At 65.3% G+C, this 57,671-nt stretch carries 51 protein-coding genes and 2 tRNA genes (1 of these 53 running past the window's edge); 45 read left to right on the top strand and 8 right to left on the bottom strand.

The features are described 5' to 3' along the window. The 10 genes from GY937_22705 to GY937_22660 form a co-directional block, all read left to right on the top strand. Nucleotides 1-852: the 3' portion of an aspartate kinase gene (locus GY937_22705; GenBank protein MCP5059524.1), read on the top strand. It extends 390 nt beyond the left edge of the window; only the last 852 of its 1,242 coding nucleotides appear in the window; the start codon falls outside the window, past its left edge; its stop codon occupies nucleotides 850-852. A gap of 1 nt (nucleotide 853) precedes the next feature. Continuing rightward, the gene (locus tag GY937_22700; GenBank protein ID MCP5059523.1) at nucleotides 854-1,228 is read left to right on the top strand and encodes a helix-hairpin-helix domain-containing protein; all 375 of its coding nucleotides are present in this window, start codon (nucleotides 854-856) and stop codon (nucleotides 1,226-1,228) included. Between the two features lie 12 nt (nucleotides 1,229-1,240). Next, nucleotides 1,241-2,587 (top strand): YihY family inner membrane protein, encoded by a 1,347-nt coding sequence (locus GY937_22695; protein MCP5059522.1) that lies wholly within the window; start codon nucleotides 1,241-1,243, stop codon nucleotides 2,585-2,587. Further along, nucleotides 2,584-3,723, top strand: coding sequence for a cysteine desulfurase (locus tag GY937_22690; GenBank protein MCP5059521.1), 1,140 nt, complete (start codon nucleotides 2,584-2,586; stop codon nucleotides 3,721-3,723). The genes GY937_22695 and GY937_22690 overlap by 4 nt, the downstream gene beginning before the upstream one ends. Nucleotides 3,724-3,746: 23 nt before the next feature. Further along, nucleotides 3,747-4,790: a tRNA 2-thiouridine(34) synthase MnmA gene (mnmA, locus tag GY937_22685; GenBank protein ID MCP5059520.1), complete on the top strand. Its 1,044-nt coding sequence runs from the start codon at nucleotides 3,747-3,749 to the stop codon at nucleotides 4,788-4,790. Next, the gene (gene rnc / locus GY937_22680) at nucleotides 4,766-5,500 is read left to right on the top strand and encodes a ribonuclease III (GenBank protein MCP5059519.1); all 735 of its coding nucleotides are present in this window, start codon (nucleotides 4,766-4,768) and stop codon (nucleotides 5,498-5,500) included. The genes mnmA and rnc overlap by 25 nt, the downstream gene beginning before the upstream one ends. After that, complete coding sequence (locus GY937_22675; protein MCP5059518.1) at nucleotides 5,493-6,350, top strand: GTPase Era; 858 nt, start codon at nucleotides 5,493-5,495, stop codon at nucleotides 6,348-6,350. Before rnc ends, GY937_22675 begins: the two co-directional genes overlap by 8 nt. Nucleotides 6,351-6,546: 196 nt before the next feature. Then, nucleotides 6,547-7,893, top strand: a complete 1,347-nt coding sequence (locus tag GY937_22670) for a 3-hydroxyacyl-CoA dehydrogenase family protein (GenBank protein ID MCP5059517.1) — start codon at nucleotides 6,547-6,549, stop codon at nucleotides 7,891-7,893. Nucleotides 7,894-7,912: 19 nt separating this feature from the next. Next, entirely contained in the window at nucleotides 7,913-9,148 is a 1,236-nt protein-coding gene (locus GY937_22665) for a thiolase domain-containing protein (protein MCP5059516.1), read from the top strand. A gap of 11 nt (nucleotides 9,149-9,159) precedes the next feature. Continuing rightward, the gene (locus tag GY937_22660) at nucleotides 9,160-10,062 is read left to right on the top strand and encodes a hydroxymethylglutaryl-CoA lyase (GenBank protein ID MCP5059515.1); all 903 of its coding nucleotides are present in this window, start codon (nucleotides 9,160-9,162) and stop codon (nucleotides 10,060-10,062) included. 24 nt (nucleotides 10,063-10,086) lie between these two features. On the opposite strand, the gene GY937_22655 is transcribed toward GY937_22660, so the two are convergent. Further along, entirely contained in the window at nucleotides 10,087-10,983 is an 897-nt protein-coding gene (locus GY937_22655; protein MCP5059514.1) for an aminoglycoside phosphotransferase family protein, read from the bottom strand. Nucleotides 10,984-11,123: 140 nt separating this feature from the next. Here GY937_22655 and GY937_22650 point away from each other — a divergent pair, with 140 nt between their 5' ends. The 19 genes from GY937_22650 (at nucleotide 11,124) to GY937_22560 (ending at nucleotide 34,076) form a co-directional block, all read left to right on the top strand. Then, nucleotides 11,124-11,528, top strand: coding sequence for a MerR family transcriptional regulator (locus tag GY937_22650; protein ID MCP5059513.1), 405 nt, complete (start codon nucleotides 11,124-11,126; stop codon nucleotides 11,526-11,528). Then, nucleotides 11,525-14,896: a methylmalonyl-CoA mutase gene (locus tag GY937_22645; protein MCP5059512.1), complete on the top strand. Its 3,372-nt coding sequence runs from the start codon at nucleotides 11,525-11,527 to the stop codon at nucleotides 14,894-14,896. The genes GY937_22650 and GY937_22645 overlap by 4 nt, the downstream gene beginning before the upstream one ends. 73 nt (nucleotides 14,897-14,969) lie before the next feature. After that, on the top strand, nucleotides 14,970-17,102 hold the full coding sequence (gene scpA / locus GY937_22640) for a methylmalonyl-CoA mutase (protein MCP5059511.1): 2,133 nt from the start codon (nucleotides 14,970-14,972) through the stop codon (nucleotides 17,100-17,102). Continuing rightward, the gene (gene meaB / locus GY937_22635; GenBank protein MCP5059510.1) at nucleotides 17,099-18,076 is read left to right on the top strand and encodes a methylmalonyl Co-A mutase-associated GTPase MeaB; all 978 of its coding nucleotides are present in this window, start codon (nucleotides 17,099-17,101) and stop codon (nucleotides 18,074-18,076) included. The genes scpA and meaB overlap by 4 nt, the downstream gene beginning before the upstream one ends. Before the next feature lie 124 nt (nucleotides 18,077-18,200). Continuing rightward, complete coding sequence (locus GY937_22630) at nucleotides 18,201-18,851, top strand: hypothetical protein (protein ID MCP5059509.1); 651 nt, start codon at nucleotides 18,201-18,203, stop codon at nucleotides 18,849-18,851. 154 nt (nucleotides 18,852-19,005) lie between these two features. Then, entirely contained in the window at nucleotides 19,006-20,325 is a 1,320-nt protein-coding gene (locus GY937_22625; protein ID MCP5059508.1) for a bifunctional 3,4-dihydroxy-2-butanone-4-phosphate synthase/GTP cyclohydrolase II, read from the top strand. Between the two features lie 10 nt (nucleotides 20,326-20,335). Beyond that, nucleotides 20,336-21,331, top strand: a complete 996-nt coding sequence (locus GY937_22620; GenBank protein MCP5059507.1) for a MoxR family ATPase — start codon at nucleotides 20,336-20,338, stop codon at nucleotides 21,329-21,331. Next, nucleotides 21,332-22,753 (top strand): VWA domain-containing protein, encoded by a 1,422-nt coding sequence (locus GY937_22615; protein MCP5059506.1) that lies wholly within the window; start codon nucleotides 21,332-21,334, stop codon nucleotides 22,751-22,753. Then, nucleotides 22,702-23,928 carry an amidohydrolase family protein gene (locus GY937_22610; protein ID MCP5059505.1) on the top strand — a complete coding sequence of 409 codons (1,227 nt, stop codon included), beginning with the start codon at nucleotides 22,702-22,704 and terminating at the stop codon, nucleotides 23,926-23,928. The genes GY937_22615 and GY937_22610 overlap by 52 nt, the downstream gene beginning before the upstream one ends. 319 nt (nucleotides 23,929-24,247) lie before the next feature. Then, on the top strand, nucleotides 24,248-25,687 hold the full coding sequence (gene miaB, locus GY937_22605; protein ID MCP5059504.1) for a tRNA (N6-isopentenyl adenosine(37)-C2)-methylthiotransferase MiaB: 1,440 nt from the start codon (nucleotides 24,248-24,250) through the stop codon (nucleotides 25,685-25,687). Nucleotides 25,688-25,780: 93 nt separating this feature from the next. Further along, complete coding sequence (locus GY937_22600) at nucleotides 25,781-27,610, top strand: response regulator (protein ID MCP5059503.1); 1,830 nt, start codon at nucleotides 25,781-25,783, stop codon at nucleotides 27,608-27,610. Beyond that, entirely contained in the window at nucleotides 27,603-29,144 is a 1,542-nt protein-coding gene (locus tag GY937_22595) for a DUF4388 domain-containing protein (protein MCP5059502.1), read from the top strand. Before GY937_22600 ends, GY937_22595 begins: the two co-directional genes overlap by 8 nt. After that, a complete protein-coding gene (locus GY937_22590; GenBank protein ID MCP5059501.1) occupies nucleotides 29,141-29,563 on the top strand; it encodes a cyclic nucleotide-binding domain-containing protein in 423 nt (140 codons plus the stop codon). Before GY937_22595 ends, GY937_22590 begins: the two co-directional genes overlap by 4 nt. Before the next feature lie 201 nt (nucleotides 29,564-29,764). After that, the gene (locus tag GY937_22585) at nucleotides 29,765-31,294 is read left to right on the top strand and encodes a PEP-CTERM sorting domain-containing protein (protein MCP5059500.1); all 1,530 of its coding nucleotides are present in this window, start codon (nucleotides 29,765-29,767) and stop codon (nucleotides 31,292-31,294) included. A 27-nt stretch (nucleotides 31,295-31,321) separates the two neighbouring features. Further along, entirely contained in the window at nucleotides 31,322-31,774 is a 453-nt protein-coding gene (locus GY937_22580) for a twin-arginine translocation signal domain-containing protein (protein MCP5059499.1), read from the top strand. A 58-nt stretch (nucleotides 31,775-31,832) separates the two neighbouring features. Continuing rightward, nucleotides 31,833-32,360, top strand: coding sequence for a phage tail protein (locus tag GY937_22575; protein MCP5059498.1), 528 nt, complete (start codon nucleotides 31,833-31,835; stop codon nucleotides 32,358-32,360). A 32-nt stretch (nucleotides 32,361-32,392) separates the two neighbouring features. Then, on the top strand, nucleotides 32,393-32,911 hold the full coding sequence (locus GY937_22570; protein MCP5059497.1) for a phage tail protein: 519 nt from the start codon (nucleotides 32,393-32,395) through the stop codon (nucleotides 32,909-32,911). 72 nt (nucleotides 32,912-32,983) lie between these two features. Next, a complete protein-coding gene (locus tag GY937_22565; protein ID MCP5059496.1) occupies nucleotides 32,984-33,508 on the top strand; it encodes a phage tail protein in 525 nt (174 codons plus the stop codon). 16 nt (nucleotides 33,509-33,524) lie between these two features. Continuing rightward, a complete protein-coding gene (locus tag GY937_22560) occupies nucleotides 33,525-34,076 on the top strand; it encodes a GNAT family N-acetyltransferase (GenBank protein ID MCP5059495.1) in 552 nt (183 codons plus the stop codon). A gap of 15 nt (nucleotides 34,077-34,091) precedes the next feature. On the opposite strand, the gene GY937_22555 is transcribed toward GY937_22560, so the two are convergent. Beyond that, a complete protein-coding gene (locus GY937_22555; GenBank protein ID MCP5059494.1) occupies nucleotides 34,092-34,430 on the bottom strand; it encodes a hypothetical protein in 339 nt (112 codons plus the stop codon). 122 nt (nucleotides 34,431-34,552) lie between these two features. Beyond that, complete coding sequence (locus tag GY937_22550) at nucleotides 34,553-35,908, bottom strand: cytochrome P450 (GenBank protein ID MCP5059493.1); 1,356 nt, start codon at nucleotides 35,906-35,908, stop codon at nucleotides 34,553-34,555. A gap of 350 nt (nucleotides 35,909-36,258) precedes the next feature. Between GY937_22550 and guaB the strand changes: the two genes are divergently transcribed. From guaB to GY937_22470, 16 genes are all read left to right on the top strand, one after another. Further along, complete coding sequence (gene guaB / locus GY937_22545; protein MCP5059492.1) at nucleotides 36,259-37,722, top strand: IMP dehydrogenase; 1,464 nt, start codon at nucleotides 36,259-36,261, stop codon at nucleotides 37,720-37,722. Then, on the top strand, nucleotides 37,679-39,358 hold the full coding sequence (guaA, locus tag GY937_22540) for a glutamine-hydrolyzing GMP synthase (GenBank protein MCP5059491.1): 1,680 nt from the start codon (nucleotides 37,679-37,681) through the stop codon (nucleotides 39,356-39,358). The genes guaB and guaA overlap by 44 nt, the downstream gene beginning before the upstream one ends. 7 nt (nucleotides 39,359-39,365) lie before the next feature. Continuing rightward, a complete protein-coding gene (gene dnaE / locus GY937_22535) occupies nucleotides 39,366-42,881 on the top strand; it encodes a DNA polymerase III subunit alpha (protein MCP5059490.1) in 3,516 nt (1,171 codons plus the stop codon). Then, nucleotides 42,878-43,636: a hypothetical protein gene (locus GY937_22530; GenBank protein ID MCP5059489.1), complete on the top strand. Its 759-nt coding sequence runs from the start codon at nucleotides 42,878-42,880 to the stop codon at nucleotides 43,634-43,636. Before dnaE ends, GY937_22530 begins: the two co-directional genes overlap by 4 nt. A 48-nt stretch (nucleotides 43,637-43,684) precedes the next feature. Continuing rightward, nucleotides 43,685-43,760 (top strand) — tRNA-Val (locus GY937_22525). Nucleotides 43,761-43,869: 109 nt separating this feature from the next. Next, nucleotides 43,870-45,801, top strand: a complete 1,932-nt coding sequence (gene thrS, locus GY937_22520) for a threonine--tRNA ligase (protein MCP5059488.1) — start codon at nucleotides 43,870-43,872, stop codon at nucleotides 45,799-45,801. A gap of 72 nt (nucleotides 45,802-45,873) precedes the next feature. Continuing rightward, nucleotides 45,874-46,533, top strand: coding sequence for a translation initiation factor IF-3 (infC, locus tag GY937_22515; protein MCP5059487.1), 660 nt, complete (start codon nucleotides 45,874-45,876; stop codon nucleotides 46,531-46,533). Further along, nucleotides 46,533-46,730: a 50S ribosomal protein L35 gene (rpmI, locus tag GY937_22510; GenBank protein ID MCP5059486.1), complete on the top strand. Its 198-nt coding sequence runs from the start codon at nucleotides 46,533-46,535 to the stop codon at nucleotides 46,728-46,730. Before infC ends, rpmI begins: the two co-directional genes overlap by 1 nt. A 27-nt stretch (nucleotides 46,731-46,757) precedes the next feature. Further along, a complete protein-coding gene (gene rplT, locus GY937_22505; protein ID MCP5059485.1) occupies nucleotides 46,758-47,114 on the top strand; it encodes a 50S ribosomal protein L20 in 357 nt (118 codons plus the stop codon). Between the two features lie 9 nt (nucleotides 47,115-47,123). Beyond that, the gene (gene pheS, locus GY937_22500) at nucleotides 47,124-48,113 is read left to right on the top strand and encodes a phenylalanine--tRNA ligase subunit alpha (GenBank protein ID MCP5059484.1); all 990 of its coding nucleotides are present in this window, start codon (nucleotides 47,124-47,126) and stop codon (nucleotides 48,111-48,113) included. Beyond that, nucleotides 48,113-50,521 (top strand): phenylalanine--tRNA ligase subunit beta, encoded by a 2,409-nt coding sequence (locus GY937_22495; GenBank protein MCP5059483.1) that lies wholly within the window; start codon nucleotides 48,113-48,115, stop codon nucleotides 50,519-50,521. The genes pheS and GY937_22495 overlap by 1 nt, the downstream gene beginning before the upstream one ends. 25 nt (nucleotides 50,522-50,546) lie before the next feature. Continuing rightward, nucleotides 50,547-50,861 (top strand): integration host factor subunit alpha, encoded by a 315-nt coding sequence (locus GY937_22490; GenBank protein ID MCP5059482.1) that lies wholly within the window; start codon nucleotides 50,547-50,549, stop codon nucleotides 50,859-50,861. 66 nt (nucleotides 50,862-50,927) lie between these two features. Next, a complete protein-coding gene (locus GY937_22485) occupies nucleotides 50,928-51,326 on the top strand; it encodes a MerR family transcriptional regulator (protein ID MCP5059481.1) in 399 nt (132 codons plus the stop codon). A 21-nt stretch (nucleotides 51,327-51,347) separates the two neighbouring features. Next, the gene (locus GY937_22480) at nucleotides 51,348-53,144 is read left to right on the top strand and encodes an AAA family ATPase (protein ID MCP5059480.1); all 1,797 of its coding nucleotides are present in this window, start codon (nucleotides 51,348-51,350) and stop codon (nucleotides 53,142-53,144) included. Between the two features lie 60 nt (nucleotides 53,145-53,204). Next, a tRNA-Pro gene (locus GY937_22475) sits at nucleotides 53,205-53,281 on the top strand. Between the two features lie 51 nt (nucleotides 53,282-53,332). Further along, a complete protein-coding gene (locus GY937_22470) occupies nucleotides 53,333-54,511 on the top strand; it encodes a hypothetical protein (protein ID MCP5059479.1) in 1,179 nt (392 codons plus the stop codon). A 21-nt stretch (nucleotides 54,512-54,532) separates the two neighbouring features. Here GY937_22470 and GY937_22465 read toward each other — a convergent pair whose 3' ends face one another. The 5 genes from GY937_22465 to GY937_22445 are packed head-to-tail and all read right to left on the bottom strand — an operon-like array spanning nucleotide 54,533 to nucleotide 57,573. Continuing rightward, nucleotides 54,533-55,648, bottom strand: coding sequence for a site-specific integrase (locus GY937_22465; GenBank protein MCP5059478.1), 1,116 nt, complete (start codon nucleotides 55,646-55,648; stop codon nucleotides 54,533-54,535). 12 nt (nucleotides 55,649-55,660) lie between these two features. Then, complete coding sequence (locus GY937_22460) at nucleotides 55,661-56,368, bottom strand: hypothetical protein (GenBank protein ID MCP5059477.1); 708 nt, start codon at nucleotides 56,366-56,368, stop codon at nucleotides 55,661-55,663. After that, complete coding sequence (locus GY937_22455; GenBank protein ID MCP5059476.1) at nucleotides 56,365-56,904, bottom strand: hypothetical protein; 540 nt, start codon at nucleotides 56,902-56,904, stop codon at nucleotides 56,365-56,367. Before GY937_22455 ends, GY937_22460 begins: the two co-directional genes overlap by 4 nt. Continuing rightward, nucleotides 56,901-57,149: a hypothetical protein gene (locus GY937_22450; protein ID MCP5059475.1), complete on the bottom strand. Its 249-nt coding sequence runs from the start codon at nucleotides 57,147-57,149 to the stop codon at nucleotides 56,901-56,903. The genes GY937_22455 and GY937_22450 overlap by 4 nt, the downstream gene beginning before the upstream one ends. After that, a complete protein-coding gene (locus tag GY937_22445; protein ID MCP5059474.1) occupies nucleotides 57,142-57,573 on the bottom strand; it encodes a hypothetical protein in 432 nt (143 codons plus the stop codon). The genes GY937_22450 and GY937_22445 overlap by 8 nt, the downstream gene beginning before the upstream one ends. Between the last annotated feature and the right edge of the window lie 98 nt (nucleotides 57,574-57,671).

Below are 57,671 nucleotides of genomic sequence, written 5' to 3'. Positions count from 1 at the left end.
GTTCCCGTGATCGCGGGTTTCCAGGGCACCGATGACAACGGCAACATCACGACCCTGGGTCGTGGTGGCACCGATACCTCCGCCGTGGCCGTTGCCTGCGCCCTGAAAGCGGATGTCTGCGAGATCTACACCGATGTGGACGGCGTCTTCACGACCGATCCGAACATGGTACCGGCGGCTCGAAAGCTCGATCGCATTTCCTACGAGGAGATGCTCGAGATGGCCAGTCTGGGCGCGAAGGTCCTGCAGATCCGGTCGGTGAAGTTTGCAATGGCAGATGGCATTCCCATTCACGTCCGCTCCTCCTTCCACGAAGGAGAGGGCACATGGGTGGTGCGCGAGGAGGATGTGATGGAACGCCTGGTGGTTTCCGGTGTGACCTACAATCGAAGCGAGGCCAAGATCCGAGTCCTGGGCGTGAAGGACAACCCCGGCGTGGCCGCCGCGTTGTTCGGGCCGTTGTCTCGCGCGGGTACCGTCGTCGACATGATCATCCAGAACATGTCCCAGGACGGCACGACTGACATGACCTTCACGGTGCCCCGCGATGACTACGACGGCGCGCTTGAGTTGATGAAGGATCACGCCGCCTCGGTCGGCGCCGAACAAGTAGAGGGCGACCAGGAGATCGCCAAGGTCTCGGTCGTGGGCCTGGGGATGAAGGACCATGCCGGCGTGGCGGCCCAGATGTTCGAGGCGCTTGCGGCGGAAGGCATCAACATCCAACTCATCACGACGAGCGAGATCAAGATCTCGGTCGTGATCGAGGAGAAATACACCGAGCTTGCCGTGCGCACGTTGCACGCCGCGTTCGTCGAGGCCGGTGCAGCAGAGCCGGTTGCCGAGGTTTGAGGTGAGCCGCCGGGGCGGGGCGGCACTCGCATTGGCCGCGTTCCTGCTCGCGGTGCCGTTGGCCCGAGAGGCAAGCCGCCAGACCCGACCGACCTGGGCCGAGGGGCCTCGAGGCGACGTAACGGCCGTGGAGGGACTGCTCTTTGGAGAGGGCCTCGATCCAAACGGCGCTTCGGCGCTGGAATTGACGGTCCTGCCTGGGATTGGTCCGGCCCGGGCGGATGCGATCGTGGCGCATCGAGGGCGCACACCGTTCTGCCGCCCCACCGATCTGGAGCGCGTGCCGGGGCTCGGCCCACGCACGGTCGCCCGCCTGCGCGACTGGCTGGCCATCGATCCCGGGGCGCCTGGGTGCCCTGGGCCGAGCAAGGGCTAGGCTTTTCCCGCGGTGGATTCCATTTTCGAACGCGTACGAGCCTTCTTCCGCGACGACCTGTGGAGCCGGGAGCCGCTACCCGCGCCTCTTGGTTGGCTCCGTTCTGTCGTGCAATTGGGCTTCCTGATCGCCGAGGGTTTCGTCAAGGACCACCTGACACTGCGGGCCTATCATCTGACCTTCCTGACGATGATCTCGATCGTGCCTTTGTTGGCGATCGCCGTCGCCATGGTGGACTTGATCGGCGGCGGGCCGGAAGTGGTGCAGCAGCTCCTCGGGAAATTTGCTGCGGTGACGCCCGAGGCGCAGGATTTCCTGCTGAAACAGGTCGGCGAGTTCAACTTCAAGGCCCTCGGCGGCGTCTCGGGCGGCGTCGTGTTGTTCACGACGATCCTGCAGATCGGGGGCGTGGAGAAGGGCCTGAACGCCATCTGGGGCGTGCCGGAGCAGCGTCCCTGGGTGCGCCGGATCCCGGACTACATGGCGGTCATCTTCGTGGCGCCCATCTTGATGGGCGTCGCCATTCCGCTGCGGACGACGATCGAGAGCCAATGGCTGGTGCAGCGGATGCGCGACGTGCCCTGGGTCAATGCGCTCCTCGCATCCGGGATCGAGTACGCACCGCTCCTCCTCTCACTGCTGGCGTTTGCGTTCCTGTATTGGTTCCTGCCGAACACGAGAGTGCGGCCCCGCTCCGCGCTTCTGGGTGGTGGTGTCGCCGCGATCCTGTTCGGCCTGGCCCAGGTGGCGTTCGTCGCGACGGTCAGGGGTTCATCGCGTTACGGTGCCGCCCTGGGTGCGCTGGCGGGTGTCGCGCTCTTCATGATCTGGGTCTATTGGTCGTGGAACGTCGTGCTCTTCGGCGCCGAAGTCGCCTACGCCCATCAGACGCTCAATCTCTACCGCCGGGAGGTGCGCGGGCAAGCCCCGGGCGCCGCGGCTCGGGAGACGATCGGGCTCGCGATCGCCGTCCAATGCGCCAAGGCCTTCGAGGAGGGGAGTGAACCCTGGACCGCGGACACGTTGTCCGACACGTTGGATGTTCCGCTGCGCTCGGTCCGTGAGATCCTTGGCGATCTCGAAGCCGATGGCATCCTGAGCCCATGCGGAGCCGATCAGCACGGTGCCTTCCAGTTGGGCCGTCCGGCAGAGCACGTGCGCGTCGCGGACGTCTTGACGGCGCTTCAAGGGGAGCGCCACGTCGCGTTGGGCACCCCCGAAGTGGCTCGTGAGGTGAACGCGGTCCTCACCGAGATCGATCAGGCCGCAGCGCCCGCCGCCGAGGGCAAGAGCCTGCGGGATCTCGTCTTCGATCTAGGCGGCCCGGGAGAGCCCACCCAGCTGGCATCCGGCAAGTGAGGATCTACCTCGATTTCAATGCAACCACTCCGGTTCATCCGGAGGTCTGCGAAGCCATGCAGGAGATGCTCCGGGAAAACTGGGGCAACCCCTCGAGCACCTACATCGAAGGCGCAAGGGCCCGCCGTGCCATCGAAGGCGCGCGAGAGCAGGTGGCTGCACTGGTTGGAGCCGATTTCGATGAGATCCTGTTCACGGGCAGTGCCACCGAAGCGAACAACACGGCCATCCACTCGATTGCAAGAGCCAACGATCGCACGCGGTTCCTGAGCTCGACGATCGAGCATCCTTCCGTCGATGAGCCGCTGGCTCTTCTGGGCGAGCATGACTCCACGATCGTGCAGATTGGCGTCGACGAGGCGGGCCGCCTCGATTTGACCGCCCTCCGGCTGCAGGTCGATGATCGCACCGCCCTGGTGGCCGTGATCCTCGCCAACAACGAGATCGGTGTGGTGCAAGACATTCCCACCATTGCCGAGATTGCCCATCGTGTCGGAGCGCACCTGCATGTCGATGCGACCCAGGCCCTCGGGAAGATCCCGGTGGACGTTTCGACGTTGGGCGCGGACAGCCTCGTGGGGTCGGCCCACAAGTTCTACGGCCCGAAGGGCGCGGGCTTTCTCTGGGCTCGCTCCGGGGTGCCCCTGGCGCCCTGGATCCGCGGCGGCCCCCAGGAGAAACGGCGCCGAGGTGGGACGGAGAACACGGCGGGAATCGTTGGCCTCGGCTGCGCCGCCGAGCTGGCGCGCCGCGATCTGGGCATTCGCGCGGCGGAGTGTGCACGGCATCGGGATCGACTCTGGGAAGGCATCGTGGCGGGCGTTCCCGGCGTGCGACGCAATGGCTCGGCGGAGCATGTGCTTCCGAACACCCTGAACATCGAGTTCGAAGGTGCCGCGGGCGATCTCCTCCTGGAGATGCTGGACGGGGAGGGCGTTGCGGTCTCGGCCGGCGCAGCCTGCGCATCCGGTTCGATCGAGCCTTCGCACGTATTGTCGGCTCTCGGACGAACTCCGCAGGAGGCGCGAGGCACGTTGAGGTTCAGTACCGGGCTCGGGACGAACGAAGCGCAAATCGATCGGGTCCTCGCCTTGCTCCCCGAGCTCGTAGGCCGCGCTCGCGAGGTGGCGGCGTGAGCCCAGGCCGGATCGTCGTCGGTATGAGCGGTGGGGTTGATTCCTCCGTCGCGGCAGCCCTGCTGGTCGAGGCCGGCCACGAAGTGATCGGTGTGACCATGCATCTCGCGGGCAGCGAGAGTCGATGCTGCTCCCTCGACGATGCCGACGATGCGCGGCGCGTGGCCGACAAGCTGGGGATCCGCTTCTACGTCGCCAACTTCAAGGATCGCTTTCGAGAAGAGGTCATCCTGCCCTTCGCAGATGCCTACCTCGAGGGTCGCACGCCGATTCCGTGCGTGATCTGCAATCGGCGCTTCAAGTTCCATCACCTGATGGAGCGGGCTCGGGCATTGGGTGCCGATTCCGTTGCGACGGGTCACTACGCGCGGGTGGAAACGGATCCCGCCGGCGGCCCCCCGAAATTGCTCCGGGGTGTGGATCCTGCGAAAGACCAGTCCTACTTCCTTTTCGATCTCGTTCCGGAGCAGCTTGCGCGCATCCGCTTCCCGCTTGGAGCCCTGCGTAAGGAGGAAGTACGCGAGAAGGCCAGGGCGATGGGCCTCGCGACGGCCGAGAAGCCCGAGAGCCAGGAAATCTGTTTCGTGCCCGACGGCGACTATGCGAGGGTGGTCGAAGAGCTTCGGCCTGGAAGTCTTCCCGGGGAGGGCGAGGTCGTGGACGCCAAGGGGAAGGTGCTGGGGCGGCACTCGGGCATTCACCATTTCACGGTCGGCCAGCGCAGGGGCCTCGGCGTGACCGCGCCGGAGCCTCGTTATGTGCAGGCGCTCGATCCTGAGAACAACCGCGTGGTGGTCGGCCCGGTGGAGGAGCTCGGCAGCTCCGGAGCCCGGGTGGGCGGCGTCTCATGGACCTGCGGGCAACCACCGCCCCCTGGCCAGCTGGCGGATGTGAAGATCCGCTATCGCGACGAACCGGCGGCGGCAAAGCTCATGCCCCAGGAGGGTGGCGCGGTCGAGGTGAACTTCGACCATCCGGTGCGCGCTCTGGCGCCGGGGCAGGCCGCCGTCTTCATCGTCGGCGAGGAGATCCTCGGAGGCGGATGGATCGAAGGGCCACTCCCGTGACCGCGCGAAAGGCCCCGGACGCCGAGCTCGAGAAGCTCCTGGGGCACACGTTCTCCGACGAGGAACTCCTCGAGTGTGCCCTTACCCACCCCTCGTCTGCCTACGAGCGGGACGGCTCGCGTGGAAACGAACGCCTCGAATTCCTGGGCGATGCGGTGCTCGATCTGGTGGTGGCCCGGCTGCTCTACGAGGCGAACCCGGATTGGCGGGAAGGGGATCTCACCCGCGCGAGAGCGGCCATGGTCAACACGGAATCCCTGGCCACCCGGGCGCGAGAACTCGGGCTCGGCGAGTACATCCGCCTCGGGCGAACCGAACTCCAGTCCGGCGGTGCAGAGAAGAGCCGTGTTCTCGCCAATCTCCTGGAGGCGGTGATCGGCGGTCTCTACCTGGATGCGGGCATCGAGAAGGTCTTCAGTTTTACGAAACGGGCCTTCGCGGAACCCCTGGCTTCGGGACGTGCGGTGTTGGAGCAGGATCCGAAGACCCGCTTCCAGGAATGGGCCCACGCCGTTCTGCGGGAGACTCCGCGTTACGAGCCCCTCGCCGATAGTGGTGAAGAGCATTCCGAGGATCGCTTCCTGGTAGCGGCCCTCGTCGGCGAGGAGTGCTGGGGGGAAGGCAAGGGGCGAACGAAGCGGGCGGCGGAACGGGCGGCGGCGAGTGCCGCCCTGGATCGAGCCGCAGGGCGGGATGCCGCCGATGGCTGAACGACCTCATCGGTCTGGTGTGGTGGCCTTGCTAGGTCGCCCGAACGCAGGGAAGTCGACACTGCTGAACCGCCTGCTTGGTCAGAAGCTGGCGATCGTCACGTCCAAGCCCCAGACCACCCGCAGCCGAATTCTCGGCATTCTCACCCGCGATGATGCCCAGCTCTTGCTTCTCGATACACCGGGCTTCCACGAGAGCCCGAAAGCTCTGAACCGTCTCCTCAACGAAGTCGTCGATGAAGTGGCCGAAGATTGCGACGTCGCGGTGATCCTGGTCGAAGCCCGACGAGGTTGGGACGAGGGGCATGCGGCCCTTCTCGAACGCTTGAAGGCACGCAAAGCCGAGGTGGTCGTGGTGGCCACCCAATGCGATCTCGGCCCGCCGTCGGAACGCGTGCCCGCCGACTTCCAGATCTCCGCGAAGACGGGGGACGGCATCGAGGCGTTCGTCGAGGCGTTGGTAGGCCATCTTCCAGAAGGCCCCGCCTACTATGACGCCGAATCGGTGACGGATCGCTCCATGCGCTTCCTGGCGGCGGAACTGATCCGCGAGGCCGTGTTCGAAGCGCTCGAGCAGGAGCTGCCCTACGAGACGGCGGTCGAGATCGAAGCCTTCGATGAGAGCGACCCGACCTTGACCCGGATTCAGGCCACACTTCTCGTGGAGAAGAAATCCCAGAAGGGAATGGTGGTCGGGAAGGGCGGTCAGATGATCCGGCGGATCGGCACCGCAGCGCGTCATGCCCTGGCCGAAATGCTCGAAACCCGGGTCCATCTGGAGCTCTGGGTGAAGGTCGAGCCGCGCTGGACGAAACGGCCCAACCGCTTGAAATCCCTGGGATATCATTGACTAGGAGTCACGCGTCGCCAGACTATTGGCACATTTGACGCCACTCTCCCCCGTGGGTTAGGGTTGGCCCGTTTCGGCCGTGTTCCGTCCGGATCTCCCCCCGTTCTTGCACTGTAGGGTGCCCCCGGGGATGTGACGCCGGTGGCAGCGCGGACCCAACGTTCTGGGCCCGAGGCCCCGCTAGGAGCACCCGTTCATGTCCGCCAGCCAGCAACTCACCTACGCCGAGGTCCGCAAGCTCGTCCGCAGCCGAAAGATCGAGCACGTCGTCGTTCTGGGGGCCAACGGAACCATGGGCTACGGCAGTGGCGCCTTGTTCACCCAGGCCGTGCCCAAGGTCACCTTTCTTGCGCGTACCAAGGCCAAAGCCGAAGAAGGCCTGGGCGCAGCCGTCAAGCAGGTGCGCTCGCCCACCGTGGCCTCTCGGGTCGAGGTCGGCGACTACGACCATGAGTTCGACGGTGCCGTGGGCAGCGCGGACCTGATCTTCGAGGCCCTCACCGAGGACTTCGACGTCAAGAAGGCGATCTTCGACAAGGTGGAGAAGGTCCGCCGGGACGATTCGATCGTGGCCACCGTGACTTCCGGCCTCTCGATCAACGCGCTCTGCGAAGGCCGCGGTGATTCGTTCCGGAAGAACTTCATGGGCCTCCACTTCTTCAATCCGCCGAACGTGATCGTCGGGACGGAGCTGATCCCCGGCGACGATACGGATCCGGAGCTCGTCGATTTCATAGAGGCCTACTCCAGGGCTCGCCTCGGCCGCGAGATCATCCGCACGGCCGATACTCCGGCCTTCGCCGGTAATCGGGTGGGCTTCAAGGTGCTCAACGAGGCCGCGCAGTTGGCGGAAGAGCACGGTCCGGTGCTCATCGATCGGCTCATCGGGCCGTACACCGGCCGCGCGATGACTCCGCTCGCGACCATCGATCTGGTCGGCTGGGACATCCACCGGGCGATCGTCGACAACGTCTACGAGAAGACCCGGGACGAGGCCCACGAGACGAACAAGCTGCCTGCGTTCATGGACAAGCTCATGGAGCGCGGTGTGCTCGGCAACAAGACCGGCCGCGGCTTCTTCTGGAAGGAGGACAAGGTTCGCCACGTCCTCGATCCCGTGAGCGGTGACTACAAGCCGGAGGCGGAGGTCAAGCTGCCGAACCTCTCGTACATCGACGATGTCTCGGCCATGTATTCCCAGGGGCGTTACGAAGAAGGTGTCCAGATCTTCCTGGATGCCGAAGGCGAGTACGCCGCGCTCGCTCGCAAGGTGATCGCCGGCTACATCAGCTACGCCTTCCATCGGGTCGGCGAGGTGACCGCAACGATCAACGGTGTCGACCGGATCATGGGCATGGGCTTCAACTGGGCGCCGCCCTCGGTGCTCGTCGATACCATGGGCAAGCAGGCCGCGGTCGACATGATCGCCAACGCCGGGTTGCCGGTGCCGAAGATCCTGGAGGAAGCGGCGCGCAGCGGCTCCCCGGAGCGGTTCTTCCAGCATAACCACATCAATCCCGGACGATTCTTCGTCGCCAGCTAGGCGCGAGCAGGAGGTTTCCATGGCAGCGGGTTCCGAAGTCTATGTGATTGGCGGCTACCAGACCGATTTCGGTCGGAATTGGACCAAGGAGAACAAACACTTCTCTGCGCTGATGCGTGAGTCCGTTCTGGGCGCACTGGAACGCACGGAAATCGCTCCGGAAGAGATCGAGAGCGCTCACGTCGGCAACTTCGCCGCAGGGCTCTACTGTATGCAGGGCCACCTCGGCGCGTTCTTCACCGAGGTCCATCCGGCCTTCAGCGGCCTTCCGACCGGGCGCCACGAGGCCGCCTGCGCATCGGGCAGCATCGCGCTGCTCGCCGCTGCAGCCGAGATCGAAGCGGGGCGCTACGACCTCCAGGCCGTCGTCGGCATCGAGCAGATGAAGACGGTCAGCGCGGCCGAAGGCGGAGCCTATCTGGGAACCGCCGCCTGGTACGAGGACGAGGCGAAGGGCATCGAATTCCCGTTCCCGAAGCTCTTCGGACGGCTCGGCGATGAGTACGACAAGCGCTACGGGCTGAAGGATGAGCACCTGGCCGAGATCAGCCGGCTGAACTACGACAACGCCAAGCTCAACCCGAACGCACAGACGCGCACCTGGTACATGAACAAGGAGCACGCTCTCTGCCGCACCGATGACAACGCGTCGGTCGGTGGACGCATCCGGATTGCGGACTGCTCCCAGGTGACCGACGGCGCCGTCTGCATGTTCCTGGCTTCCCGCGAGTACGCGGAGAAATACGCCAAGGGCATGGGCAAGAAGCTCGAGGACATCCCGCGCATCAAGGGCTGGGGCCACAACACCGCCCGCCTGCGTTTCGACGACAAGGTCGCCGAGAGCGCCGGCGATCGATACGTGCTGCCCCACGTTCGCAGCACGATCACCAGCGCGATGGAGCGTGCCGGGGTTCCGGACGTCAGCGGGATCGACGCCATCGAGACCCACGATTGCTTCACGACCTCCGAGTACATGGCGATCGACCACTTCGGGATCACCGAGCCGGGCGAGAGCTGGAAGGCCGTCGAGGCCGGCTGGCTCGAGATCGACGGCAAGATTCCGATCAACCCGAGCGGCGGCCTGATTGGCGCCGGGCACCCGGTGGGTGCCACGGGCGTCCGCCAGCTTCTCGATGCCACCCTCCAGGTGACGGATGCGGCCGGCGACTATCAGGTCGAGGGCGCGAAGAACATCCAGACCCTCAACATCGGCGGCAGCGGGACGACGAGCGTCAGCTTCATCGTCGGCGTCTAGGGCGCCAACCCCTGCAGGTCCGGATCCACGAGGTCGGGGCGCGTGACGGGCTCCAGAATGAGCCCGGCACGTTGGCCACGGCCGCGAAGTTGGAGTTGTTGGCCCGGCTGGCGGAGGCCGGGCTCACGTCGATCGAGGTCACTTCCTTCGTGTCCCCGAAGTGGATTCCGCAACTCGCGGATGCAGACGAGGTCGTTGCCGGGCTCGTCCGGAGACCGGGCGTCCGTTACTCGGCGCTGGTTCCCAACGCCAGTGGCTTCGAACGCTTCCAGGGGACCGCGCTGGATGACGCTGCCTTTTTCGTCTCCGCGAGCGAGACCCACAACCGCAAGAACGTGAACCGGGGGGTCGAGGAGCACCTGGAGCGCTTCAAGCCGGTCGCAGAACAGATCCTCGCGTCCGGTGCGGGCCTGCGCTGCTACGTCAGCACGGTTTGTGGATGTCCCTACGAGGGAGACGTCGCGGCCGAGGCGGTGGTCGAACTGGTTCGGCGGCTCGATGCGATGGGTGCCGAGGAGATCTCCCTGGGAGATACGATCGGAATCGGCACGCCCGATCAGGTGCGGCGGGTGATCCGAGCCGTGCGTGAGGTCGTGCCCCTCGAGCGAATCGCGCTCCATCCCCACGATACCTACGGCCGGGCCCTCGCCAACCTGCAGGCCGGGCTCGAAGAAGGCATCCGCATCTTCGATACGTCGTTAGGTGGCCTCGGTGGGTGCCCCTACGCCCCGGGAGCCTCGGGGAATGTCGCAACCGAGGACGTGGTCGATCTCCTCGAGCGCGAAGGCATCGACACCGGGATCGACCTTCGAGCGCTGGTCGAAGCCACGAGTTGGATCGAGGAGCAACTCGGGCGCCCGTTGCCCGGTCGCGTGTTTCGGGCGCTCGGCGGCGGGCGGGCGGAGAAGAGCTAGACAGCGGGCAAGTGCGGCCAACCGTCAGCGCTTCTCCAGGACGTTGCGCAGATGCTGCAGGCGCAGGGAGCTGAGCGGGTTGTGCGTGAGCGTGCGCGCGATGTGCAGCACCGCCAGCCGGTCTTCTCGCCGAGGGTGGGAGAAGAGTTCGGGGTAGGCATCGCGCAGCCAGTCGGGTACTTCGCGGTAGTCCTCAGCCCGCGCGAGGGCCGCGTACTCGTCGGAAACGAAGAGCGCGGGGTGGTCGCATACCGAGAGCAGGATCTCCAGGTCGACTTCGAGCCAAGAGCGGCGCGACCATTCGAGATCCAACAGCCACACGTCGGTGCCATCCCAGAGCACGTTCTCCAGGTGCGGGTCACCGTGGACGAGCCCCCGCCCGCGGTCGTCGAAGGCTGGCCAGCGGTCTACCAGAAACGCTTCGATCTCTTCGGCAAAGCCAGCATCCAGGGGAGCGGTGCTGGCGGCGCGCCGCAGCAGATCCAGCAAGCGGTCGAGGGGAAGCACATGCGGGGGCGATAGATCGCGATCGCCGGGAAGGTGAGGCGCTCGGGTCTGGTGCAGCGCCCGCAGCGCTGAGACGAGGGCGCGAATCGCTCGCTTGCGCTCCTCGGCAGTCAACTCCAGCCAGGCGCGAGCCAGTTGGGCACCCGCGACCCGCTTCGTCACGATCCACTCGATCTCTCCGTCGTTCCCATGGGTCAACACGCCGGGGTATCGAGCCTCCGGAGCCAGGGCTTCGGCGATCTGGGCCTCACGAGCCAGCCGGCCAAGATCGCCGCGCCAGTTCACCCGCAACACAAAACCGGGCCCGAGCCAGGCATCGTTGGCCATGCTCGAGGCGGGTTCGAGCGGGGTATCGGGCTCCATGCCTGCGCCCACGAGGGCGCGCTTGGCCAGGGCAGCAGGATTTCGCAACACAGGCTCAAACTAGGCGTTTCCGGGCATCTGGTGGACGAGCCGAAGCAGGGCAGGAGAGGGCGTGGCGGGGTTGGTGACTCTGAGTCCTTTGCTAAGGTTGCCATCTAACGTTAACTGGCAAATCTACCGATGGATCTTCGATGACCCAAGCACCCCAATTCTCGATCGGCTCCGTGTGCCGCTCGACCGGCCTCTCAGCCCGCACGGTTCGGTACTGGGAGGAACTCGGCTTGCTCCCGGGTGTCCGGCGCCGGGAAGGGGCTCGCCGCGTGTATGGCGAGGATGAGATCGAGCGTCTCCATTTCATCCAGCGGCTCAAGACACTGGGGCTCTCGCTCGCGGAAATCGGTGAGCTGAACGCGGTCTACGCCATCGACGGTTCCACCCGCGCCATGCTGGAGCACCTCGATGAACTCCTCGGCCGACACCTCGCCGGGCTCGCCCAGCGCATCGAGGAGCTGAGTGGCTTGCGAGACGACATCCAGAAGTACCAGGATCATGTCGAAGCCCGCGTTGGCGCGTTGGCCCAGGAGAGAGCGGAATGAACGCGAGCGCGGAAGTGACACCGATCCACCCCGGTCCGGAGCGGGTGCGCGTCGTAACTGCAGCGTCGCTCTTCGATGGGCATGATGCGGCGATCAACATCATGCGCCGCATCCTGCAATCGCAGGGCGCGGAGGTCATCCATCTAGGGCACGACCGATCGGTCGCGGACATCGTGGAAGCGGCGGTCGAGGAAGATGCCCACGCCATCGCGATCTCGTCCTATCAGGGTGGCCACGTGGAGTTCTTCCGCTACCTGGTCGACGAGCTGACGGCGCGTGGTGCTGGACACATCCGCGTGTATGGCGGGGGTGGCGGGACGATCGTTCCCGACGAGATCGCCGAGCTTCACGCCCATGGAGTCGCGCGGATCTTCAGCCCCGAAGATGGTCGCACCCTCGGCTTGGAGGGAATGATACGCTGCATCGTCGACGAGTGCCTGGCGCTGCCCGCGCCGCAGCTGGGCGACGCTCTCGCTGGGCTTTCAGCGGATCGATCCGGCCATGTCGCCCGGGTGATTTCATGGCTGGAGGCATCGACCGACGGTGCTTCGCTGAAGGCGTTGCGAACGGAGCTCGGGACCCGACGTTCCGGCTCCGCCGCACCCGTGGTGGGCTTCACCGGTACGGGAGGCGCCGGCAAATCGAGCGTCGTGGACGAGTTGGTGAGGCGCTTCCGGTTGGACTTCCCGGAGCTGCAAATCGGCCTCTTGTTGGTGGATCCATCGCGTCGGCGCACAGGAGGTGCGCTGCTCGGCGATCGGATCCGCATGAACGCCATCGCGGGCGAAGGCATCTACGTGCGCTCCATGGCGACACGCCAGGCTCACCTCGCGCTCTCCCAGGCCATTCGGGATGCGGTTCTGGTGCTGCAGGCGGCAGATTTCGACCTCGTCCTGGTCGAGACGGCGGGCATTGGCCAGAGCGACTCGGAAATCGTCGACCTGGCGGATACGTCGGTCTACGTCATGACACCGGAATACGGCGCACCTTCCCAGCTCGAGAAGATCGACATGCTGGAACTGGCCGACCTGATCGTGCTCAACAAGGCCGATCGACGCGGCGCACTCGATGCGCTGCGTGACGTGCGCAAACAATGGCGTCGCAATCACACGGCCTTCGAAGCGGAGGACGAGGCGATTCCCGTGGTCGCCTCGACGGCGAGCCAATGGGACGACCCGGGGATCGACAAGATCTACGCGTTGTTGCGCGAGAAGCTGGTGGAGGAAGGCAACACCGCGTTCTCCGCAGGGGGCCAACACGAAGCGCCGGGTGCTGCGGTGCCGCCGCCGTTGATCCCTTCGGGCCGGGAGCGCTACCTGGAAGAGATCGCCGCCTCCGTGCGGGGCTACCGAGAGCAGACCGAAGCGCTCGCCCAGGTGGCCCGGACCACGCGCGCCCTCGACCTCGCCCACGACGCGCTCCCGGAGCAGGCCGCCGACGCTCGCGCTGCAGTGGCGTCGGAACAAGCGACCCGTAGCGAAGCCCTCGATCCGGCACTTCGGGCGGCCCTCGAGGCCTGGCCCGAAACGCGCGCACGTTACGAGGCCGCCGAGCAATCCTACGAGGTGCGCGGTCGCGCGATCCACGTCGAGAACCGGGCCGAGACCCTTTCCGGCACGCAACTCCCGCGCGTGGCCGTACCGCGTACCGAGGATTGGGGAGAGCTGGCTCGCTACCTGCGCCAGGAGAACCTGCCTGGGCATTTCCCCTTCACCGCGGGGGTGTTCCCGTTCAAACGAGCTGAAGAGGATCCGGCGCGAATGTTCGCAGGGGAGGGCGGCCCCGAGCGTACGAACCGACGTTTCCATCTCGTCTCCGCCGGGCAGCCCGCCACACGCCTCTCCACGGCGTTCGACAGCGTCACGCTCTACGGTCGCGATCCGGCCGAACGCCTGGACGTCTACGGCAAGGTGGGTACCAGCGGCGTTTCCGTCTGCACGCTCGACGACGCCAAGCGCCTCTACTCGGGTTTCGATCTCTGCGATCCGACGACGTCGGTTTCGATGACGATCAACGGCCCGGCGCCGATGGTCCTGGCGCTCTTCTTGAACGCCGCCATCGATCAAGGCGTCGAGAAGCATCTGCGCGAGACGGGCGAACTCGAAGCGGTGCGTGCGAGGCTGGGCGGCGACGAGCCGCCGACCTACCGCGCCGAGCTTCCCCCGGGCCACGACGGCCTGGGCCTGGGACTGCTCGGGATCTCGGGGGCCGATGCCGTCGATCCGGAGACCTATGCCCGCATTCGTTCCGAAGTCCTGACCCGGGTCCGAGGCACGGTCCAGGCGGACATCCTGAAAGAAGACCAGGCCCAGAACACCTGCATCTTCTCCACCGCATTCGCGCTCAAGGTGATGGGCGATATCCAGGCGTTCTTCATCGCCGAGAAGATCCGGAACTTCTATTCGGTCTCGATCTCCGGCTACCACATCGCCGAGGCCGGAGCGAACCCGATCACCCAACTCGCTTTCACGTTGGCCAACGGCTTCACCTACGTCGAGGCCTACCGCGCGCGCGGGATGGACGTGGATGAGTTCGCCTCGAACTTCAGCTTCTTCTTCAGCAATGGTCTCGATGCCGAGTACAACGTGATCGGACGGGTCGCCCGGCGCATCTGGGCGGTCGCGATGCGCGATCTCTACGGGGTCTCGGAACGAAGCCAGAAACTCAAGTATCACATCCAGACGTCCGGTCGATCGCTCCACGCCCAGGAGATGGCGTTCAACGATATTCGCACCACGCTTCAGGCTCTCACCGCGATCCAGGACCATTGCAACAGCCTTCACACCAATGCCTACGATGAGGCCGTCACCACGCCCACGCCGGAGTCCGTTCGCCGGGCCCTCGCAATCCAGCTGGTGATCAACCGCGAGCTCGGCGTCGCCAAGAACGAGAACGCCTTGCAAGGCTCCTACCTCACCGAGTGGCTGACCGAAGCCGTGGAAGAGGCCGTGCTCCAGGAATTCGAGCGCCTCTCCCAGCGCGGGGGTGTGCTGGGCGCCATGGAGACGCACTACCAGCGCGGCAAGATCCAGGACGAAAGCATGCACTACGAATCCCTGAAGCACTCGGGCGAGCTGCCGATCGTCGGCGTCAACACCTTCGTCAACCCGGAATCCGAGGAGGCCGGCGAACCGATGGCCCTGATGCGCGCCAGCGAGCAGGAGAAACTCGACCAGATCGGAGGCCTGGCAGCTTTTCATGCGCAACACCAGGCCGAATGCGGCCCGGCGTTGGCGCGGCTTCAAGAAACGGCTCGGAGCGGTGGAAACCTGTTCGAGGAACTGATGGAGACGGTCAAGGTTGCCAGCCTGGGCCAGATCTCCGAGGCCCTGTTCCTGGTGGGAGGGCGCTATCGGCGCTCCATGTGACAGGGGCTAAGGTCTGGCCGCTCGGGCCGGAGACCCCTCGGGGCTCCAAGCTCGACAGGCGGAAGGAGCGGACATGAGTGATCGCAAGCAGTGGGAAGAGACAGCGGCGAAGGAGTTGCGTGGCCGCGCGTTGGAGGAACTCGTCTGGACGAGTCCGGATGGCCTGCGTGTGAAGCCCCTCTACACGGCAGCGGATCTCGAGGGGCTCGAGCACGTCGACACGATGCCGGGCTTCTTTCCGTTCCTGCGCGGCCCGCGTGCGACGATGTACGCGAACCGGCCCTGGACCCTTCGCCAATATGCGGGCTTCTCGACCGCCGAGGATTCGAACGCTTTCTACAAGGCCAACCTGGCCGCGGGCCAGCAAGGGCTTTCGGTGGCCTTCGATCTCGCCACCCATCGTGGGTACGACTCAGACCATCCGCGGGTCACCGGTGATGTGGGCAAGGCGGGCGTGGCCGTCGATTCGGTCGAGGATATGAAGATCCTCTTCGACGAGATCCCGCTCGATCAGGTGACCGTCTCGATGACGATGAATGGAGCCGTTCTTCCCGTGCTCGCGTGCTTCATCGTGGCGGGTGAGGAGCAGGACGTTCCCGCCGAGAAGCTCGCAGGAACCATCCAGAACGACATCCTCAAAGAGTTCATGGTTCGCAATACGTACATCTATCCGCCCGAGCCGAGCATGCGCATCGTGGCCGACATCATCGAGTACACGGCCCAGCAGATGCCGAAATTCAACTCGATCTCGATCAGCGGCTACCACATGCAGGAAGCCGGCTCGACGACCGTGCAGGAACTCGCGTTCACCATCGCGGATGGCCTGGACTACGTGCGGGCCGCGCTATCGAAGGGCCTGGATGTGGATGCCTTCGCTGGGCGCCTCTCGTTCTTCTGGTGCATCGGCATGAACTTCTACCTCGAAATCGCCAAGATGCGTGCCGCCCGTCGGATCTGGGCCGAGCGCATGCAAGCGGAGTTCTCCCCCAAGAAGGCCCGCTCGATGATGCTGCGCACCCATTGCCAGACTTCGGGTGCGAGCCTCACGGAGCAGGATCCGATGAACAACGTGATCCGCACGACGATCGAGGCGATGGCCGCGGTCTTTGGAGGAACCCAATCCCTTCACACGAATGGTTACGACGAGGCGGTGAGCCTACCGACGGATACGGCGGCCCGGGTGGCGCGCAACACCCAGCTCATCCTGCAGGAAGAATCCGGCATTCCGGCCGTGGTCGATCCCTGGGGCGGCTCGTACTTCATGGAATCACTCACCGAGAGCGTGTATCGCGCTGCCAACGAGTTGATCGACGAGGTCGAAGCCCTCGGCGGCATGACGAGGGCGATCGTCGCGGGCATGCCGAAGCTGCGAATCGAGGAAGCGGCCACCCGCCGGCAGGCCCGCGTCGATAGCGGTGAGGACGTCATCGTCGGCGTGAACAAATATCGGTTGGACGAGGAAGACCAGCTCGATGTCCGCGACATCGACAACACGGCGGTACGCCTCTCCCAGATCAAGCGGTTGGAGGAGGTCCGCGCCAGCCGGGACGGAGCGGCGGTGGAGAAGAAGCTCGCCCATCTGTCGAAACTGGCGGAGACTGGCGAGGGCAACCTGCTCGAGGCTGCGGTGGATGCGGCGCGCTCGCGCGCAACGGTCGGTGAGATTTCTGAAGCCCTCGAAGAACACTACACGCGATATCGCGCGGAGATCCGCTCTGTGTCTGGCGTCTACGGTGGGGTCTATCAAGGTGACGAAGATTTCGATGGCATCTGCCGCGATGTCGAGGCCTTCGCCAAGGAGGAAGGCCGTCGCCCGCGCATGCTGGTCGTGAAGCTCGGCCAGGATGGCCATGATCGAGGCCTCAAGGTCATTGCCACGGCCTTCGCGGATATCGGCTTCGACGTCGATGTCGGCCCGCTCTTCCAGACTCCCGAAGAAGCCGCTCAGCAGGCGCTGGATGCGGATGTGCATGTCGTGGGCGTCTCGAGCCAGGCCGCCGGGCACAAGACGCTCGTGCCAGCGCTGATCGAAGCCCTGGCGGCCAAGGGCGTGGCGGATATCGCCGTGGTCGTGGGCGGCATCATCCCGCCCCAGGACTACGCTTTCCTCGAGGAAAAAGGTGTCGCGGGGATCTTCGGCCCCGGCACGCCGATTCCGAAGGCCGCTCGGGACGTCCTTCAGGTCGTCAGGAAACGCCGGAAGTGAACGAGGCCGAGCAGCACGCCGCCGCCATCCGCGGGGGCGACCGCCGCAGCCTGGCTCGGGCCATCACCTGGATCGAGAGCACGCGCCCCGAACACCAGGCCCTGGCCCAGGGCATCCTGGAGGCGTTGGTCGCCGAGACGGGCCGCGCCATTCGGGTGGGGCTCACCGGCCCGCCCGGTGTCGGCAAGAGCACGTTCATCGAGAGCTTCGGTCTGCACCTGCTCTCGCTGGGCCATCGCGTGGCTGTGCTGGCCGTGGACCCTTCGAGCCCGGTCACAGGCGGGAGCATTCTCGGCGACAAGACCCGCATGGAACAGCTTGCCCAGGACGAGCGCGCGTTCATCCGTCCGTCGCCTTCCGGCGGTGCCCTCGGAGGTGTGGCCCATCGTACCCGTGAAGTCCTGTTGCTATGCGAGGCGGCTGGTTTCGATGTCGTGATCGTCGAGACCGTGGGGATCGGCCAATCCGAGTTCGCCGTGCGCTCGCTCGTCGATACGTTCCTGGTGATGCTCCAGCCGGGCTCCGGCGACGAGCTGCAGGGCATCAAGAAGGGCGTGCTGGAGCTGGCCGACGCATTGGTCGTGAACAAGGCGGATGGTGAGCAGAAGGCGATCGCCGAGCGCACCCGGGGCCAGCACGAGGGCGCGCTCTCGCTCCTCCGCCCGACGACGAGCGGTTGGAAGCCCCGCGTCCTCTCCGTCAGCTCCCTCGAGGGGGTCGGCCTGCCCGAGGTCTGGGAGACGGTCGAGGCCCACCGGGAGGCGCTCCAGGCCAGCGGAGAGCTGGAGGTGAGGCGCCGAGCCCAGGCCAGCGAGTGGATGTGGAGGCTGGTGGACGAGGGCCTCAGTCAGGCCTTCCGAGCCCATCCGGCGGTCGCCGACCAGATCGCCCGCTGGGAGGCCGACGTGGAAGCCCAGCGAGCAACCCCCGCAGCCGCCGCCCGGGCGCTTCTAGAGGCCTTTCGGCGCTCCTGAGGCCCCTCGGCCCCTGTCTGCAGGCCGGCGCCGAAACCGGCTCTCCCTTTCGAGCCCTTCATTTGCGGGTCCTACCTGCCGATGAAACGAGAGTCACGGGCTTCTGCCCGATGGGGTGTGACAGATGGTGCAGATCAACATGGCCGGCCGAGAGATCGTGCTGAAGCTCGTGTACTACGGGCCGGCGCTTTCGGGGAAGACCACGAACCTGCAGAAGCTCCACGAGCTTCTCGATCCGAGCACCCGCGGCAAGATGGTCACCCTCGATACCGCCGATGACCGCACGCTCTACTTCGATTTCCTGCCGGTCTCGTTCGGCACCCAGGCGGGCTTCATGATGAAGCTGAAGCTCTTCACGGTACCGGGTCAGGTGATGCACAAATCGACCCGCAAGGTCGTCCTCGCAGGGGCCGACGGCGTGGTCTTCGTCGCCGATTCCCAGCGTTCCTCCGCCAGTGCCAACGCCTACAGCTGGCGCGACATGGAAGCGAACCTCAAATCGAATGGCATCGATTTCGACGCCATTCCGAAGGTCGTGCAGTTCAACAAGCGCGACCTGCCCGACGTGAAACCCCTCGAAGAAGTTCGCAAAGCCTGGGGCGACATCCCGACCTATCCGGCTGTAGCCATGCGAGGCGAGGGTGTCATCGAAACCTTCCGCGAGCTGCTGCGAAAGGTCTACCGCTTCCTCGACGCCCGCCACGACTTCCAGGAGAAGTTCGCCGTATCCGAGGACGACTTCCTCAAGGGCGTACTGAAGAATCTGACCAGCTGAGCGGCCCGGGCAGGCCCGCGCACTCTACCCGAAACTCCTTTGGGTTCGAGGACTTGCGGTAGCTCGAAAATTGACACCGGTGTCAACTGCTGGTAGCGTGGCCTGCAACCCAGCGCCCGACGGAACTGCACTAGAGTCCGTACGGAGAACACCGATGAGAGACCCCCGTCCGCAGTCCACCGGCGGCGACCGCCGGCCCCAAGACACGGCGGCGACCGCCGGCCCCGGGCCCGATTCACCCTTGACCGATGCGAGTAGCCCCGTCGTCACCGTCACCGACGCGATCGATGAGATCCGCGCGGGGCGCATGGTCATCCTCGTGGATGACGAGGATCGGGAGAACGAGGGCGATCTGTGCATGGCCGCCGAAGCGGTCACACCCGAGGCCATCAACTTCATGGCCACCTACGGCCGGGGCCTGATCTGCCTGCCGATGACCGAGCATCAGCTCGATCGGATCAACCTGACGATGATGGTGCCGGATGCCGAGAACTCCTCCGGCTTCGGCACCGCCTTCACGATCTCGATCGAGGCCCGTGAAGGCGTGACGACCGGCATCTCGGCATTCGATCGGGCGCATACGATCTCGACGGCGATTGCCGAGGACGCTCGGCCCCGGGATATCGTGCGCCCGGGCCACATCTTCCCGCTGCGCGCCCGCGAAGGAGGCGTGCTGCGCCGCGCCGGGCAAACCGAAGGCTCCGTCGATCTGGCTCGCCTGGCCGGGATGAAACCCGCCGGCGTGATCTGCGAGATCATGAACGACGACGGCACGATGGCGCGCATGCCGGATCTCATGAACTTTGCGCGCACGCATCAGCTGAAGATCGTCACCGTGGCCGACCTGATCGAGTACCGACTGCGCCACGAGAAGCTGGTTCGGCCTGCCGGGGAGTGCACGCTGCCGACCGCCAGCGGCGGCGATTTCCGGGCAATCGTCTACGAGAACGACATCGATCACGTCGACCACATCGCGTTGGTGAAGGGCGAGATCCACGAGGAGGACGAGGTCCTCGTCAGGGTCCACAGCGAATGCCTGACGGGGGATGCCTTCGGCTCCTTGCGCTGCGATTGCGGCGAGCAACTCGACGCGGCGATGAAGATGATCGAGAACGAAGGCAAGGGCGTCGTTCTCTACATGCGTCAGGAAGGCCGCGGGATCGGTCTGAAGAACAAGATCAAGGCCTACGGTCTCCAGGATTCGGAAGGTCTCGATACGGTCGAGGCCAACGAGCGCCTCGGGTTCGCGGCCGATCTCCGCGACTACGGCGTTGGCGCCCAGGTTCTCTACGACCTGGGTGTTCGCCGGATGCGCATCATTACCAACAACCCGGGCAAACGCGCCGGCATCGAGGGTTACCGGCTCACGATCGTCGAACGGGTGCCCCTCGAGATCGAGCCCAACGAGAAGAACTTCGCGTATCTGCGTACGAAGAAGGAAAAGCTCGGGCACGTCTTGCACCTGATGAGCTGAGAGGAACCGAATGTTCGAATCCCCCGAGGATGTGATCGAGCAGCTCGACGCCCAGGACTACATCTGCGACAAGAACATCGCGACCGTGGTCTTCCTGGCGACGAAGCTGGACAAACCCGTACTGGTCGAAGGGCCCGCGGGTGTTGGCAAGACAGAACTTGCGAAGGTCGTATCGGCTGCCACCGGGCGCCCGATGATCCGGCTTCAGTGCTACGAGGGCCTCGATGAGGCCAAGGCGCTCTACGAGTGGGAATACTCGAAGCAGCTCCTCTACACGCAGATCCTGAAAGAGAAGTTCGCCGAGGCCATGGCTGGGGCCACCACGGTGAAGGATGCCGCTGAGCGGGTCGGCCGGGAGGACAGCGTGTTCTTCTCGGAGCGGTTCATCGTTCCGCGGCCGCTGCTGCGAGCGATCCGCGCCGAGCAGCCGACGCTTCTGCTGATCGATGAGGTCGACAAGAGCGATCCGGAGTTCGAGGCCTTCCTGCTCGAAATCCTCTCGGATTTTCAGGTGACCGTGCCGGAAGTGGGAACCCTCGACGCCGTTCACAAGCCCATCGTCTTCCTCACCTCCAACGATGCCCGAGAGATGAGCGACGCCCTGAAGCGCCGCTGTCTGCACCTCTACATCGATTTCCCGGGCGAAGAGCTCGAAGTGCGGATCCTCAACAAGAAGATCGAGGGCGTCGAGCAGCGCCTGGCCGAGGAGCTGGTCGGCGTGATGCAGCGCCTGCGCAAGCTGGATCTCAAGAAGACGCCGTCCATCAGCGAGACCCTCGATTGGGCCAGGGCACTGCTGGCCCTGAACGCCAGTGAACTCGACGAAGATGTCGTGCGAGACACCTTGAACGTCATCCTGAAGTACGAGGGCGACATCAAGAAGACCCAGGCAGAGCTTGGCCGGCTGATCACCCGCAAGGTGGAAGAGGGCGACTCGGCCAAAGCGAGCGGCGAGGCCAAGGCTCCCGAGGAGGCGAAGCCGGCCAAGAAGGGCGTGCTCCACTAGATGCAGCAGAAGATCGTCGATTTCACGAACCTGCTGCGCAAGAGTGGGATCCGCGTCTCGGTTGCGGAATCGATCGATGCCTTCACCGCCCTCGACGAGCTCTCGCTCGCGGATCGGGAGGTCTTCAAGGACGCCCTGCGCACCACGATGGTGAAGCGCTCCGAGGACATCGCCACCTTCGATCAGATGTTCGACCTCTACTGGTCGGCCTTCTATGACGGGCTGCGGGATTCGTTCGACAAGGCCTCCGGCGACATGGAAGGCGATTTCGATCTCGACCAGATGATGCAGGCTCTCCAGGAGGGCATGCAGAACATGGGGGGAGACCAGGAACTGGATCTCTCCGAGCTCGCAAAGGCGCTGTTGACTCAGGATCTGGACAAGCTCGAGCAGTTGATTCGGGACGCGGCCGAGAACGCCGGCGTCGAGCGGATCGAGAACATGCTCCAGCTGGGCTTCTTCACCCGGCGCACCATGGAGCAGATGGATGCAGAAGGCGCCGGGGATCAGCTTCGGAGCCTGGCCCAGCAGCTTCGCGAAGCGGGCATGGGCGACGCGGAAGCGGACGCCCTCCTCGAGCTGATCGACAAGTTCCTGGAGGCGCTTCGCAAGAGCGTTCGGAACTACACCGAGCGTCAGCTGCAACAGCAGAACTTCGATTACATGGAGAAGTTCCGCCGCGAGAGCCTGCTCGAGAAGAGCTTCTACAACCTCACCGAGGACGAAATCAAGAAGATGCGCGAGGTGGTCGTCCGCCTGGCCCAACGCATCAAGAATGTCCTCTCGATTCGCAAGCGCCGGCTCAAGAAGGGCAAGCTCGACCTGCATACGATGTTGCGCCGCAACATGGCCCACGGCGGCGTGCCCTTCGACCTGATCTTCAAGCAGCGCAGGAAGGAGCGACCGAAGCTCGTGATCCTCTGCGATGTGTCGAGTTCGGTGGCGAACGTCTCGCGGTTCATGCTGCAGTTCGTCTACAGCCTGCAGGAGTGCTTCACGAAGATCCGGGCGTTCGTATTCGTCTCGGAACTGGGTGAGGTGACCCCGATCTTCAAGGACAAGGACATCAACGATGCCATCGAGAAGGCGCTCGATGGGGGTGACGTGATCAATGTCTACACGCGCTCCAACTTCGGCTTCGCCTTCCATCACTTCTGGCAGAACTTCCTGTCGTCGATCGACAACAAGACCACCGTTCTCATCCTCGGTGACGCTCGGAACAACTACAACGACCCACGGGCCTGGTGCCTGCGCGAGATGCACAACAAGGCCAAGGACGTGGTCTGGCTCAACCCCGAGAGCCCCTCGGCCTGGGGTTTCGGCGATAGCGTGATGGACAAATACCTGCCCTACACGGATGTCGCAGAGGAATGCCGCAACTTGAAGCAGCTCTCTCGGGTCGTCGACCGGTTGGTGCTCTAGGTCAGCAGGTGCGGAAGTTCCTGGCGAGCGCATTCACACTGATCCTCCTGGGGCTGCTGGCGGCGTTCGCATGGTTGCCGGGATGGCTCGACCAGTTCATCAACCGGGTCGAAATGGAAGCGCCTTTCGAGGGCAGCGCCCACGCCCAGGCCCTGCTCGGTGCATTTGGCGCGATCGACCTGCACGCCGATCCGCTGCTTTGGGATCGCGATCTCGGCGAGCGGCATCGCCACGGGCAGGTCGATCTGCCGCGCCTCGTCGAAGGCAAGGTCGCAGTCCAGGTGTTCGGGATCGTCACGCAGACGCCCATGGGGATGAACTTCGAGCGAACTCCGGCGGACGATCCGGACATGATCACCTTGTTGGCGGTTCTGCAACGCTGGCCGACGTCGACCTGGACGAGTCGTCGCGCCCGCGCCGAGCACCAGGCGGAAGAGCTCGCGGCCCTGGCGGAGCATTCCGAGGGCCGGCTTCGCATGCTCCGCACTCGGGGAGATCTTGAAGAGGTGATCCAGGCCCGGGCCCGCGGCGAGAGCGTGGTCGGCGGGCTCCTGGGGCTCGAAGGCATGCACGCCCTCGATGGCGAGCTGGAGGCGGTGGACGCGCTCTTCGCGGCGGGGGTGCGCATGATGGCGCCCACGCACTTCTTTGATAACCGCATTGCCGGCTCCTCTGCCGGCGTCGAGAAATACGGGCTGACCGACCTCGGCCGTGCCGCGCTCCGCCGGGCTCAGGAGCTGGGCATCGTGATCGATGTGGCCCACGCCTCGCCCGCCACGATCGACGGCATGCTGGAAATCGTCGATGCGCCCATGGTGGCCTCCCACACCGGCGTCCAGGCGACCTGCCCAGGCCCCCGAAACCTCTCGGATGACCACGTTCGAGCCATCGCCGAGAAGGGTGGAGTGATTGGCATCGGCTACTTCGCAGGCGCCGTCTGTGGCACCTCGCCTGAGCACATCGCTCGCGCCATGGCTCACGTCCGCAAGCTCGCCGGCGCCGATCACGTGGCCCTGGGCTCGGATTTCGACGGAGCCGTGGCGACGGATTTCGACACCACAGGGCTCCCGCTCGTCATCGATGCGCTCCTCGCCGAGGGCTTCACCGACGACGAGATCCGGCGCACCCTCAGTGCGAATGCGCTTCGGGTGTTCCGGGAGGTCCTGCCGAACTGAAAAGCCCCGCCAAGCAGAGCCTGGCGGGGCTTCGGTCAGGGCGGAGAGACGGTGGATAGATGATGGGGGGTGAGAGGTTGGACATTTCGGTGAGAAATGCCATATCCACCGCCGCTCCATGAACCTGGTAGAACGGTTGCCCCGAGTATGTGCCAGCCGCGTTGCCATTGTCAAACATCATTTTGCGCGGACGGGAACAACCTGCAGAACGATGAGTCAGGACAGAAGTTTGAGCGCTGATCCCAAAGTGTTACTTCAGGTTTTGCCTGGGATTTCGCCCACTTTGACGCTTCTGCGGGCTCTCGGGTAGGCTGCGGCGATGCCGCGTCGGTTCCACATCCGCACCTACGGCTGCCAGATGAACGTCCACGATTCGGACAAGCTGACGAACCTCCTGCTTCACGCGGGTTGGGCCCAGGCGGAATCAGACGGGTCCTGTGAGCTGCTGGTCATCAATACCTGCTCCATCCGCGAGAAGGCCGAGAACAAGCTCTACAGCGATCTCGGTGTCCTGCGGGAATGGAAGGACGAGGTGCCCGGGCGGGCCCTGGGCGTGGGCGGCTGCGTGGCTCAGCAGGAAGGCGATGCCATCTTGCGCCGCTTCGGACACCTGGATTTCGTGTTCGGCACGCACAACCTGCGCTGGGTCCCCGAGATGGCCGAGGCGGCCTTCGAAGGCATGCGCGGGGCGCGCACGGAGACCAACGCCTCGCAGGAGCGTTTCGATCTGCCGGAACGGCATCCGGAGTTTCGAGCCAGTACGCCGGGGCGAGCTTTTCTGACCGTGATGGAGGGCTGCGACATGTTCTGCAGCTTCTGCATCGTGCCCACGACCCGGGGCCGGGAGATCAGCCGGCCTGCCCAGGGCATCCTCGACGAAGCCGCAGCCCTGGCCGATGCCGGGGTCCGCCAGTTGACCCTCCTCGGGCAGACCGTGAACGCCTACGGACGCCACGATCAGCGACGGGATCAAACGGCCGAGGCCGGCACGATGGGCTTTGCGGCCCTGGTGCGGCGCCTGGCCGAGATCCCTGGAATCGAGCGGATCCGCTACACGAGCCCCCATCCGCTCTTCTTTGACGAGGCTCTGGTGCGGGCCCACGCCGAAGTTCCCGAACTCTGTCCCCACGTCCATCTGCCGCTCCAGAGCGGCTCGGATCGGATGCTCGACGCCATGCGCCGGCGCTACACCGCCGAGGAATACATGCGCTGGGCCGAGGCACTGAAGGCCGCCCGGCCCGGCCTGGTGCTGACCACGGATGTGATCGTCGGCTTCCCCGGCGAGACCGAAGCTGATTTCCAGGCCACCCTGGCCCTGGTCGAGGCCCTGGCCTTCGTGGATGCCTACACGTTCAAGTACTCCCCCCGTCCAGGAACCCCCGCCGCTCAGCTGACGGAGGGGAGTGTGGCGGCGGATGTCGCCCAGGATCGCCTGGAGCGGCTTCAGGACTTGCTCCGGCGGCTCACCCTGGACGCCCACCGGGCGCGGGTGGGGGAGACGACCGAGATTCTGGTCGAAGGCCCCAGCCGGCGAGCCACGGAGCGTCCCGACCAGCCGGTGCAGATCCGGGGACGGGATCCCCAGCATCGGCTCGTGAATGCGGAACACTCGGCCCCGGGGGGTAGTCTGGTCCGGGTGGAGATCGTCGATGCGACACCTCATTCCCTGATCGGGCGTCCGGTGCCAGCGGAAGGCGTCACACTCACGCGTGGGGAGCGAATAGCCGATGAAAAGGGCCGACTCTCGGCCCCTTCTTGAGGGGAATGGATCCGCTCGGAATGCGCCCGGGCGGCATCGAGGTCAGGGAGATGGGTTGAGCCAGACGGGGATCATCAGCAGGGGAGGGGCCCGGTGAACTCGGCGCGGATACTCGCGGTCGATGACCAGCTCTATTTCCGGGTCTTCCTCGAGGACTTGCTGCGAGGCGAGGATTTCGAGGTGGTCACGGCCGGAAGCGGTGCCGAAGCCCTCGCCTTGATGGAGGAGGAGCCGCCGGACCTGGTACTCACCGATCTGGTCATGCCCGAGATGGACGGGCGCGAGCTGGTGCGACAGGTCAAGGAGCGCTGGCCAGAGCAGGACGTCGTCGTCGTCACCAGCGTGGGCGACGTCAAGACCGCGGTCGAAGCGATGCGGCTGGGTGCGACGGATTATCTGCTGAAGCCGATCGATCGCACGGCGTTGCTCCGATCCATCGATGGGATTCTCGAGCGCCGCGCCATGCACGCCGAGCACGACCGGCTGGTGGCAGAGAACCTCTCGTTCATGGGCCATTTCGCCCAGTACGAGCGGGCGCTGGGCTTGTTCTCAACGCTTTCCATCGAGCCGCTTGCCGACCGTATCGTCGAAGTCCTGTGCCTCGAGACGAACGCCCACGCGGGGGTGGCCTGGCTCGCTGATCCGGACCATCCGAGCCGCCTGCGATTGTGCGGCGCCGGCGGGTTGATCCGGGTCAAGGATGAGGTGGAGGAGATCGAGGTCGGAGACCTGCCCGCGGTTCTTCGCCCGTTGGCCGAGCCCGACTGCCAGTCCCTGCTGGCAGAGGACACGGGCGCGCCGCGGGCGCCGCTCTTCGTTCCGATTCGCCACGATGGCGAGATGTTGGGTCTGCTCCGGCTCACCGATCGGGTCGATGGCTCCGAGTTCGACGATGGCGATCGGGAGGTCGCCGAACGATTCGCATTGTTCGCGAGCCAGGCTCTCGCCAACGCGATTGCCTTCCGTTCTCTCGAGCGACGTTCGTTCAAGGATCCGACGACCCACGCCTACACGCGGGCCTATTTCGATGACGTCCTGGAGTACGAGTTGCAGAAGGCCAAGCGCTTCGGCCGCAGCCTCTCCGTGGTGCGCATCGCGCTCGATCCGATCGGGCCCGTACGAGCACGCCTCTCTCCCGGAGAGTTCAACGTCTGGATCCAGGCCGTCGTCGGCGATCTCCAGCGGGCGGTGCGGACGACGGATCTGCTCGGGACCGAAACCGAGCACGAGTACGTGGTGCTACTGCCCGAATGCGACAACCTGGGCTCGGTCGTGGCCAAGAGACGCCTCCGGGCGGCCTTCGAGCGCAGCCCCGCGTTTCAACAGTTGGCGGACGACCGGCCGGCCGTGCTGAGTGCCATGGCCACGTTCCCTGCCAACGGAAGCGATCCCCAAGAGCTGCGCGCATGCCTGGATCGGCGCATCGACGCGGATCGCCGCAGCCTGCTCCGGCTCTACGAGTTGGAGGAGGCACCGTTTCGCGGGCTGCTGGAGAACCTGCTGGCAGAGGGTGAAGAAGGGGCCACCGGTCTCGGCGACCAGATGGCCGGCTTCCTGCTGGACGAGGTCAGCCGCAACCCGCACCACCGGGGATTGCTGTTCGTCGCGCCCCTGGACGGGCAGACGGCGAAGCTGCGTTCCGCCCTGGAACAGCTGCGGGGAACGACACCGCGCACCGAGGTCGTGCTGTTCGCCGATCGCGATGAGCAGCTGATGCCGGGTGTGCCGGTCACCTGGGTCTCTCCGAAACGTGTCGGCGCAGGTCAGCCCTTCCTCGTCTACCTTGGAGAAGGCGCCTCGTACGCGTATGTCCAAGATGGCGGCGCAGAGGACGCCACCACCTTTCACACCGCCGACCCGGTGGTCGTCGAGCAGCTGGCCTTCGGCCTGAGCCACGATCTGGGGATTCCGATCGGTGACTAGCTCCATCCTCGTCGCACAACTGCACCCGAGCCGTGGGCGTGATCTCGCCGAAGCCTGCGCTGCCAGAGGCTACGCAACGAGCGTTGCTCGCCACGGCGCGGCGGCACTGGAGGCAGCGCTCGCGGACGTTCCGGATGTCGTGGTCGCGGTATCGGACCTGGAACTGATCGACGCGGGAACCCTGGTCGAGATCCTGCGCGCCAACCCACGGACGAAGGGTGTGCGTTTCCTCTTCCTGGGGAGCGAGCCAGCCGGGGGCTTCTTCGACGATACGCTCTCGGCCGAGGCAACGGGCGAAGAGATCGCCCTGCGGATCGAGGCCATCCTGGCGCAACGCAAGCGCATCGATGCGGTGGACCGGGAAGCAGAGGCCGAGCAGGCGGTCCAGGGAAAGCTCTCGCAGATCCCGCTGACCGACCTGTTGCAGCTCTTTCACATGAATCGGCGTACGGGCACCATCGAACTCAGCCCGCAGGAGGGGGGCGCACCCGGTGAGCGCGGCGCGCTCATCCTACGCGAAGGCGATCTCATCCAGGCGACCGTTGGCCGAGTGGAGGGAGAGAAAGCCCTGTTCCGGCTGTTGGCCTGGCGCGAGGGGGGCTTTGCCTTCAGGCCGGGCACGGTCACGATGACACCCCGGATCACCACCCCCACGCGAGTACTCCTGATGGAGGCCCTTCGCCAGCTCGACGAATGGGATCAGCTGAAGGGCTCGCTCCCGCCGCCCTCCGGCCGCGTGCGCCTGCTGGTGCCCCGCGAAGAACTGCCGAATGCCGTTCATCCCGTCACCGAGGAATTGCTCGATCTCCTGGAGCATGACGATCGGGTGGGCGAGCTGATGGACCACTCGACGTTCCCGGACTACCAGGTGCTCCGCACACTGCAGGCGCTTTGCGATCGCGGCATCGTGCAGTTGCGGCGCGAACCGGAATACGGTGAAGCAGGTCGCGTCGATGTCCTCTTCGAGCCCGCCCAGCAGGAGCGATTGCGGGAGTGGTTGCAGAGTGGCCGGCCGCGCGGGGTGCCCGCACGGGATGCCAAGTTGCTCGTGGCCGCGACGGATCCCGGCATGACCCGCGAGTTTGCGCGGCTGCTGACCGCGCTACCGGGCTTCCGTCTCGAGCCGGCCTTCCGTAGCGGGGAGATCCGCCAGGACGATGTTGCGACCCTTGGCCGGCTGGGTGTGGACGATGGCGTGGGGATCCAACTGCTCCACGTCCCCACGGCGAAGCGCTTCGAAGCTTGCTGGCCCGCCCTTGCCCAGGGCTCACTCGGCACTCTGTTGCTCATGAACTCGCCCCAGCGAGAAGGTGAGGAGCACTTGCGTCCGTTGGTCGAGCGGCTTCGCGCCCAGCGCCATGACGCCCGGATCTTCCACGCCTTCATGCTCCCGAAGGGCGAGAAGCTGGCCGTGGACGAAATCGAATCGAGCCTCGGACTGCTGGATCAGGCTTCGGTCTTCCTGGTCCCCTTGGAAGGCGAGCGGGATCCGGTCACGCTGCTCAAGACGATCTTCGGAAGGATCCTGCCGTGAGCGCCACCAGCGCGAAGATCTTCGCCCCCTTCAGCGATCTCACAGACGAAGAGCTGGAACTCGTGACCTCCCTCCTCGAAGAACGTGAGCTGGTGGAGGGAGAGGTGCTCCAGAACGAAGGTGACGAAGCCGACGGTCTCATCCTGCTGGCGGAAGGCTCGCTGATGCTGTCGAACAGCCAGGCCGGCGAGCTGGGCACGCTCGAAGCCGGGCGTCACCTCGGCGATACCTCCCTGGCGGCGCTCGGCCGGCGGGAATTGACATTGGTGGCCAGCGAACCCTCCCTCCTGCTGCTCTTCCCCCGAAGCGCCTTCCTGCGGCTCTCGGAAGATGCCCCCCGCGCCGCCACGCGTATCCTGGAAGCCATCCTGCGCGACCTGGCCGCGACCGTCCGTTCGGGGTTCGACCGCCTGCTGTAGCCGAAGGGCTGTTCTGCGGCGGTTGAGGAGGCAGCTCCGGTACCCCGCCGGTCCGATCCTGGCGCGACGCCAGACGAGACCTCCCGCGCCGATGCCACTGAGTACGACCGCGGGCCGAAGATGCCAAGCTACTCGACCGCTCCGCCACATCGGGTTAGAGTGCAGACGGGAAGGGGACTCCGCCTAAGAAGGGGATCCTCAATGAGACGGTTGTGCCTGCCGCAGCTCCTGGCGATCGTCGCCCCCCCCACGGCCCTGTCCATCCTTCTCGCCCTTGCGCTGGGGGCCGGAACCGCGCAAGCGGCTCCGATCGACATCATCCAGATCGGCATCTGGAGCGAGAACCCCGGCTCCGCCCAGCCCGGCTCGGGCACCGCGCTCAACAAGGGCGGTAAGTTCGTCATCAAGACGACCTACGACCCGGTCACCGCCACGGCGGAGAACATCAACGGCCTCGACGTCTACGGCGTCGCGCTGGCTGGAGGATCGGCTCCACCCACCGGCGGCGGGCTCGTGGAGAACGCCAACAACGTCGAGGTGATCGTGCCGATGGAGGGCTTCGACAGCGGCGGAACGCCCTTCGTCTACACCCAGACCGACCAGAGCCACCTGAACTGGCCGGGCGACCCCTACGCCAGCCCGACCCCGAAGATCTACTTCACGTCCCCGGCGGCGACTCCCGCCCACTTCCTGGGCTACCGCCTCGAGGGCAACGCCGTCGACCGGCCCGGTGGCAACCTGAACTTCATCCAGCTCAATACCGAGGTGGCCGGCATCGATCCGGGAGATGGCATCCCGGTTCCGACGCCCTCGACCGTGGTGAACATCCGGGACGAAGGCCAGGCCTACGGCACGGTGATTCGCTCGGTGAATGCCATCGTCGCTGCCGAGGCTGTGGTGGCCGAGGCCGGTGCCGACATGACCTATGACGCCAGCACCCTCAGCATCACCACCGATGGCGGCACCTTCCGCAACGGCGACGGCACCTGGCAGGACAACGACCTCGGCGCGGCGCGCAGCGATGGGGAGGACTTCCTGACGCATACCTGGTCGAATCTGGGAAGCGTCCAGGGCGGCGCGCAGGACGTGCCGCTGGTAGGCGCTGACGCCGATGCGGACCGGCCCAACATCATCCCCTCGGAGAGCCCCTTCGTGCTGCAGCCCCCGCCCAGCGGAACCCGCACCGTGGACATGGTCAACAAGACCGTCGGCATCGCAGACTCGGGCCTGCGATCGACCCTCGATACGGCGACCTGGGAGATTGAGGTGCACGAGGAGCTGACGGGCCTCGACGGCGGCACCGACACGATGACGGTGTCCTACGGCAATGCCCTGCCCGTGATTCTGGATGCATCGGCCAGCTCCCAGCCGGGCGGCCTCCTCTTCGAGCTCGACGTCGATGACCTGGACCTGGCCGTCAACGCAAGTGTCGTCGACTTCGAGGGGCTCGAGATCGGGCTCTACGATGGCGGCGTGCTCTTCACCGACTTTGGCGCGGCCCTGATCGGGGCCGGCGCGGAGTTCGTCGACGACGCAACCCTCGCCTCGATCTTCGGACTCGGCATGGCGACGCTCGAGGTGCGCGTGGCGGATCTGTATCTTCAGAGCATCAGCAGCTACGTGTCCGCTACGATTCACTTCATCGTGGTGCCCGAGCCGGCGACCGGTGCGCTGCTCGGCCTCGGGTTGATCGCGCTGGCGATGCGGCGGCGGAATGGAGTCGGGACCTGAGTCGAAGCCAGATGAGGAGGTCGAGAGATGGGAAGCTCGGAACGAAGAGATACCGACCCGAAGATCCCGAGACGCCGCTTCTTGCAGGGCACCACGGCGACCGTCGCGGCCACCGCGCTCGGTCCGATCGTGTTGTTCGCCGGTGATCCGGCACGGGCCGAGGGCCCCGAATTCACGCGGGGCTACTACAACGATCGGATGGGCCAGTGGTTCGGCTTCGACGACGGCGCCTGGCGATCCCTCGAGTTGGTCGAGGTGGTTCCCCATGACGTCTCGTCGCGGCTCGACCAGTTCACGGTCACGTTTCGCGGCTCATCCCACACGGAGATCGACGAGGGACTCTACGCCGTCGCACCGCCGGATGGCCCTGGCTTCCAACTCCACCTGCAACCGGCGGGCGTAGCCCCGGACGGGACCTACTACGAGGCGTCCTTCAGCTCCCTCAAGCCCCTGACCCCTTCTTGCGCGGGCGCTGCGTGAGCGCTCGATCGCCTGCCGATGGCGCCAGGCACGGCACTGAACGCCCAGGAGATGCTCCATGTCCGAGCCCTTTCTCGCCGAGATCAAGATCGTCGGCTTCAACTTCCCGCCCCGCGGCTGGGCGTTCTGTGATGGACAGATCCTCCCCATCAACCAGAACCAGGCGCTCTACTCGCTGCTCGGTACCACGTACGGCGGCGACGGGAGGACCAGCTTCGCTCTCCCTGACCTTCGGGGCCGTACGCCGATCCACGTCGGAAGCTCGAACGGGGCCTCGCACCCGCTGGGACAGAAGACCGGAGAGGAGAATCACCAACTCTCGACCCAAGAGATCCCCCAACACGAGCACGAGGCCAGGGCGACGAGCGCCACGGTGAGCTCGACCGATCCGCAGGGCAAGCTGCTCGCCGTCACGAGTGGCGGGCCCTTCTCGATCATCCCCTACAGCGACCGCACCAGCCCGCAGAGCCTGCACACCAGCACGGTCGCGAACGGCGGCGGAGGGCAGGGGCACAACAACATGCAGCCCTATCTGACGCTGAGCTACTGCATTGCACTTCAGGGTCTCTTTCCTTCGCGAATCTGACCGGAAATAGATCCAGAGCCAGGAGAAGAGAAATGTCCGAGCCCTTCGTCGGCGAGATCCGAATGTTCGCGGGTAACTTCGCGCCGCGCAGCTGGGCGTTCTGCGACGGTCAGCTCCTCGCGGTCTCCCAGAACGACGCCCTCTTCAGCCTCCTGGGGACCATCTACGGGGGCGACGGACGCACCACCTTCGGCCTTCCGGACTTGCGCGGTCGTATTCCGAACCACCAGGGCTCGGGGCCCGGCCTCAGCCCTCGGCAACTCGGGTCGAAGGGCGGGGAGGAGCAGGTGAGCGTCACCACCAATCAGCTCCCCAGTCACAGCCACTCCTGGTACGCCTCGGCCGAAACCGCCGAGGATTCCGACCCGGCCGGTCACACGGTGGCAACAGCCACCGGAAGCAATCTCTACGGCACGGCGGGGCCGAGAGCCATGGATACGCGGGCGATCACACCCGCTCCCGGAGGAGGGCAGTCCCACGGGAACCTCATGCCCTTCCTGTGCATCCACTTCATCATCGCACTCCTTGGGATCTACCCGTCGCGCCACTGATTCGGAGCGCCACCAGGACCCGATGAACGAACTGCCAGCAGAGCGAGAGCCAACCCATAGAGAGGACGCGCCATGTCCGAGCCCTTCATCGCCGAGATCAGGATCTTCGCCGGCAACTTCGCTCCGCGAGGCTGGGCCTTCTGCAACGGCCAGCTCCTGCCGATCGCCCAGAATACGGCGCTCTTCTCCCTCATCGGCACCACCTACGGGGGCGATGGACGCACCACGACGGCGCTTCCGGACCTGCAGGGGCGTGCGCCCATGCACCCGGGTCGCGGCCCCGGCCTCACCTCTCGCCGGCTGGGGGAGAGGGGTGGCGCCGAGACGCAGACCCTGAGCGAGGCCCAGGTCCCGCCTCACAGCCACGCGATGGTGGGCTACTCGAACCTGGAGGCGGCGAACCCGACCGGTACGCGAGGCCTGGGCGGAGCCAGTTGGTATGCGCCGGCGGTGGCCGCGGGCGACGCAGACGTCGTCGACATGGACGTCAACGTGATCAGCCCCGTCGGCGGCGGTCAGATGCACAACAACGTGCAGCCCTTGCTGGCGCTCAACTACATCATTGCGCTGGTTGGGCTCTACCCCTCCCGCAGCTGACGGGCCGGCGCCATCGATGCCCCACGACCGGACCACGTCGTACCCCGGCGTGACCCTGCGCCCGGCTTCCGATGGCGACCTCGAGTTTCTCTACCGGGTGTACTCATCCTCCCGCGCCGACGAGATGGCGATCGTCCCCTGGAGCGATGCTCAGAAGGGCGCCTTCCTGCGCAGTCAGTTCGAGCTCCAGCACCGTCACTACCACCAGCACTACCCCGATGCGCGATACGACCTCGTCTGCGAGGGGGGCCGGACCATTGGCCGCTACTACGTGGAGCCGATGAAGCGCGAGATCCGCATCATGGACATCGCGCTGCTTCCCGAGCGCCGGGGACGCGGCATCGGGACCCACCTCGTTCAGGACGTGCTCGACGAGGCGGAGCAGAGCCGGCGCTTGGTGAGCCTCCACGTCGAGGAATCGAACCCCGCCATGCGCCTCTACCAGCGGATGGGCTTCGCGCCCGTGGACGACGTCGGCATCTACAAGCTCATGCACCGGGCTCTGGACGAAATCACCGCCCTCCAGGGAGGCGAGGAGAACGGGCCTTCGGGAGCCCCTGCGGGATAGCCCGATCGGGCGGACTCAGTTGAAGACCGCCTCGTAGAGGACGCGTTCTCCCTCACGCCCGACCGGCACCAGGAAGAGCTCAAGGCGACCCAGTGCTGCGTGCTCGACCTGGTAGATCCGCTGCGGAAGCAGGGAGGCCGAATGGGCCTCGAAGGTCAGCGAGAAGGGCCGGCGGAGTCCACTCTCCGTCTCGGCCGGACCCTGCGGATCGACGCGCGTGAGCTTCAGGTCGATGATCTGAGACTCGTCGACGTGCAATCGAAAATCCTGTTCGAGGCGCTCCTCGAACTCGGCGTGGGTCACTGTCTTGAGATCGGCCACCTTGCATCCCTCTGCTGCCCGTTCGAGTCGCACGTTCTCACCGAGCACCTGTTCCTGCGAGTGCCCAATTCTCGCAGACTCATGCCCGCATATCGAGACGCATCCGGGGCCTTGCGCGGTGGCCCGCGTTCGACGCGTTGTTCCGTATGCGCCTCCTAGAGCGGCTCTAGCGTGAGCGGTAGCCCGTCCACCGGCTTCGAGATAGGCGCCTGCTGGACCGGCATCACGTAGCCCTCGGGCACGCTGAGGCGCACGCGTTGCAGCAACTGGAAGAGCGCGGCCTTGATCTGGGTTTCGGCGAAGCGCAGCCCGAGGCACATGTGGTTGCCGCCGCCGAAGGGCACGTACGAGTGGCTGTGTCGCTTGTGTTCCTCGCGGCCCTCCGCGAAGCGATCGGGGTCGAAACGGAACGGATCGCTCCACCACTTGGCCATGTGGTGCGTGTGGATCGGGTAGATGATCGTCATCGTGCCGGCGGGGATCCGGTAGCCCCCCCACTCGAAGTCGGCCGTCGCCATGCGCGGGATCGTCGAGAGCGGCGGATAGCGGCGCAGCACCTCCTGGATCGCGAGGATGTGGTCCTTCACGTGGAGCAGGTCGTCCCACTCGATCGCCGGCTTGTCGAACGCATGCACCTCGTCTCGCAGGCGCTCTTGCCACGCGGAGTTGGCCGCGAGTTCGTAGAGCAGCGAGGTGAGAGCGCTCGTCGTCGTGTCGTGGGCCGCCATCATCAGGAAGATCATGTGATCGATGATCTCCTGGTCGGCGAGGCGTTCGCCATTCTCGTTCTCGGCATGACAGAGGCGGGTGAAGGTGTCGGAGCCGCCGCTCTCTCCTCCGCGGCGCTCCTGGATCATGCGCTTGAAGCGGCGGATCATGTACTTGCGCCCCTCGAGCCCGCGATTGAACTCGAGGCCGGGGATCGGTAGACGCAGGATCGACATCGAGGCGGCCACCGTTGCCTCGAACGCGTGGTTCATCTTCGTGTTGTCGGAGCCGGGCGGCAGGCCGAGGAAGATCCGGCACGCCATGTCGAGCGCCATCTGCTTGATCACCGGGAAGGCGCGGATGTGCCCGCCCTTGAGCGCGAGGCCCTCGGCCCACGGAACGAGCGCCTCGTTCATCTGGTCGAGGTACGACTGGAGCGCGGGCGTACGGAACGCCTCACGCAGGAGACGGCGATGGAAACGGTGATCTTCACCGTCCCGAAGCAGCAGGCCGTTCGTGAAGATGCGACCCATGATGAGATCCCACGACTTCTTCGCCGAGAAGATCTCGTCGCGATCGAGCAGCACGAAGCGGTTCGCATCGGGCCCGAAGAGGTTGACCGCGCGGATCGGGCCCTGGTTCTGCCTCACGACCAGGCCATTTCGCTGGCAGCGCTCGCTGACGACCCCGAGCATGTCGCGCTTGATGCGCGGCAGCGCGCGCAGGGTATCCCCGATCCCATCGATCGGGATCGAGCGCCAGGGGCGGGCGGGGGCGTCGCTCGGCGTGGTCGAGGCCGTCAACGGTTGGACTCTCCTTGGGGTAGATCGGCGGTGCTTCCGAGGCAGGCGTGAGAAGGGTTCATGAGGGCCTCGACTGCAGGTTCAGCTAAGAATTGCAGCCCCGTAGGGATTCGGCCAAGCACCTGCGCCCACCCCGTTCTGGCGCCTCGAGGTTCCTTCCAGCCCGGCGGGCATGCTTGATTTCATCCTGGGCGTTGTCCAGGGCAGGCGAGCAATACCGGCCGGAGGTGGTACACTCCGTCGCCAACTCGGGGATGGGTGAGGGTGGCTCTTCCTCCTTTTCCTTTTCCCGTTCCACCGGTACCGGTGCATCCAATGGCCGGTCGCCGAGCAACTGCGGGGTTGGCGGGATGAATGAGAGTCGGGTTCGCGAGGGGCTCACGTTCGACGACGTCCTGCTCGTGCCTGCCGCGTCGAACGTGCTTCCGAAGGGCGTCGACCTGAAGAGCCGGCTCACCCGCGAGATCGATCTCCAGATCCCGCTCGTATCGGCCGCCATGGACACGGTCACCGAGCACGCCGCCGCCATCTGCATGGCCCAGAACGGTGGGATCGGCATCATCCACCGCAACATGCCGGTGGCCGATCAAGCCGCGGAGATCGGCAAGGTCAAGCGCTCCGAGTCCGGGATGATCGTGGATCCGATCACCTTGCGTCCCGAGCAGCGCATCTTCGAAGCCCTCGACGTGATGGACCGGTATCGGATTTCCGGTGTGCCGATCACGCGCGATGGCAAGGCCGTCGGCATCCTGACCAACCGGGACCTGCGCTTCCTCAAGGATACGACCCAGGAAATCGGAGCGGTGATGACCTCCGAAGGGCTCGTCACCGTGCCCCCCGGCACCACCCTGGAACATGCCAAGGAGCTGCTCCACCAACATCGCATCGAGAAGCTGCTGGTCGTCGACGAGAAGGGCGACCTGCGTGGGCTGATCACGATCAAGGACATCGAGAAGAGCGAACGCTTTCCGAACGCCTGCAAGGATCCCATGGGCCGGCTGCGCTGCGGTGCGGCCGTCGGAGTCGGGGAGGATCGGGAAGAGCGGGCAGCGGCACTCGTAGAAGCTTGCGTGGATGTGATCGTGGTCGATACCGCGCATGGCCACTCAGCGAGCGTCCTCGACACGATTCGCGACCTCCGCCGCATCTACCCGGATCTTCCCATCATTGGCGGAAATGTCGCGACTCCCGAAGGCACGGAGGCGTTGATCAAGGCAGGGGTTTCCGCCGTGAAGATCGGCGTGGGCCCGGGTTCGATCTGCACCACCCGGATCGTCGCCGGCGTTGGCGTGCCGCAGCTCACGGCGGTGCTGGAAGCCGCCGAGACCGCCAACCGGTTCGACATTCCGGTGATTGCCGATGGCGGAATCAAATACTCCGGAGATCTGGTGAAGGCCCTGGCTGCCGGTGCCAGCTCGGTGATGGTCGGTTCGCTCTTCGCGGGTGCGGATGAAACTCCCGGCGAGGTCGTGCTCTACCAGGGGCGCTCGTACAAGGTCTACCGCGGCATGGGCTCGCTCGGTGCGATGGCCGATGGCAGCCGGGACCGTTACTTCCAGAGCGATGTCGAGGATACCCGGAAGCTCGTACCGGAAGGCATCGAGGGGCGGGTTCCCTACCGCGGAAGTCTTTCGAATAGTGTCCACCAGCTGATGGGCGGGTTGCGCGCGGGCATGGGCTACTGCGGCGCGCCGAACCTCGCCGAGCTGAGAGCCGGGGCGCGCTTCGTTCGCATCTCCAACGCGGGGCTCCAGGAGAGTCACGTCCACGATGTCATCATTACCAAGGAGGCACCGAACTACCGTCTCGAGTAGCCGCGCTAGAACCCCTCAGATTCCCCGCACCACCGTTGGGCCTTCCTCCAGGCCCTCTCCAGCAGGGGCGCCCCCTTTGTCGAGTGACGCACACCGCGATCGTATCCTCATCCTGGACTTCGGGTCCCAGTTCACCCAGCTGATTGCCCGGAGGATCCGGGAGCAGCAGGTCTACTGCGAGATCCATCCGCCGACGTTGACGGCGGAGCAGGTCCGGGCCTGGCGCCCGGCCGGCCTCGTGCTTTCGGGCGGGCCGTCCAGTGTGCTGGCTGAAGACGCCCCGAGCCTCGACCCGGCGGTGCTCGGACTGGACGTGCCGATCCTCGGCATCTGTTACGGCCTGCAGCTGCTCACCCGGGAACTCGGCGGGCTGGTCGAAAGTGCGGATGACCATGAGTACGGCCGCGCGCTGCTCAAGCTGAAAGCGGCCGACCATCCGCTCTTCAACGGGCTCGACGGACGGGCCGAGCGACACGTCTGGATGAGCCACGGCGACCGCGTGCTCCGGCTGCCCGAGGGCTTCGAGATCCTTGCCACGAGCGAGAACTCGCCGTTCGCAGCGGTGGGCCATCGCGACCGACCCGTTTACGGCCTGCAGTTCCACCCGGAGGTGGTGCACACCGAAGATGGCGCGCGCATTCTCACCAACTTCGTCCACACGATCTGCGGCTGTGAAGGCAGTTGGACGATGGACGCCTTCGTCGACGACGCCTGCGAGAAGGTTCGCAGCCAGGTGGGCTCGGGTCGGGTGATCTGCGGCCTGTCCGGGGGGGTCGATTCGTCGGTCGCCGCGGCGCTCGTGCACCGCGCGATCGGCGACCGGCAGACCTGCATCTTCGTCGATCATGGTCTGCTCCGACAAAACGAACGCGAGGATGTCGAGCGGGCGTTCGGCGAACACCTGGGGATCCCGCTGATCACAGTGGATGCGCGGGAGCGTTTCTTGAAGCTCCTGGCCGGAGTGGAAGATCCGGAACGCAAGCGGCGCATCATCGGGCACCTCTTCATCGATATCTTCGAGGAGGAATCCAAGAAGCTGGGCGGCGCCGATTTCCTCGTCCAGGGCACCCTCTATCCGGACGTCATCGAGAGCGTTTCGGTGGGTGGTCCGTCGGCGACGATCAAGAGCCACCACAACGTCGGGGGCCTTCCCGAGCGGATGCGTCTGGAACTGGTCGAGCCGCTTCGCGAGCTCTTCAAGGACGAGGTCCGCGAGGCGGGCCGGACGCTCGACCTTCCGGAAGCGATGGTCGGTCGCCATCCGTTCCCGGGCCCCGGTCTGGCGATCCGCATCATGGGGGAGGTCACCGCCCAGCGGTTGACTTGCCTGCGCCAGGCGGACGCGATCCTGATCGAGGAGATCCGACGCGCTGGCCTCTACGACGAGATCTGGCAGGCCTTCGCCGTCTTCCTCCCGATCCAGAGTGTCGGAGTGATGGGTGACGCACGCACCTACGAGGATTGCATCGCCCTGCGCTGCGTCAGCTCCGTCGACGGAATGACCGCAGATTGGTCGCGCATGCCACCCGAAGTGCTGGCGCTCGCCTCGAACCGCATCACGAACGAGGTTTCCGGGGTGAACCGGGTCGTCTACGACATCTCCTCGAAACCTCCCGCCACCATCGAGTGGGAGTAGGGCGGACGTGACGGACGTTCCCTTCTCGCATCTCCATCTCCACACCCAGTACTCGCTCCTCGATGGCGCGATCAAGCACAACCCACTCTTCGAGCGGGTGAAGGCCCTCGGGCAGAACTCGATTGCCATGACCGATCACGGCAACCTGTTCGGGGCGGTGGAGTTCTACGAGAAAGCCCGCGCCAACGGCATCAAGCCGATCATCGGCTGCGAGGCCTACATCGCTGCGGGCTCGCGATTCGACAAGGAGAAGCGCGAACGGGATGCGAGCGGTTTCGATGCCATCAGCCACCAGCTGCTGCTGGCGATGAACGAGACGGGCTACCACAACCTGATGTTCCTGATCTCCAAGGCCTACTTGGAGGGCTTCTACTACAAGCCGCGGATCGATCTGGACCTGCTGAACAAGCACAGCGAAGGGCTGATCACGACCAGCGGCTGCCTCTCCTCGCTGGTGTGCCGACGGATCCTGGGTGGCGAAGTCGATACCGCGTGGCGCCTCGTCGAAGAAATGTCCGAGACGTTCAAGGACCGTTACTACCTGGAGCTCCAACGCCACGGCATTCCGGATCAGGACCGGGTGAACGCCGAGCTTCTGAAGATGCACTCCGACCTGGGGTTGCCGCTCCTCGCGACCAACGATGCACACTACCTGGAGGAGGAGGACCACGACCATCACGACGCGCTGCTCTGCATCGGTACCGCGTCGAACCTGGACGACACGAAGCGCTTTCGCTTCGACGGCCACGGCTTCTACGTGAAGAGCGGCGCGGAGATGCTCGAGGTCTTTCACGACCATCCCTCGGCCGTCCACAATTCCATGGAGATCGCCGAGCGCTGCAATCTCGAGCTTTCGATGGACACCTATCACATGCCGGAATTCCAGGTTCCGGCGAACATGACCCGCGAGGAAGTGCTCGAGCGCGATGCCTGGCGCGGCCTTCGTACGAGTCTCGGGATGGATCCCGAACAGCCGTTCGAGGGCAGGCATCCGGAATACACGAACCGGCTGGAGTACGAGCTTGGCGTGATCCGGCAGATGGGTTTTGCCGGCTACTTCCTGATCGTGGCGGATTTCATCAGCTACGCGAAACGCAACGGTATTCCGGTGGGGCCGGGGCGGGGCTCCTCTGCAGGCAGTCTGGCCGCCTATAGCCTGGGAATTACCGGTGTCGATCCGATCGAGTACGACATCATCTTCGAGCGTTTCTTGAACCCGGAACGCATCTCGATGCCGGATATCGACGTGGATTTCTGCATGCGCGGACGGGACGAGGTGATCCGCTACGTCGCCAACAAATACGACGAACCGGATCGGGGTGATGATGGCCGGCGGGTCTCCCAGATCATCACCTTCGGAACGCTTCAGGCTCGGGCGGCCATCCGTGATGTGGGCCGCGTGCTCGGGATGCCCTACGGCGATGTCGACCGCATCGCCAAGCTGGTTCCGGAGACCCTCGGCATCAACCTGGACGAGGCCCTCGAGCAGAGCCCCGAGCTTCGCAGCCGCATGGATGCGGACGGGCAGGTGGCCAAGCTCCTGACGACAGCCCGCAAGCTCGAAGGGTTGACCCGCCACGCCTCGACCCATGCCGCCGGCGTCGTGATTGGCACCCAGCCGCTGATCGAGATGGTTCCGCTCTACCGGGATGCCAAGACCGGCGACGTGATGACCCAGTACGACATGCGCTGTGTCGAGAAGGTCGGACTGATCAAGTTCGATTTCCTGGGGCTACGCACGCTCACCATCATCGCCGATGCCGAGAAGCACATCCGGGCCCGAGGCGTCCCGGATTTCTCCATCGATACGATCCCCCTCGATGACGAGGGGAGCTACGACCTGCTCTGCCAGGGCGATACCGAGGGCGTCTTCCAGATGGAATCCTCGGGCATGACCGATCTGGTCATGAAGCTGAAGCCCCGCACGTTCAAGGAAGTGATTCCCCTGATCGCACTCTACCGCCCCGGCCCGTTGGGCTCCGGGATGGTGGATGACTACGTCGATCGAAAGCACGGCATCACGAAGGTCGAGTACCTGGTGCCCGAACTCGAGGAGCTCCTGCGAGAGACCCTCGGCGTGATCGTGTATCAGGATCAGGTGCTCCAGATCGCCAACCAGCTGGGTGGCTACACCCTGGGCGAAGCCGATTTGTTGCGCCGGGCGATGGGCAAGAAGAAGGTCGAGGAGATGGCCAAGCATCGCAACCAGTTCGTGAGCGGTGCCGAGAAGAACGGGATCGATCCGAAGAAAGCGGACGAGCTGTTCACGTTGATGGCGGAATTCGCAGGCTATGGCTTTCCGAAGGCGCACTCGACCGCCTACGCCTACCTCACCTATCAAACCGCCTACCTCAAGGCGAACCACCCACGCGAGTTCCTGGCTTCCGTGCTCTCCATCGAAGCGGGCAACCACGACAAGCTCGCCCGCTACATCGCCCACACGAAAGAACGCAAGATCGAAGTGCTGCCGCCGGACGTCAACGAATCCAAGCGCGATTTCACCCCGGTCGCGGAGGGCATCCGTTTCGGCCTCGCGGGTGTGAAGAATGTCGGCGAGGGCGCCATCGAATCGATCCTGGCGGTACGAGAAGAAGAGGGCCCGTTCCTGGGTCTCTACGATTTCGCCAGGCGCGTGAACGCGCGCAAGGTCAACCGGCGCGTCGCGGAGAGCCTGGTGAAGTGCGGTGCCTTCGATGCGTTCCATCGCAATCGGTCCTCCCTGTGGGCCGGGCTCGATGCTGCGCTCGAAACCGGGGCTGCGGCCCAGCGTGATCGCGAGATCGGCCAGGAGAGCTTGTTCGGCGACGCGACCGACAACGCGATCGCGCCCGCGGAGCTTCCCGAGGCCGCGCAGTGGACGGATCAGGAGCGACTCGGTTACGAGAAGGAGGTGCTGGGCTTCTACGTCACCGGCCATCCCCTCGAAGCGCATCTCCCCGTGCTGGCTCGCTTCACGGATGCCACCGCAACCACGGCCGCCGAATGGGTGAATCGTGACGTGCGCGTCGGCGGCTTGATCACGGGGCTGCGCGAGACCCGCACGCGCCGAGGCCAGACGATGGCCTTCGGAAAGATCGAAGACCTGGAGGGTGGTTTCGAACTGGTGATCTTCGCCGAGCCCTACGCCACCCATCGGGATCTCCTGCGCAGGGCGCTCGAATCCGGCAGCGATGCGACCCAGGCGGCCATCCCTCTCATCGTGTCGGGAAGCCTGGAGAGCGCCGAGCCGCCGAAGCTGCTGCTGCGTGACGTCTTCGAGCTTGCCGAGGCCGAGGAGCGCCTGGCGGCTTGCGTGCACATTCGAATCCTGGCCGATGAAGCGAGCCGCGACCGCTTGAGTGCCCTCGATGACGTGCTGCGCAGCTTCTCCGGCGATTGCAGCGTGTGGGTCCATATGATGATCCCCGGCGAGAGCGAGACCGTGATGGCGATTCCGGAGAGCCGCGGCGTCGAGCCGACCCAGGAGCTGGTCAAGGCGATCGACGGCCTGTTCGGGCGTGCGGTCTCGGAGGTCGGGCTATGAGGCGAGGGCTTTCCTGGGCAATGACCGGGCTGGCCGGAATGCTGGCGGTTGCGGCGCTCGCCGTGACGCCGGCGCGGGTCGTGGTCGAAGGCGTCAGCCCAGCAGGCAAACAGGCGCCGGCCGGGGTTTCGCTTCGCCAGGCCGCCCTTCGCAACGGCCTTGGCGCGGCCGTGGCCCGGCTGGGTCGGGATCTGGTCGAGGCTGATCGCGGTGGCCCGGCCCCTGCGGACCTCGACGTCCTGGGTGCCCTTGGGGGCAAGCCCTCCGACTACATCGTTCGCTACCGGGTCCTGGCCGAGAGCGGAGAACGGGCTGCGCGGGTGCTGACGGATCCCCAGATCTCGCTGGAGTACGCCCTCGAGATCGAGGCCCAGATCGATGTGGATCGGGTGGCCCAGGGGCTGCGGAGCGCTGGCTGGCTCACCACCGTACCGGGCGAGATTCCCTCCCAGGCCCACCGTGTGTTGATCGAAACGAGGGATTGGAGCGCCTACGAGGCCTTCCTGGAGCTTCTTCGCGAGCAGGGCGAAGCACGCCTGGCCGTCCCGGAGCGCTTCGAGGCGGGCCGGGTGCTGCTCCAGGTCGAGGCTCCCGGGCGGCCGCGAGAGCTCATGGACCGGTTGATGGCGGGCCCCCGGGGTGCCCTGCAACTGATTCCGCTTCCGGCCGATGAGGAGGATCTCCATTTCCGCATCGAGCTGCATGCCCCGGCCCGTGGTGCCACGCCCGGCAAAGCCGATGCTCCGGAGAATTGACACGGAAACGGCGAATCGGTACTGATTCCGAGCTGTTAGCTAACCTATAGGCACGTAGCTCAGTGGCTAGAGCGCCGCCTTGACACGGCGGAAGTCGGCGGTTCGACCCCGCCCGTGCCTACCATTCCGTGAGCCTGGACCTTTCGGCCCCCAAGAACTGGGTTTCGAAGCTCCGGGCTTCGAAGACTCCTGAACGAGCGATCGACGATGCAATCCCGTTTCAACCCGCACCTATGAGCGCCCTGGCAGTCGGACTTCCCGACGGTCGAACGCTCTCCGTGCCTGTGGGTTCGACGGTGTTGGACGTCGCCCAGGAGATCGGGGCCGGTCTGGCGCGTGCTGCCCTGGCGGGCCGCATCAAGGGCGAGCTGGTCGATCTTCGCACGCCTCTTCTCGAGGATGTCGATCAGCTCCAGATCGTCACGGCCAAGGATCCCCAGGGCGCGGACGTCATCCGCCACTCGGCCGAGCACGTGATGGCGGATGCCGTGAAGCGGCTCTTTCCCGAGGCCCAGGTGGATGCGGGCCGGGCGGATCACGGCGAGAAGTTCCAATACGATTTCAAGGTCGATGCGCCTTTCAGCCCCGAAGACCTCGAGCGCATCGAGGCCGAGATGCGCAAGATCGTCAAAGAGAAGTGCGCGTTCACGCGGGAAGAAGTGAGCCGCGAAGAGGCCGAGCGGATCTTCCGGGAGTTGGGTGAAGAGCTGAAGCTCTCTCGGCTCGCGGACATCCCTGAGGGCCAGGCGATCACGCTCTTCCGCCATGGCCAGTTCGTCGATCTCTGCCGTGGCCCCCACGTCCAGACGACCAAGCAGATCGGCGCTCTGACCTTGCTCGAGGCCGCCGGCGCCTATTGGCGGGGCGACGAGAGCAATCCGATGCTCCAGCGCATCTACGGAACCGCATTCGCCACGAAGGCCGAGCTTGCGGAACACCTGGAACGGATCGAAGAGGCGAAGAAGCGCGACCATCGGCGCATCGGCGCCCAGCTGGATCTCTTTCATCTCGACCCGCTCTCGCCGGGGACCCCCGTCTACCACCCGAAGGGGATGGTGCTCTACAACGGGTTCGTCGAGTACATGCGTTCGCTCTACCCCAGGTACGGCTATCAGGAGGTGATGACGCCCCAGCTCTACCGGGCGGACGTCTACAAGACCTCGGGCCACTACTACGAATTCCACGACGACATGTTCTGGTTCGAAGGCGACGAGGACGAGGAACTTGGCGTCAAGGCGATGAACTGCCCGGGCCATTGCCGGCTGTTGCAGCATACGAAGCGCTCCTATCGGGACCTGCCGATTCGTTATGCGGAGTTCTCACGCCTGCATCGCAACGAGCGCAGCGGCACCCTGACCGGGCTCTCCCGGGTGCGTTCCATGGCCCAGGACGACGGGCATATCTACTGCGAGCCGGAGCAGGTGCCCGAGGAGCTCGAGCGATTCTTCGAGATGACCCAGGAGGTCTACCGGGATCTCGGCCTCAGCGGTGTGAAGGTTTCCGTCTCGACCCGGCCCGAGAGCTTTCTGGGCGATTCCGCCGATTGGGACGTGGGCGAGCGTGCCCTGATTGATGCGGTGAAGAGCGCTGGCTACGAATGCGGCATCAAGACGGGCGAGGCCGCCTTCTACGCGCCGAAGGTCGAGTTCGATTTCGATGACGTGCTGGGGCGCACCTGGACCCTGGCCACGATCCAGATCGACATGGCGGCCCCGGGGCGCTTCGACCTCCGTTATATCGGCCGGGATGGCCAGGAGCACCAGCCCGCCATGCTCCATCGGGCCGTGCTGGGCTCTCTCGAGCGCTTTCTCGCCATCTACACGGAGCATACGGGCGGGGACTACCCGCTCTGGCTGGCCCCGGTCCAGGTGGCGCTGCTGCCGATCACGGATCGGCATGTGGAGTACGCTCGAAAGATTCGGGATGGTCTCGAGGCCGCAGGGCTGCGTCCGTTCCTGGATGACCGTTCCGAGAAGCTGGGATGGAAGATCCGCGACGCTGAGCTGCAGAAGATTCCCGTGATGGCCGTTGTGGGCGATCAAGAACAAGAGCAGGGCACCGTGACCCCGCGCTTCCGGCGTGACGCCGAGAGGGGCGGGGAGGCGGTGACCGTGGATGCATTCGTTTCGGACCTGACCGAGCAAGTCGCTCGCCGTCAGGTTTGAGAACGGGAGGGTATTCGTATCGCTGAAAAAGACCTTGTCCGAATCAACGAGAGGATTCGCGCGCGCGAAGTCATGTTGATCGGTGCCGACGGGGAGCAACTGGGCGTCTATATGGCCGAGGATGCTCTCGTGAAGGCTGAGGAAGCGGGGTACGACCTGGTCGAGGTCGCTCCCAATGCTCGGCCGCCGGTTTGCCGGATCATGGACTACGGCAAGTACAAATACGAGCAGAAGAAGAAGGCGGCGGTGGCCAAAGCCAAAGGCAAGGGCCGCGCTGCATCCTTGAAGGAAGTGAAGATGCGTCCGAACACGGACGATCACGACCTCGACTTCAAGCTCAAGAATGCGCGGCGGTTCCTGATCGATGGCGACAAGGTCAAGATCACCGTCATGTTCCGCGGCCGGGAGATGGCGCACCGCAAGGTCGGCTTCGCGAAGCTCGACACGGTGCAAGAACTCCTCGGCGATCTCGTGACGGTCGAGAATCCGCCCCAGATGAACGGGCGCTTCCTTTCCATGGTGCTGGTTCCGAACCGGGAGGCGGTCGACGCCGCCCGCAAGGAAATGGAGGCGGCCGAGGCCGCCGCCAAGGAGGAGGAAGGCCAGTCCGAAGCCAGTGCCGAGAAAGCCGGGGCCAAGACCCCGCCCGAGAAGACTGAAACGCCGGAGGCAGAATCGCCGGCTGAAATGACGAAGACGCCGGAGAACCAACCGCCGGCCGGAGAAGCCTGATGCCGAAAATGAAGACCCACCGGGGCGCTGCAAAGCGCATCACGAAGACCGGGACCGGAAAGCTCCGGCACCGGAGGCGCAACAAGCGCCACATCCTGACCAAGATGACCACGAAACGAAAACGCCACCTGCGTGAGGTGGGCGAAATCTCTAGCGCCGACAAGAAGCGCGTGAAGCAGCTGGTTCCGTACCTCTAGGACGGACCGAAACGAGGGAGACGAACCATGCCCCGAGTCAAACGAGGCACCGCCTCGCATGCCCGCCACAAGCGGATCCTGCGGGCTGCCAAGGGTTACCAGGGAACTCGCCACCGGCTGGTCAAGACGGCCCGAGAGGCCGTCGAAAAAGGTTGGAAGTACGGCTACCGCGACCGCAAGGTCAAGAAGCGCGAGTTCCGCTCGTTGTGGATCGCGCGCATCAACGCCGCGGCCCGGCAGAACGACCTCTCCTACAGCCGGCTGATCCACGGGCTCGGCCTGGCCGGTGTCGAGATCGATCGAAAGAACCTGGCCGATCTGGCAATCGCGGATCCGGCGGCCTTCGCCGAACTCGCGAAGCTGGCCAAAGCGCAGGTTGCCTAGGGCCACTCGTTGTCGAGTGCTAGCGAGAACCTGGAGCGTGTCGTGGCCCTCGCCGAGACGGCGATTGCCGAGGCCGCCAGCGTCCAGGCCCTCGCGGAGGTCCGCGCGGGCTTCCTCGGCAAGAAGGGTTCGGTTTCGGCAGTGTTGCGGACGATCGGCGGGCTCTCCGGAGAGGAGCGTGCAGCCGTAGGCCAGGCTGCGAACCAGGCCAAGGAGTGCATCGAGGCCCTGGCCGTTGCCCGCAAGCGAGCGCTCGAGAGCGCCGATCGGGATCGTGAGATCGCCGAGTACAAGCTCGACGTCACACTTCCCGGCTACGCGCCGCCGCGGGGGCACCTGCACCCGACCAGCCAGATCGAGCGGGAGATGTGCGCCTTCTTTGCCGAGCTCGGCTACGGCATCGAAGACGGGCCCGAGGTCGAGACCGATTGGAACAACTTCGGCGGCCTGAATTTCCCCGAGGATCATCCCGCTCGGGATCTGCAGGACACCTTCTTCGTGCCCGGCGGAAACGTGCTGCGGACCCATACCTCGAACGTCCAGATCCGAGCGATGACCGGCCGGCAGCCTCCCTTCAGGTTCATCTCCCCGGGGCGCGTGTACCGGCACGATCTCGACGGCACCCACTACCCGATGTTCCACCAGATCGAGGCGGTCTGTGTCGACGAGCATGTGACCTTCGCCGATCTGAAGGGCACGCTGTTCGCATTCGCCCGTCACCTGTTCGGCGAGAGCACGGAGATGCGCTTTCGCGCACACTTCTTTCCGTTCACCGAGCCCTCGGCCGAGATCGACATCGGCTGGGGAGGGCGTTGGCTCGAGTGGGGCGGCTGCGGAATGATCCATCCCCAGGTGCTGCTCAACTGTGGCATCGACCCCGAGCGCTACCAGGGCTTCGCCTTCGGCATGGGCATCGATCGCACGGCCATGATCCGCTGGGACATCCCGAACATCCAGCTCTTCTTCGACGGTGACGTGCGCACCGGCGAGCAGTTCTAGTGAGGGTCCCGCTCGGCTGGCTCTCGGAATGGATCGACCTACCCGATCGCACGACGCTCGAAGAGCGGCTGACCGTCGGCGGACTCGAGATCGAAGAAGTGATCGAGACAGGGCCTGATCTCTCGGCAATCCGCGTCGGGCAGGTGCTGGAGCGCCAGGCGCATCCGGATGCGGATCGGCTCTCGGTCTGTCGTGTCGACCTGGGTGACGGCGAGCCGCTCGACATCGTGTGCGGTGCGCCCAACGTGGCGGCCGGCCAAAGGGTGGCTGTGGCCACCCATGGTGTGGTGCTTCCCGGTGGACTCAAGATCAAGCGCTCGAAGATCCGCGGCGTGAAATCCCACGGCATGATCTGCTCGGAGGTCGAATTGGGGCTCGGCGAGGGCAGCGACGGCATCCTCGTGCTGGATCCCGAGTCTCCTCTCGGTGCAGCGCTCAGCGCTGTTCTTCCCAGCGGCGAGACCGTCCTGGATGTCGAGATCACCCCGAACCGGGGCGATTGGGTCTCGATGCTCGGCATGGCGCGCGAGGTGCAGACCCATTTCGGCGGCGATCTGAAGCTGCCGCCCTGCGAGCCAGCAGAATCCGAGCGGGATGCTGCTTCCGAGATCTCCATCCAGATCGACGATCGGGGCGGCTGCCATCGTTATGTAGGTCGCGTCATCCGCGGTGTGGAGGTCGGCCCCTCTCCCGAGTGGTTGCAACAAAGGCTCGAAGCTGCCGGGCTGCGCTCCGTCAACAACGTAGTCGACGTGACGAATCTGGTGATGCTCGAGTTCGGCCAGCCGCTGCATGCCTTCGATCTGGACAAGTTGCGCGGCGGCGTGGTGACGGTCCGAGCCGCAAAGGACGGAGAGAAGATCCTCACCCTGGATGGGGAGGATCGGGAACTCCGTCGGGAAGATCTGGTGATCGCGGACGAGCAGGGCGCCATCGCCATCGCCGGTGTGATGGGTGGCGCGGAGAGTGAGGTGGACGACACCTCGACGAACCTGCTGCTGGAGAGCGCCCACTTTGATCCCTCCCGCGTACGACGCACGGCAAAGCGCCTGGCCTTGCGCAGCGATGCCTCCTACCGCTTCGAACGAGGCGTCGACCCGGAAGGCCAGGACCGCGCTGCGGACCGTGCGGCCCGCTTGATCCAGGATCTCGCCGGCGGTGAGGTCTCCCGCGGGCGAGCGTTTGCGACGGGCGACCCGGGCCCCGCCACGGAGACGATCGAACTCGATCCCGCACGGGTCAACCGCCTGCTCGGAACGACTCTCGATGCCGACGAGGTGGCAGCCCTCCTGGCCCGGGTGGACATCCCCTCCGAGGCCGACGGGGAACGGCTTCGCTGTCACCCGCCGAGCTGGCGGAACGACCTCCACCTGACAGTGGACCTGGTCGAAGAGGTCGCCCGCGTATTCGGCTACGACTGCATCGAGCCGACCCTGCAGACGGCTCCCCTTCGCAGTGTGGAGCTGGCCCCGCGTCGCCGTATCCGGGAATCCGTGCGCACGGCGCTCGTAGGAGCAGGGCTCACGGAGATCATGACCTTCTCCGGCTGCCCGCCCGAGGACGACGACGCCCTGCGCCTGCAGGCCGACGACCCGCGGCGAAACCACGTTCCGCTGCTGAATCCGATCCAAGCCGGGGATTCGGTGCTGCGAACCCACCTCCTGCCTTCCGTTTTGCGCGCGGTCCGCGGCAACCGCTCCCGTCAGGTCGATCGGATCGCGGTCTTCGAGGTGAGCCGGGTGTTCCACGGTGGCACCGATCGCCCCGAAGCGTGGCAGGAGCGTGAGCCGCTCCAGGCCGTCGCTGCCATTTCTGAGAGCGGTGCGGAGGATCTCTGGCGTGCAGACGGCGTTCCGCCGTTCTTTCGGGCGAAGGGGTTCGGCGAGCGGATGCTCGCCGAACTGGGCCAGACCCCGGAGTTCCGGGCCGGTTCGGAGGAACCATTTCTCCATCCGGGCGGCGCGGGCGAGTTCTTCGTGCGGGGCCAGCGCGTCGCATGCGTTGGCGAGCTGCATCCCGAGACGGCAGCCCGCTTCGAGCTCGACGCACCGACCGCCGTATTGGTGGTCGATCTGGATGCCCTGGACCGTTTGGGGGGAGAAACACCTCGCTACAAGGAGGTCTCCCGGCATCCGAGGATCCGGCGGGACCTGGCACTGCTGGTGGATGCGGGAACCCCTGCCGGAGAGCTGCTCCAGGCGGTGCGCAAGAAGGCCGGCGCCTCGCTCCAATCGGTGCATCTCTTCGATCGCTACGAGGGCCGCGGTGTACCCGAGGGCAAGCTGAGCCTGGCCTTTCGGATGATTTTTCAGCGAACCGATCGAACGCTGACCGATACGGAGGTGGCTGAAGCCACTGAAAAAGTCGTGCAGATTCTCGCCAAGCGCTTCGGGGCAGAGCTCCGGTAGGCTTGGCGCAGGGAAGGGGGAAGGCGTGACCAAGGCAGACATCGTCGAGCACATCTACGAGAGGGTGGGTTTCTCCAAGAAGGAATCCGCGGAGCTGGTCGAGAAGGTCTTCGACATCATCAAGGAGACCCTCTCCGAAGGTGAGAAAGTGAAGATCTCCGGCTTCGGGAACTTCGTGGTGCGCCAGAAGAACGCCCGCAAGGGCCGGAACCCGCAAACGGGCGAGGAGATTCGTCTCGCAGCCCGTCGCGTGCTCACCTTCAAGCCGAGCCTCGTGCTGAAAACCGTCTTGAACGAGGAGGATACTTCGGCATCTTCCGAGGTCGGCGGTGAACGCTAGCGATCGCGTCTGGCCGAGCCGTCGCAAGCGTTCGGCTCGCATCGTTCGAGAGGGAAGGGGGGCAACGTGGCGGCACGCAAGAAGCGTGGAGCGAAATCCGGCGACTCGGAGAAGAGCGACTCGGCCGGGAAGCTCTATTACCGGATCGGTGAGGTCAGTCGGATCACGGACGTGAAGCCCTATGTGCTTCGCTACTGGGAATCCGAATTCCGTTGGATGGCGCCGGCGAAATCCCGCTCGAAGCAGCGCCTGTATCGCCAGCGCGACATCGAGATCATCCAACTGATCAAGCGACTCCTCTACGAAGAGCGCTTCACGATTGCCGGTGCCCGGAAGAAGCTGCGCGAACTCGGCGTAGGTCGTGCGCTGGATGCACCCCAGCTCGAGATGGCGTTGGAGAGCGATCCGCGTGCGCAGCTGAAGAGCATCCGCGACGAGCTGCAGGAGATTCGTGGCCTGCTCTAGTAGGAGAGCCACCCGCTCGCCATGAGCAGCGATCCTTCCGAACCGATCGGAGCCGATCCGTTTGGCTCCACGACCGCGGCCGAAGGCTACGTCGTCCGCCCGGCGTGCGAACGCGCCCTGGATGAGCTGCTTGCCGCCGTGCGTCGCGAGGCCCCGTGCATTGCGCTGGTCGGCCCGAACGGGATCGGCAAGACCCAGCTGATGCGGGTGTTGGCCGAGCGGCTCGCGGAGGAGACCGAACTTCTCCTTCTACCCTATGCCGCTCTCGAGTTTCCGGATCTCTGCCACTGGGCGCTGGGATTGCTAGGCGAAGACCAGGGCCCGTTCTCGGATCCGGGCGGCGCACTCCTCGAAGCGGCCGCTCGGCGCGCCTCGGCAGGCCGGCGCTTGATCCTGGCCCTCGACGATGCCAGCGGGCTGCCCATCGAGACCGCTCGGGAATTGTCGGCTCTCGTGCGCCAGGCCCCGGGTGAACTGCAGCTGCTGGTGATTCCGGTGGACGACCCGCGCGCCGGCCGCGTCCTCGCCGCGCTGGGCTCCGACGTGGCGCTCGTGCGATTCAACACGCCGATGTCGGCCGAAGAGAGCGCCGCGTACATTCGCGAGCGCCTGCGGGCGAGTGGAGTCGGCCCTGCCATCCAGGATCGCTTCACCGAGCAGGTACTGGCCTGGCTTCACCGGGAGTCCGGAGGCCTGCCCCGCGAGCTGCATATCCTGGCCGTGCAATTCCTTCGCGATCGCCCCGAAGCCGACCGCGACCGTTTCTCCCGGCGCGAGCAGTGGCTGGAAATCGATTCGCCGGAGGACGAGCCGGAAACGGAACCGGCGGCCGAGGCCGAGCTACTCGAAGCGGAGGATGAAGAGCCGCCGAAGCCCGAGTCGCCCGAAACACAGCCGCCAAGGGAGCCTCCGCGCGCGGCTCCTCACATTCCTCTCCCGCCGCCGTCAGACGAGCGGGGCTGGCTACGAAGTCACCTGCTGCTCGTTTCGGGCCTCGGGTTGATGGCGTTGGGAATCTTCTTCGCCCTGCGCACCGACGTACCCACGGAAACGCCGGCCGCTTCGATCGATGTTCCCGTCGGCCAAGAGAGCGTGGCCGAGCCGGCCGTTGAACAAGTCGCAGAGCCCGTGATGGAGGAGGAAGTTCAGGAACCATCGGCCAAGCAACCGTCCGACCTCGCCACCGAGCCACAGATGGAGGGCACAGAGGAACTCGTTGACGTCTTGGAGACTGCACCGGAGCCGGCTCCAGAGATCGAAACGCCCGATGAACCCGCCCCCCCCGCGCCCAGTGATGATCTGACGCCGCCGTCGTCCACAGCGGAAGCGCCCGCACCCGCTGAAGCGGTCGAGCCGTCCCCGCCTGTCGCCGTTGAAGAAGCCACGGACACTCCTCCCATCTCTCCCGAGCCGCTCCCCGAAGCCACTCCGGAGGCCGAGGAAATCGCAGCCCCCGAGCCCGAACCTCCGGCGCCCGCACCGGAAGAGCCGCCCAGCGAGCCCGCCACCAACACCGCTTCAGAGCCCTCGCCCACGCCATCGCCACCCGAGCCCGCGGCAAGGCCACCCAGCGCGCCGAGGCCTCTGCCCGTGGCCGCAACGGGGCCGCCCGTGACCATTCGGGTCGAAGCCAATCCGCCCGCACGCGTCCTGGTCGACGGCCGGGACCTGGGCCAGACACCCGTCGCAGAGGTCACCCTGGCCTCCGGCCGCCACCGCTTCGAGGTGATCTTCCCCGACGGCACCATCCTGCTGAGAGAAAAGCTGATCGACGATCGCCGCCCGGAGATTCGCTTCAACAAGCTCCCGAGGCCCTGAGACGCCGTCATCCGGATGCTGGTCGACAGGAGGAGGGCTGCGGGCTAATCCTCCTCCGGTCGGGCCGTAGCGCAGCTTGGTAGCGCGCCTGAATGGGGTTCAGGAGGTCGGGAGTTCGAATCTCCCCGGCCCGACCAGTACTTACGCGATTCTCACCTTCCCCAGGTGTGCCGGTGGTGTGCCAAACTTTGGCGAAGGAACCCCTTGTCACGCTTGACCTCGGCAACGAGGTCGTCCGCAGCTTCCCTTCAGCCGAATCCCTGCGGAAGTGGGTCGATGAGCTCTGGGAGGCTTGGAGCTGGGTGCAGCCGGTCGCGGGCTCCGACGGCAACCTCGGCCCCCTAAGAGATCCGTTCAATCGCCTGCTCACAGCCAAGGGCATTCTTGACGCACACGCCGAAGAAGAAATCCAGCCCGCCGAGCTTGGCCAGGTTCGAGACCACCTGAACCACGCCCTGCAGGACACCAAGAGAAGGCTACTTCTCGAGGACACATACGGGCAGGCGGTCCTCAGTGTACGCGGGGAAGATACCACCGACCATCAGGCTGCATGGCTGCTCTTCTTTCTTATCCACTCCTCTCAAACCCCAGCACCGAACCAGGCCAACCAACTCGTGGCCTACTCAATGTTCAATGCACTTCGTTTCGCGCCCACCGAGAATGAAGGCATCGCTGCGGTCGTCGCCCTCCGCAATGCCCTGGCCGACTGGAATCGAGAGCGTACGGAGGGGCACGAATCGCTCAAGGAATTGCGCGGAGAGTTCCGAGGTCTGGTGAGCGCATTCGAAGAGAGCAACACCGCCCAAGCACGCGAACACGTCGAGATGCGAAAGTTCGCGGAAGCGCGGCTTGAGGAAATGGAGGATCAGTTCAAGCGGCGGATGTCGCTTGAAGGGCCGATCTCCTACTGGGACGAGAAGGCGAAGACACACAGGAAGAGAACCTGGTGGTTCGTCATCTGCACCGCTACGGCCAGCGTTCTTGCGGCATCGATGGTCTTCTTTGCAGCTAAGTGGCTTTTCATCGGGGATGCCCCCAAGGCGGTTCGTCCGTCTGGGGACGTTCACCAATGGGGGCTGTTGATGTTCCTCGCTTCCATAGCCCTTTCGGTCTGGATCGTGAGGGTCTTCCATCGAATGCTGATGAGCAACGTGCACTTAAGGTCGGACGCTGAGGAGCGAGTCACGATGATCACTACCTACTTGGCCCTTGCGGAAGACGAAGGGCTCGGCGTCCGTGACCGCCTTGACTTCATGTTGGCGAGCATCTTCCGGCCCACGACCACTGGAGTTGTCAAAGAAGAGGGTCCAGCTGGATCGGTGGTCGGCGAAATGCTCCAGCTCACCCGCAGGAGCCGCCCATCCTGACCTGGAGGGCGGGGCCAACCCTCAGTTGAGCCGATCCGCGATCCGCCGCGCTGCGCGATCCAGCCGGTCCGGGCTCGTGTGCTGATATGTGTCTTGCGCCGTGCGGACCGTCGAGTGGCCCATCAGGTCCCGTACTACGACCGGATCCGCCCCGGCTTCGAGCGCCGCCGTCGCGAAGCCATGCCGGAGGTCGTAGATCCGGAACGGCCGCGTCTCGGGATCAATCTTCGCCGCGATCAGTGCCGGCTTGAAGTGCCTCGCCCGAAGGTTGTCGAGGTCAAGCGGCCTGCCATCGATATCGTGGAAGACCAGGCCCTCGGCCGGTCGGCCTCGCTCCATCCAGAGCTCACGAAGCTTCTGGCGGAGTTCTGCTGCGAGCGGAACCTGCCGGAGGCGGGTAGGCCGCTTCGCGCCATCGATCAACACGCGCTTCTTGCAGTCGAGAGTTCGGGCCACTCGCAGCGCTCCGGCGTCTAGGTCGAGATGTTCCCAACCGAGCGCCAGGGCCTCGCCAGGCCCGAGCCCGGTCAGCATCATCAGGAGCCACAGAACCTCGTGTGGGGTTCCAGCGATCGCCTCTCGGAATGCGGCCCGCTCCTTGGCGTCGAGAGGCTTGATCTCCAGGCGCTTGCCTGCCGGGATCTCAACGCCGAGGCAAGGGTTTGCGGCTAGACCCATCGTGGGATCCTTGAGGGCTGTTTTCATCACCCGAGAGAGCGCCGCCACGGTCAGGCGAGCGGTTCGATGGTGGCCGGCCTTCACGAGCGGCGTCACGACGAGTGCCTCGATCGCAGATACGTGGATCCCATCCAAGCGCGCCGTCCCAAGAGCCGGAATGACGTAGCGGTCAAGGCTCTTGCGGTAGTTACGCCGCGTACGGTCTCGGAGCTTCCCGCGTTCCTTCTCCTGCTTCTCCCAGGTCTTCACATAGTCGGCGAGCCGCGGAATCGACGAAGGGGAGGGCGCTATCAACCCGCGGTCCTGCCGGCCGAGGGCCGCGCGAAGTTGCTTCTGGGCAGCCTTCTTCGTGCCGTGGACCGTCTTCGATCCGTACTTCCGTTTGCCCTTGGCGTCGCGTCCGATGAACCAGCGAACCAGGTACTTGCGATCGCCGCGTTGGATGATTTGGCCGGGCATGTCGCCCTCCTTCTAGGGAATCACCGTCATCTTCGGGTCGCGTGGTCGCACCATCCACACGGCCCCCTCTTTGGTCTGGATCTCGCTGCCGATACTCGTCTTAGGAGCGAACCACGGCTCCGGGTATTCGCCTCGGCTGTGAGACGAGATCCACTTCTGCTCGTAGCCGTCCGCCTCGAATCGCTTTCGCATTGCAATCACTTCGGGCGGAGCATGGTTGAAGCTCCCAGTGATAATCAGGGGATCGGGCGGAGGGACGATCCCGGCAGGCCCCTCCCCTAGCCCGGCTGCACGGGCATTGAGATGCTCCAGCTCGCCGACGAGCACCTGGAGGCGCTCGCGGGCCTCGGACGAAGCGCCGTGATCGCTACGCGCGATCGGTGTGTAGTGTTGGATCAGTGCCGCCAGAGCTGATAGCCGCGAGTAGAGCTCCTGGGCTCGAGCAGTCCTCGCAGCCTCCTCACGGGCACGTCGCAGCTCCTTGCGCTGCTCGCGAAGCTCCTGTGACTGCAGGAGGACCGCCGCTACGACGCCCGTGAAGGCAAGACCGGAAAACAGGGCGTTGAGAGCGCCGAAGGTGTCTCCAAACTGACCGGACGCCTCGAAATTCCCGAGGACGGCGGTAACAAGAGCGGCCGCCGCCCAGAACACGAAGACGAGGACCGCCGCCAAGACGATCCACTTGGTACCCGAGAACTTCACCTCGTCTTTGTCACTCATGCCACCTCCCCCCTCGGCCGTCGCAGCAGCCCTGCAAGTTCCGCGGCGCACTCCGCCGGGCGATTGAACACCTCCGACCCTGTGAACCGCACCGTCCTCATCCCTTCAAGCAGCATCGCTCGGTCTCGCTGCTGGTCGCGTGCCGCCTGGAGCTGAGTTCTCTCGTGGAACTCGTGACCATCCACCTCCACCACGGTGGGGCACCAGCAAACGGCGTGGCTCGTGGGGCCATCACAGGTCAGGTAGACGAAGAAGTCGGCCCGGAACATTCGCCCGGCTGTCACGAGTTCGCGCTGCGGCTCGACCACCAGCCTCCAGAGACAATCGGGTCCCGGGTGCATCGCCGTCATTGCCCGCCCGTCGCTCGTGATCTTCCCGGCCCACTTGTCCCACATCGCGACGAGAAGCATCTCCTCGACCGGAGACTCACAGCGGGCCAGGAGCTGCCGGAGTTCGGTGGACCGCGCCTGGAGCGCACCCGTGAGAAGGCGCTCGGCAGCATCGCAAAGCGGCGATAGCTGCGGCGCGGCCGTCACGCGGTTTCCTCGGAATGGCCGCTCGACAAGAACTCCGCCTCCCCGCAGATCTCGCGCTTCACCGCTTCGTCGCAGGATTTGCATGCGGTGAAGAACGGCTGGAACAGGCGCCGCTCCACGATCTCTCCGAGGCGTTCGCAGAACTTCCACCAGGTCACCCCTTCATCGAGTGAGACGCGATCGCACCACGCGCAGATGGGCAGGTCGCCGGGCCGGTACTCGGCAACGGCATCGCAGCTACGCATCGTCCCGGACCTCCTCGGTCTGCTCCACGTCGGTATGCCGTCGGCTGGCATGGAACGCAGCCGACGCGGCCTCCGAATTGCGCCTCGCCGCCGCCGTCAGGTTGCGCTCCAGCTCTCGGCCGAGCTCGCTGCGAGCTCCGTCGCCGGGCTCTGAGAGCTCCCGCTCCACGATGAGCCGAGAGAGCCATGCGAGCTTGTCCTTGCGACCGCAGTTTCCTCCATCGTCTCGCTTTAGGCGCAGCGGCACGCCGAGGGCCCCTGCCTTGCCTGCCCCTTCCAGGAACTCGGCCATGTCGAAGAGCAGCTGCGCGGTGGCTTCGCGGCTCTCGGAGCAGGCGCACAGATCCGAGTATTCCCGGCTCTTGTCACGCAGCCACTCGAATACCTTGTTGGCGATCACGAGAAACCGTAGAAATCTGATCATCTAGCCGTGGTCGCGCGCGAGTGCTGGTTTCTCGTCAGAACGGCGAATCGGTGTCGGTCGGATCGGTGTCGAGTTCGCGATCGAGAGCCGCGAGGTAG

This window comes from bacterium (genome assembly GCA_024228115.1).
Lineage (GTDB): Bacteria > Myxococcota_A > UBA9160 > UBA9160 > UBA6930.
This window is presented reverse-complemented; position numbering and strand designations above follow the sequence as displayed.

What these genes read in the sequence shown, in the direction of transcription:
- mnmA (MCP5059520.1), top strand. Translation starts at nt 3,747, where the DNA reads ATGAGCGGTGGGGTTGATTCCTCCGTCGCGGCAGCCCTGCTGGTCGAG.
- rnc (MCP5059519.1), top strand. Translation starts at nt 4,766, where the DNA reads ATGGATCGAAGGGCCACTCCCGTGACCGCGCGAAAGGCCCCGGACGCC.
- GY937_22675 (MCP5059518.1), top strand. Translation starts at nt 5,493, where the DNA reads ATGGCTGAACGACCTCATCGGTCTGGTGTGGTGGCCTTGCTAGGTCGC.
- GY937_22670 (MCP5059517.1), top strand. Translation starts at nt 6,547, where the DNA reads ATGTCCGCCAGCCAGCAACTCACCTACGCCGAGGTCCGCAAGCTCGTC.
- GY937_22665 (MCP5059516.1), top strand. Translation starts at nt 7,913, where the DNA reads ATGGCAGCGGGTTCCGAAGTCTATGTGATTGGCGGCTACCAGACCGAT.
- GY937_22650 (MCP5059513.1), top strand. Translation starts at nt 11,124, where the DNA reads ATGACCCAAGCACCCCAATTCTCGATCGGCTCCGTGTGCCGCTCGACC.
- GY937_22645 (MCP5059512.1), top strand. Translation starts at nt 11,525, where the DNA reads ATGAACGCGAGCGCGGAAGTGACACCGATCCACCCCGGTCCGGAGCGG.
- scpA (MCP5059511.1), top strand. Translation starts at nt 14,970, where the DNA reads ATGAGTGATCGCAAGCAGTGGGAAGAGACAGCGGCGAAGGAGTTGCGT.
- GY937_22630 (MCP5059509.1), top strand. Translation starts at nt 18,201, where the DNA reads ATGGTGCAGATCAACATGGCCGGCCGAGAGATCGTGCTGAAGCTCGTG.
- GY937_22625 (MCP5059508.1), top strand. Translation starts at nt 19,006, where the DNA reads ATGAGAGACCCCCGTCCGCAGTCCACCGGCGGCGACCGCCGGCCCCAA.
- GY937_22620 (MCP5059507.1), top strand. Translation starts at nt 20,336, where the DNA reads ATGTTCGAATCCCCCGAGGATGTGATCGAGCAGCTCGACGCCCAGGAC.
- GY937_22615 (MCP5059506.1), top strand. Translation starts at nt 21,332, where the DNA reads ATGCAGCAGAAGATCGTCGATTTCACGAACCTGCTGCGCAAGAGTGGG.
- GY937_22610 (MCP5059505.1), top strand. Translation starts at nt 22,702, where the DNA reads ATGCCGCAACTTGAAGCAGCTCTCTCGGGTCGTCGACCGGTTGGTGCT.
- miaB (MCP5059504.1), top strand. Translation starts at nt 24,248, where the DNA reads ATGCCGCGTCGGTTCCACATCCGCACCTACGGCTGCCAGATGAACGTC.
- GY937_22585 (MCP5059500.1), top strand. Translation starts at nt 29,765, where the DNA reads ATGAGACGGTTGTGCCTGCCGCAGCTCCTGGCGATCGTCGCCCCCCCC.
- GY937_22580 (MCP5059499.1), top strand. Translation starts at nt 31,322, where the DNA reads ATGGGAAGCTCGGAACGAAGAGATACCGACCCGAAGATCCCGAGACGC.
- GY937_22575 (MCP5059498.1), top strand. Translation starts at nt 31,833, where the DNA reads ATGTCCGAGCCCTTTCTCGCCGAGATCAAGATCGTCGGCTTCAACTTC.
- GY937_22570 (MCP5059497.1), top strand. Translation starts at nt 32,393, where the DNA reads ATGTCCGAGCCCTTCGTCGGCGAGATCCGAATGTTCGCGGGTAACTTC.
- GY937_22565 (MCP5059496.1), top strand. Translation starts at nt 32,984, where the DNA reads ATGTCCGAGCCCTTCATCGCCGAGATCAGGATCTTCGCCGGCAACTTC.
- GY937_22560 (MCP5059495.1), top strand. Translation starts at nt 33,525, where the DNA reads ATGCCCCACGACCGGACCACGTCGTACCCCGGCGTGACCCTGCGCCCG.
- guaB (MCP5059492.1), top strand. Translation starts at nt 36,259, where the DNA reads ATGAATGAGAGTCGGGTTCGCGAGGGGCTCACGTTCGACGACGTCCTG.
- guaA (MCP5059491.1), top strand. Translation starts at nt 37,679, where the DNA reads ATGTCATCATTACCAAGGAGGCACCGAACTACCGTCTCGAGTAGCCGC.
- GY937_22530 (MCP5059489.1), top strand. Translation starts at nt 42,878, where the DNA reads ATGAGGCGAGGGCTTTCCTGGGCAATGACCGGGCTGGCCGGAATGCTG.
- thrS (MCP5059488.1), top strand. Translation starts at nt 43,870, where the DNA reads ATGAGCGCCCTGGCAGTCGGACTTCCCGACGGTCGAACGCTCTCCGTG.
- infC (MCP5059487.1), top strand. Translation starts at nt 45,874, where the DNA reads ATGTTGATCGGTGCCGACGGGGAGCAACTGGGCGTCTATATGGCCGAG.
- rpmI (MCP5059486.1), top strand. Translation starts at nt 46,533, where the DNA reads ATGCCGAAAATGAAGACCCACCGGGGCGCTGCAAAGCGCATCACGAAG.
- rplT (MCP5059485.1), top strand. Translation starts at nt 46,758, where the DNA reads ATGCCCCGAGTCAAACGAGGCACCGCCTCGCATGCCCGCCACAAGCGG.
- GY937_22480 (MCP5059480.1), top strand. Translation starts at nt 51,348, where the DNA reads ATGAGCAGCGATCCTTCCGAACCGATCGGAGCCGATCCGTTTGGCTCC.
- GY937_22465 (MCP5059478.1), bottom strand. Translation starts at nt 55,648, where the DNA reads ATGCCCGGCCAAATCATCCAACGCGGCGATCGCAAGTACCTGGTTCGC.
- GY937_22460 (MCP5059477.1), bottom strand. Translation starts at nt 56,368, where the DNA reads ATGAGTGACAAAGACGAGGTGAAGTTCTCGGGTACCAAGTGGATCGTC.
- GY937_22450 (MCP5059475.1), bottom strand. Translation starts at nt 57,149, where the DNA reads ATGCGTAGCTGCGATGCCGTTGCCGAGTACCGGCCCGGCGACCTGCCC.
- GY937_22445 (MCP5059474.1), bottom strand. Translation starts at nt 57,573, where the DNA reads ATGATCAGATTTCTACGGTTTCTCGTGATCGCCAACAAGGTATTCGAG.